Origin of the sequence: Qipengyuania sp. (assembly GCF_048550555.1) — a bacterium.
GTDB lineage: Bacteria > Pseudomonadota > Alphaproteobacteria > Sphingomonadales > Sphingomonadaceae > Qipengyuania.
On record NZ_JBLYYF010000015.1, the window covers coordinates 1 to 53,133 of the forward strand.

General features: G+C 66.0%; 57 protein-coding genes and 3 tRNA genes (1 of these 60 only partly in view). 29 read left to right on the plus strand and 31 right to left on the minus strand.

Going from position 1 to position 53,133, the window contains the following annotated elements:
* Positions 1-13: 13 nt before the first annotated feature.
* Together ACN4E0_RS02475 and ACN4E0_RS02480 are read left to right on the plus strand one after the other, a co-directional pair.
* A tRNA-Pro gene (locus ACN4E0_RS02475) sits at positions 14-90 on the plus strand.
* A 108-nt stretch (positions 91-198) separates the two neighbouring features.
* Positions 199-612 carry a holin family protein gene (locus tag ACN4E0_RS02480; RefSeq protein WP_419565203.1) on the plus strand — a complete coding sequence of 138 codons (414 nt, stop codon included), beginning with the start codon at positions 199-201 and terminating at the stop codon, positions 610-612.
* 20 nt (positions 613-632) lie between these two features.
* Here the strand turns inward: ACN4E0_RS02480 and ACN4E0_RS02485 are convergent, their stop codons facing one another.
* The 3 genes from ACN4E0_RS02485 to ACN4E0_RS02495 form a co-directional block, all read right to left on the minus strand.
* Entirely contained in the window at positions 633-1,649 is a 1,017-nt protein-coding gene (locus tag ACN4E0_RS02485) for a sensor histidine kinase (protein ID WP_419565206.1), read from the minus strand.
* A gap of 30 nt (positions 1,650-1,679) precedes the next feature.
* Positions 1,680-3,104: an ATPase domain-containing protein gene (locus ACN4E0_RS02490; protein ID WP_419565208.1), complete on the minus strand. Its 1,425-nt coding sequence runs from the start codon at positions 3,102-3,104 to the stop codon at positions 1,680-1,682.
* A 297-nt stretch (positions 3,105-3,401) separates the two neighbouring features.
* Complete coding sequence (locus tag ACN4E0_RS02495) at positions 3,402-4,178, minus strand: transglutaminase-like domain-containing protein (protein WP_419565210.1); 777 nt, start codon at positions 4,176-4,178, stop codon at positions 3,402-3,404.
* Positions 4,179-4,256: 78 nt separating this feature from the next.
* Between ACN4E0_RS02495 and ACN4E0_RS02500 the strand changes: the two genes are divergently transcribed.
* The 3 genes from ACN4E0_RS02500 (at position 4,257) to accC (ending at position 6,615) form a co-directional block, all read left to right on the plus strand.
* Positions 4,257-4,691: a type II 3-dehydroquinate dehydratase gene (locus ACN4E0_RS02500; RefSeq protein ID WP_419565213.1), complete on the plus strand. Its 435-nt coding sequence runs from the start codon at positions 4,257-4,259 to the stop codon at positions 4,689-4,691.
* Between the two features lie 108 nt (positions 4,692-4,799).
* Positions 4,800-5,255 (plus strand): acetyl-CoA carboxylase biotin carboxyl carrier protein, encoded by a 456-nt coding sequence (gene accB / locus ACN4E0_RS02505; RefSeq protein WP_419565637.1) that lies wholly within the window; start codon positions 4,800-4,802, stop codon positions 5,253-5,255.
* A gap of 10 nt (positions 5,256-5,265) precedes the next feature.
* Positions 5,266-6,615 carry an acetyl-CoA carboxylase biotin carboxylase subunit gene (gene accC, locus ACN4E0_RS02510; protein ID WP_419565215.1) on the plus strand — a complete coding sequence of 450 codons (1,350 nt, stop codon included), beginning with the start codon at positions 5,266-5,268 and terminating at the stop codon, positions 6,613-6,615.
* A gap of 168 nt (positions 6,616-6,783) precedes the next feature.
* On the opposite strand, the gene ACN4E0_RS02515 is transcribed toward accC, so the two are convergent.
* Positions 6,784-7,218, minus strand: coding sequence for a GFA family protein (locus tag ACN4E0_RS02515; RefSeq protein WP_419565218.1), 435 nt, complete (start codon positions 7,216-7,218; stop codon positions 6,784-6,786).
* Entirely contained in the window at positions 7,215-7,676 is a 462-nt protein-coding gene (locus tag ACN4E0_RS02520; RefSeq protein ID WP_221602945.1) for an Lrp/AsnC family transcriptional regulator, read from the minus strand. The genes ACN4E0_RS02515 and ACN4E0_RS02520 overlap by 4 nt, the downstream gene beginning before the upstream one ends.
* A gap of 244 nt (positions 7,677-7,920) precedes the next feature.
* On the opposite strand from ACN4E0_RS02520, the gene ACN4E0_RS02525 reads away from it, so the two are divergent.
* The 5 genes from ACN4E0_RS02525 (at position 7,921) to ACN4E0_RS02545 (ending at position 12,400) form a co-directional block, all read left to right on the plus strand.
* Entirely contained in the window at positions 7,921-9,744 is a 1,824-nt protein-coding gene (locus tag ACN4E0_RS02525; protein ID WP_419565220.1) for a histidine kinase dimerization/phospho-acceptor domain-containing protein, read from the plus strand.
* 12 nt (positions 9,745-9,756) lie between these two features.
* The gene (locus ACN4E0_RS02530) at positions 9,757-10,758 is read left to right on the plus strand and encodes a polysaccharide deacetylase family protein (protein ID WP_419565639.1); all 1,002 of its coding nucleotides are present in this window, start codon (positions 9,757-9,759) and stop codon (positions 10,756-10,758) included.
* 57 nt (positions 10,759-10,815) lie between these two features.
* A tRNA-Ile gene (locus tag ACN4E0_RS02535) sits at positions 10,816-10,892 on the plus strand.
* 27 nt (positions 10,893-10,919) lie between these two features.
* Positions 10,920-10,996: transfer RNA gene (locus ACN4E0_RS02540), tRNA-Pro, on the plus strand.
* 141 nt (positions 10,997-11,137) lie between these two features.
* Positions 11,138-12,400, plus strand: a complete 1,263-nt coding sequence (locus tag ACN4E0_RS02545) for an MATE family efflux transporter (RefSeq protein ID WP_419565222.1) — start codon at positions 11,138-11,140, stop codon at positions 12,398-12,400.
* On the opposite strand, the gene ACN4E0_RS02550 is transcribed toward ACN4E0_RS02545, so the two are convergent.
* A complete protein-coding gene (locus ACN4E0_RS02550) occupies positions 12,397-13,614 on the minus strand; it encodes a GGDEF domain-containing protein (RefSeq protein WP_419565224.1) in 1,218 nt (405 codons plus the stop codon). The two genes, ACN4E0_RS02545 and ACN4E0_RS02550, sit on opposite strands and share 4 nt — an antisense overlap.
* Before the next feature lie 276 nt (positions 13,615-13,890).
* Here ACN4E0_RS02550 and ettA point away from each other — a divergent pair, with 276 nt between their 5' ends.
* On the plus strand, positions 13,891-15,570 hold the full coding sequence (gene ettA, locus ACN4E0_RS02555; RefSeq protein WP_419565226.1) for an energy-dependent translational throttle protein EttA: 1,680 nt from the start codon (positions 13,891-13,893) through the stop codon (positions 15,568-15,570).
* A gap of 94 nt (positions 15,571-15,664) precedes the next feature.
* Here the strand turns inward: ettA and ACN4E0_RS02560 are convergent, their stop codons facing one another.
* Positions 15,665-16,387, minus strand: coding sequence for a PilZ domain-containing protein (locus ACN4E0_RS02560; protein ID WP_419565228.1), 723 nt, complete (start codon positions 16,385-16,387; stop codon positions 15,665-15,667).
* Between the two features lie 251 nt (positions 16,388-16,638).
* Here ACN4E0_RS02560 and ACN4E0_RS02565 point away from each other — a divergent pair, with 251 nt between their 5' ends.
* Together ACN4E0_RS02565 and ACN4E0_RS02570 are read left to right on the plus strand one after the other, a co-directional pair.
* On the plus strand, positions 16,639-17,076 hold the full coding sequence (locus ACN4E0_RS02565; protein WP_419565230.1) for an FKBP-type peptidyl-prolyl cis-trans isomerase: 438 nt from the start codon (positions 16,639-16,641) through the stop codon (positions 17,074-17,076).
* Positions 17,077-17,125: 49 nt separating this feature from the next.
* Positions 17,126-17,392, plus strand: a complete 267-nt coding sequence (locus ACN4E0_RS02570) for an acylphosphatase (RefSeq protein WP_419565232.1) — start codon at positions 17,126-17,128, stop codon at positions 17,390-17,392.
* Here ACN4E0_RS02570 and ACN4E0_RS02575 read toward each other — a convergent pair.
* Positions 17,389-17,958: a pyridoxamine 5'-phosphate oxidase family protein gene (locus ACN4E0_RS02575; protein ID WP_419565235.1), complete on the minus strand. Its 570-nt coding sequence runs from the start codon at positions 17,956-17,958 to the stop codon at positions 17,389-17,391. The two genes, ACN4E0_RS02570 and ACN4E0_RS02575, sit on opposite strands and share 4 nt — an antisense overlap.
* Positions 17,959-18,145: 187 nt before the next feature.
* Here ACN4E0_RS02575 and ACN4E0_RS02580 point away from each other — a divergent pair, with 187 nt between their 5' ends.
* Entirely contained in the window at positions 18,146-19,111 is a 966-nt protein-coding gene (locus tag ACN4E0_RS02580; RefSeq protein ID WP_419565237.1) for an RcnB family protein, read from the plus strand.
* 85 nt (positions 19,112-19,196) lie between these two features.
* Here the strand turns inward: ACN4E0_RS02580 and ACN4E0_RS02585 are convergent, their stop codons facing one another.
* Positions 19,197-19,751: a cytochrome b gene (locus ACN4E0_RS02585; protein WP_419565239.1), complete on the minus strand. Its 555-nt coding sequence runs from the start codon at positions 19,749-19,751 to the stop codon at positions 19,197-19,199.
* A gap of 103 nt (positions 19,752-19,854) precedes the next feature.
* On the opposite strand from ACN4E0_RS02585, the gene ACN4E0_RS02590 reads away from it, so the two are divergent.
* Positions 19,855-20,523 (plus strand): prolyl hydroxylase family protein, encoded by a 669-nt coding sequence (locus ACN4E0_RS02590; RefSeq protein WP_419565241.1) that lies wholly within the window; start codon positions 19,855-19,857, stop codon positions 20,521-20,523.
* A 4-nt stretch (positions 20,524-20,527) separates the two neighbouring features.
* Here ACN4E0_RS02590 and ACN4E0_RS02595 read toward each other — a convergent pair whose 3' ends face one another.
* Positions 20,528-22,153 (minus strand): lysine--tRNA ligase, encoded by a 1,626-nt coding sequence (locus ACN4E0_RS02595; protein WP_419565243.1) that lies wholly within the window; start codon positions 22,151-22,153, stop codon positions 20,528-20,530.
* 229 nt (positions 22,154-22,382) lie between these two features.
* Here ACN4E0_RS02595 and ACN4E0_RS02600 point away from each other — a divergent pair, with 229 nt between their 5' ends.
* Positions 22,383-22,742: a hypothetical protein gene (locus ACN4E0_RS02600; protein ID WP_419565244.1), complete on the plus strand. Its 360-nt coding sequence runs from the start codon at positions 22,383-22,385 to the stop codon at positions 22,740-22,742.
* Positions 22,743-22,991: 249 nt separating this feature from the next.
* Here the strand turns inward: ACN4E0_RS02600 and ACN4E0_RS02605 are convergent, their stop codons facing one another.
* Positions 22,992-24,023, minus strand: a complete 1,032-nt coding sequence (locus ACN4E0_RS02605; RefSeq protein ID WP_419565248.1) for a hypothetical protein — start codon at positions 24,021-24,023, stop codon at positions 22,992-22,994.
* Between the two features lie 120 nt (positions 24,024-24,143).
* Between ACN4E0_RS02605 and ACN4E0_RS02610 the strand changes: the two genes are divergently transcribed.
* Positions 24,144-26,885, plus strand: coding sequence for an ATP-dependent DNA helicase (locus ACN4E0_RS02610; protein ID WP_419565249.1), 2,742 nt, complete (start codon positions 24,144-24,146; stop codon positions 26,883-26,885).
* Entirely contained in the window at positions 26,882-27,409 is a 528-nt protein-coding gene (locus tag ACN4E0_RS02615; RefSeq protein WP_419565251.1) for a SixA phosphatase family protein, read from the plus strand. The genes ACN4E0_RS02610 and ACN4E0_RS02615 overlap by 4 nt, the downstream gene beginning before the upstream one ends.
* 98 nt (positions 27,410-27,507) lie before the next feature.
* Here the strand turns inward: ACN4E0_RS02615 and ACN4E0_RS02620 are convergent, their stop codons facing one another.
* Both ACN4E0_RS02620 and soxR read right to left on the minus strand, forming a co-directional pair.
* A complete protein-coding gene (locus ACN4E0_RS02620) occupies positions 27,508-28,278 on the minus strand; it encodes a hypothetical protein (RefSeq protein WP_419565253.1) in 771 nt (256 codons plus the stop codon).
* A gap of 79 nt (positions 28,279-28,357) precedes the next feature.
* Positions 28,358-28,795, minus strand: a complete 438-nt coding sequence (soxR, locus tag ACN4E0_RS02625; RefSeq protein WP_221602963.1) for a redox-sensitive transcriptional activator SoxR — start codon at positions 28,793-28,795, stop codon at positions 28,358-28,360.
* A gap of 126 nt (positions 28,796-28,921) precedes the next feature.
* On the opposite strand from soxR, the gene ACN4E0_RS02630 reads away from it, so the two are divergent.
* Positions 28,922-29,293, plus strand: a complete 372-nt coding sequence (locus ACN4E0_RS02630; RefSeq protein WP_221602964.1) for a VOC family protein — start codon at positions 28,922-28,924, stop codon at positions 29,291-29,293.
* A 17-nt stretch (positions 29,294-29,310) separates the two neighbouring features.
* On the opposite strand, the gene ACN4E0_RS02635 is transcribed toward ACN4E0_RS02630, so the two are convergent.
* The 4 genes from ACN4E0_RS02635 to ubiA all read right to left on the minus strand — a co-directional run bounded on the left by ACN4E0_RS02635 (position 29,311) and on the right by ubiA (position 31,710).
* On the minus strand, positions 29,311-29,634 hold the full coding sequence (locus ACN4E0_RS02635; protein ID WP_221602965.1) for an ArsR/SmtB family transcription factor: 324 nt from the start codon (positions 29,632-29,634) through the stop codon (positions 29,311-29,313).
* Between the two features lie 79 nt (positions 29,635-29,713).
* On the minus strand, positions 29,714-30,166 hold the full coding sequence (locus ACN4E0_RS02640; RefSeq protein WP_419565257.1) for a tRNA (cytidine(34)-2'-O)-methyltransferase: 453 nt from the start codon (positions 30,164-30,166) through the stop codon (positions 29,714-29,716).
* Positions 30,167-30,169: 3 nt separating this feature from the next.
* Complete coding sequence (locus ACN4E0_RS02645; protein ID WP_419565641.1) at positions 30,170-30,796, minus strand: SOS response-associated peptidase; 627 nt, start codon at positions 30,794-30,796, stop codon at positions 30,170-30,172.
* Positions 30,796-31,710 (minus strand): 4-hydroxybenzoate octaprenyltransferase, encoded by a 915-nt coding sequence (gene ubiA / locus ACN4E0_RS02650; protein WP_419565259.1) that lies wholly within the window; start codon positions 31,708-31,710, stop codon positions 30,796-30,798. The genes ACN4E0_RS02645 and ubiA overlap by 1 nt, the downstream gene beginning before the upstream one ends.
* Positions 31,711-31,749: 39 nt before the next feature.
* Between ubiA and ACN4E0_RS02655 the strand changes: the two genes are divergently transcribed.
* The 4 genes from ACN4E0_RS02655 (at position 31,750) to ACN4E0_RS02670 (ending at position 35,665) form a co-directional block, all read left to right on the plus strand.
* Positions 31,750-32,505 (plus strand): 16S rRNA (uracil(1498)-N(3))-methyltransferase, encoded by a 756-nt coding sequence (locus ACN4E0_RS02655; RefSeq protein ID WP_419565262.1) that lies wholly within the window; start codon positions 31,750-31,752, stop codon positions 32,503-32,505.
* A 41-nt stretch (positions 32,506-32,546) separates the two neighbouring features.
* On the plus strand, positions 32,547-33,917 hold the full coding sequence (locus tag ACN4E0_RS02660) for a glutamate--cysteine ligase (RefSeq protein WP_419565264.1): 1,371 nt from the start codon (positions 32,547-32,549) through the stop codon (positions 33,915-33,917).
* A 174-nt stretch (positions 33,918-34,091) separates the two neighbouring features.
* Positions 34,092-35,321 (plus strand): cytochrome-c peroxidase, encoded by a 1,230-nt coding sequence (locus ACN4E0_RS02665; RefSeq protein ID WP_419565266.1) that lies wholly within the window; start codon positions 34,092-34,094, stop codon positions 35,319-35,321.
* A 41-nt stretch (positions 35,322-35,362) separates the two neighbouring features.
* A complete protein-coding gene (locus tag ACN4E0_RS02670) occupies positions 35,363-35,665 on the plus strand; it encodes a putative quinol monooxygenase (RefSeq protein WP_419565269.1) in 303 nt (100 codons plus the stop codon).
* Here ACN4E0_RS02670 and ACN4E0_RS02675 read toward each other — a convergent pair whose 3' ends face one another.
* The 5 genes from ACN4E0_RS02675 to ACN4E0_RS02695 all read right to left on the minus strand — a co-directional run bounded on the left by ACN4E0_RS02675 (position 35,666) and on the right by ACN4E0_RS02695 (position 41,395).
* Positions 35,666-37,012 (minus strand): methyltransferase family protein, encoded by a 1,347-nt coding sequence (locus ACN4E0_RS02675; protein ID WP_419565271.1) that lies wholly within the window; start codon positions 37,010-37,012, stop codon positions 35,666-35,668.
* 64 nt (positions 37,013-37,076) lie between these two features.
* On the minus strand, positions 37,077-38,423 hold the full coding sequence (locus ACN4E0_RS02680; RefSeq protein WP_419565272.1) for a PQQ-binding-like beta-propeller repeat protein: 1,347 nt from the start codon (positions 38,421-38,423) through the stop codon (positions 37,077-37,079).
* Between the two features lie 39 nt (positions 38,424-38,462).
* On the minus strand, positions 38,463-39,263 hold the full coding sequence (locus ACN4E0_RS02685) for a tetratricopeptide repeat protein (RefSeq protein ID WP_419565274.1): 801 nt from the start codon (positions 39,261-39,263) through the stop codon (positions 38,463-38,465).
* Between the two features lie 117 nt (positions 39,264-39,380).
* Positions 39,381-40,532: a glycosyltransferase family 4 protein gene (locus tag ACN4E0_RS02690; protein WP_419565275.1), complete on the minus strand. Its 1,152-nt coding sequence runs from the start codon at positions 40,530-40,532 to the stop codon at positions 39,381-39,383.
* A complete protein-coding gene (locus tag ACN4E0_RS02695) occupies positions 40,529-41,395 on the minus strand; it encodes an alpha/beta fold hydrolase (RefSeq protein WP_419565278.1) in 867 nt (288 codons plus the stop codon). The genes ACN4E0_RS02690 and ACN4E0_RS02695 overlap by 4 nt, the downstream gene beginning before the upstream one ends.
* Before the next feature lie 75 nt (positions 41,396-41,470).
* On the opposite strand from ACN4E0_RS02695, the gene ACN4E0_RS02700 reads away from it, so the two are divergent.
* Both ACN4E0_RS02700 and astD read left to right on the plus strand, forming a co-directional pair.
* Complete coding sequence (locus ACN4E0_RS02700) at positions 41,471-42,889, plus strand: protein adenylyltransferase SelO family protein (protein ID WP_419565281.1); 1,419 nt, start codon at positions 41,471-41,473, stop codon at positions 42,887-42,889.
* A complete protein-coding gene (gene astD, locus ACN4E0_RS02705; RefSeq protein ID WP_419565283.1) occupies positions 42,834-44,366 on the plus strand; it encodes a succinylglutamate-semialdehyde dehydrogenase in 1,533 nt (510 codons plus the stop codon). The genes ACN4E0_RS02700 and astD overlap by 56 nt, the downstream gene beginning before the upstream one ends.
* Positions 44,367-44,372: 6 nt before the next feature.
* Here the strand turns inward: astD and ACN4E0_RS02710 are convergent, their stop codons facing one another.
* The gene (locus ACN4E0_RS02710; protein ID WP_419565285.1) at positions 44,373-45,083 is read right to left on the minus strand and encodes a hypothetical protein; all 711 of its coding nucleotides are present in this window, start codon (positions 45,081-45,083) and stop codon (positions 44,373-44,375) included.
* 217 nt (positions 45,084-45,300) lie between these two features.
* Positions 45,301-45,774: a glycine zipper 2TM domain-containing protein gene (locus ACN4E0_RS02715; RefSeq protein ID WP_419565287.1), complete on the minus strand. Its 474-nt coding sequence runs from the start codon at positions 45,772-45,774 to the stop codon at positions 45,301-45,303.
* A 181-nt stretch (positions 45,775-45,955) separates the two neighbouring features.
* Between ACN4E0_RS02715 and rarD the strand changes: the two genes are divergently transcribed.
* The gene (gene rarD / locus ACN4E0_RS02720) at positions 45,956-46,855 is read left to right on the plus strand and encodes an EamA family transporter RarD (protein WP_419565290.1); all 900 of its coding nucleotides are present in this window, start codon (positions 45,956-45,958) and stop codon (positions 46,853-46,855) included.
* Here rarD and pyrC read toward each other — a convergent pair.
* Complete coding sequence (gene pyrC, locus ACN4E0_RS02725; protein WP_419565293.1) at positions 46,821-47,870, minus strand: dihydroorotase; 1,050 nt, start codon at positions 47,868-47,870, stop codon at positions 46,821-46,823. The genes rarD and pyrC overlap by 35 nt on opposite strands.
* Before the next feature lie 38 nt (positions 47,871-47,908).
* Between pyrC and ACN4E0_RS02730 the strand changes: the two genes are divergently transcribed.
* Positions 47,909-48,652, plus strand: a complete 744-nt coding sequence (locus ACN4E0_RS02730) for a YgfZ/GcvT domain-containing protein (RefSeq protein ID WP_419565295.1) — start codon at positions 47,909-47,911, stop codon at positions 48,650-48,652.
* Here the strand turns inward: ACN4E0_RS02730 and ACN4E0_RS02735 are convergent.
* Positions 48,633-49,232 carry a TetR family transcriptional regulator gene (locus ACN4E0_RS02735; RefSeq protein ID WP_419565297.1) on the minus strand — a complete coding sequence of 200 codons (600 nt, stop codon included), beginning with the start codon at positions 49,230-49,232 and terminating at the stop codon, positions 48,633-48,635. The two genes, ACN4E0_RS02730 and ACN4E0_RS02735, sit on opposite strands and share 20 nt — an antisense overlap.
* 114 nt (positions 49,233-49,346) lie before the next feature.
* Between ACN4E0_RS02735 and ACN4E0_RS02740 the strand changes: the two genes are divergently transcribed.
* A complete protein-coding gene (locus tag ACN4E0_RS02740) occupies positions 49,347-50,225 on the plus strand; it encodes a metal-dependent hydrolase (RefSeq protein WP_419565298.1) in 879 nt (292 codons plus the stop codon).
* A 65-nt stretch (positions 50,226-50,290) separates the two neighbouring features.
* Here ACN4E0_RS02740 and ACN4E0_RS02745 read toward each other — a convergent pair whose 3' ends face one another.
* The 3 genes from ACN4E0_RS02745 to rplU form a co-directional block, all read right to left on the minus strand.
* The gene (locus ACN4E0_RS02745) at positions 50,291-50,830 is read right to left on the minus strand and encodes a GNAT family N-acetyltransferase (RefSeq protein ID WP_419565301.1); all 540 of its coding nucleotides are present in this window, start codon (positions 50,828-50,830) and stop codon (positions 50,291-50,293) included.
* Positions 50,831-51,053: 223 nt separating this feature from the next.
* A complete protein-coding gene (gene rpmA, locus ACN4E0_RS02750; RefSeq protein WP_419565303.1) occupies positions 51,054-51,323 on the minus strand; it encodes a 50S ribosomal protein L27 in 270 nt (89 codons plus the stop codon).
* Positions 51,324-51,335: 12 nt separating this feature from the next.
* On the minus strand, positions 51,336-51,797 hold the full coding sequence (gene rplU / locus ACN4E0_RS02755) for a 50S ribosomal protein L21 (protein ID WP_419565306.1): 462 nt from the start codon (positions 51,795-51,797) through the stop codon (positions 51,336-51,338).
* Between the two features lie 202 nt (positions 51,798-51,999).
* On the opposite strand from rplU, the gene ACN4E0_RS02760 reads away from it, so the two are divergent.
* Positions 52,000-52,518, plus strand: a complete 519-nt coding sequence (locus ACN4E0_RS02760; RefSeq protein WP_419565309.1) for a hypothetical protein — start codon at positions 52,000-52,002, stop codon at positions 52,516-52,518.
* A gap of 71 nt (positions 52,519-52,589) precedes the next feature.
* Here ACN4E0_RS02760 and ACN4E0_RS02765 read toward each other — a convergent pair whose 3' ends face one another.
* Positions 52,590-53,012: a hypothetical protein gene (locus tag ACN4E0_RS02765; RefSeq protein WP_419565312.1), complete on the minus strand. Its 423-nt coding sequence runs from the start codon at positions 53,010-53,012 to the stop codon at positions 52,590-52,592.
* A gap of 74 nt (positions 53,013-53,086) precedes the next feature.
* A protein-coding gene (locus ACN4E0_RS02770; RefSeq protein ID WP_419565314.1) for a molybdenum cofactor biosynthesis protein MoaE crosses the window boundary here: on the minus strand, positions 53,087-53,133 show its end. The gene runs 421 nt beyond the window's last position; the window shows 47 of its 468 coding nt (coding positions 422-468); its start codon lies beyond the right edge, outside the window — the gene reads right to left on this strand; the stop codon is at positions 53,087-53,089.

Below are 53,133 nucleotides of genomic sequence, written 5' to 3' on the forward strand. Positions count from 1 at the left end.
CCTCCACTGGTTTCGGGATGTAGCGCAGCCTGGTAGCGCACCATACTGGGGGTGTGGGGGTCGCTGGTTCGAATCCAGTCATCCCGACCAGTGGTTTTCCTCGCAATTCGACGGTCTCGGCAAGCGCTGCTGCACGCGTGCTTTCCTACACGAACCGATATGGTTAGGTGATTCGGTCTCGCAAACCGGAGACGCCCCATGCCGCTCATCGATTCGCTCATCAGCCCGATCGCCTCGATCATCGACAAGGTGATCCCCGACAAGGAAGCGCGCGCCAGGGCCAAGCTCGAGCTGATCGCGCTCGAGGGCACGCAGGAACTCCGGCAGATCGAAGCGCGGCTGTCGGCCATCGTCGCCGAGGCGCAGAGCCGCGACCCCTGGACCAGCCGCGCGCGGCCGAGCTTCCTCTATGTCATGTACGCGCTGATCCTGTTCAGCGTGCCGATGGGCGTGATCGCCGCTTTCGATCCGATCACCGCGCGCGCCATCGGCGAAGGCATGACCCGCTACCTCGCCGCCCTCCCCGAGGCGCTCTACGCGCTCTTCGGTACCGGCTATCTCGGCTACACCGCCGCACGCCAATGGGGCAAGGTCAAGGGCGTGGACCTGTAAGCTTCGGCGCTCTTGCCGGGTCAGGGCTGCGCGGAACCTTCCTCTCCGATCGCCAGCGACAGATCGACCCTGAGGCCCTCGGGCCGGTAGTCGAACGCGCTGCTCCCATCGTATTTTGCCGTCAGCCGCTCGATCATTCGCGTGCCGAAACTCTTGCGGGTCGGAGCGCTGACCGTGGGACCGCCCCGTTCCTGCCACGTCACCGCCAGTTTTCCGTCGTGCCGCTCCCATTCGACCCGAACCACGCCATCCGCGGCGCTCAGCGCTCCGTATTTGGCGGCATTGGTGGCAAGCTCGTGGAGGACGAGCGAGAAATCGAAGGCCAGTCCCTCCGACAGGACGATCTCGGGTCCCTCGAGTTCGAGCTTGCCCTCGCTGAGGCTGAAGGGAGAAACGTGATCGTGAATGATCGCCTTCAGATGCCCTTCGTCGGGCTCCTCCTTGGTCAGGCGTTCGTGCGCCAGCGAGATCGACTGGAGACGCGCGAGCAGTTCTTCCCGAAAATCGTCGATGTCGCGGCAATTCTTTGAAGCGAGCTTTACGGTCGCTTGCAGGATGCCGAGCATGTTGCGGGTGCGGTGGCGCAATTCGTCGAGCAGGAACCTCTGATACTGCTCGCCTTCCGCCAGCCGCTCCATCATCGCCGCAGCCTGGAACTGTCTCTCGCGCAGCTGGATCTGGCTCTTGCAGACGGTGGTGAAAACCGCCTTTCGGAGCGGCTTTTGCAGAACCACCACCGTCGCAGTCGACGAGCTGTCGATGATCCTCTGCGAAGGTCGGGACAGATGCTCCGGATCGCCGATCGCCAGGATCAGCGGAATCGACGACCACAGGGGCGCTGCCTCGGAATGGCGCTCGATCGCCTGCGCCGCTTCCTCGGAGATGGCCTCTTCGGTCAGGATTGCGCAGAGCGGATGGGTCTCGAGGGCTTCGAACAAGGACGCGGCATCCTCGCAAATGTCGCCGTCGTAGCCCATTTCGCTCACGAGGCCGGCTATCGCTTCCGCATCGCCCGCGAGCGGAGCAAAAATTGCCACCACGGGTCGGGGGGCGACCTTCCCAGTCATCTAGGACTGGCTCTCGATCTGCCGCTTGGCCCCTTCCTCGATATCCTCGACATCGACCTTCCCCGGGGCGATGACGAAGTTCTTGATCCGCCGGTCGTGGTCGCTGTGCCTCTTCTTCACCACCGCCAATGTCCGCCGTATCTCGCTTCCTTCCGGCGAGTGGCGGAGGAGAATGATAGAGTCTGCGAGGAAGCTCACGTCGACTTCCGTCCGAGGCGTCTCGCCCAGCAGCCCGTGCTGCGACATGGTGAGTATCACCACCAGGTTCTGCCGCGCCAGCTGCTGCAACAGCGACTGGATCTGCGGAATGAGGTTATGTCGCTCGGGCAGGACGCTCACGAAACCTGAGAGGCTGTCGATGACTACGACATCCAGATCCTCTTCTTCGACCAGGTTGAGGATCGTCTGTGAAAAATGGCCCACCGAAACTTCGGAAGGATCGAAATGCTCGAGAAACAGGGTGCCTTCGCGTTCGGGCTCGACCACGTCGATCCCCACACCTTCGGACCGGTCCCGGTAGACTTCGGGTCTCTCCTCCAGCAGGAAGAGGCCCGCCTTCATCCCCTGCTTGGCCGCCGCACTGGCGAAGACGGTCGCGAGAGTGGATTTCCCGGTTCCCGACTGGCCGGCGATCAGGGTGGTGGTCGCCCGTTCGAGCCCCCCGCCGAGCATGGCGTCGAGGTTTTCGACCTGGGTCTTGAGCTGCTTCCCGACCTTTTGCGGGGGCAGTCTCTGCGGCAGGAGCCGCGCGAAGACGTCCAGCCCCCCTGCTTCAATGTCGAAGTCGTGCCACCCTTCGATGAAGGAGTGGCCACGGAACTTGCGGATCATCAACCGGCGATAGGTGGTTCCGATCTGGGGCGTGTAGCTATCGAGAATGATAACGCCATGGGCAACCCCTTCGATCCGGCGGTCCAGCCCTTCGCCGACATGATCGAGAATGATCGCGGTGGTTCCGAGCTTAACCAGCGAGCGCTTGAGCGCGAGAACGTCCCTCCGATGCTCGTAGTCGCTTCTTGCGAGGAGCCGCATCTCGAGGAGCGAATCGAATACCAGTCTCTCCGGCTTGACCCTCTCGACGATCGAATGGACCTGCGACAGCAGGTCATCGAGATCTTCCTCCTGGGTATTGACCGCATACTGATCGGGTGCGCCGTCATTCCCGAGGTCCACGAACTCAAGGTCGAGCGCGCCGAGGTCGAAGCCGTGGCTTTCCGCGATATGCTCCAGTTCGGCCCTTGTCTGGGCCACGCTGATCAGCAGGCTCTTCTCACCCTCCTTCGCGCCCTCCAGCAGGAACTGCAGCCCCAGCGTGGTCTTCCCCGATCCGGCATGGCCCTGCAGCAAGGTGATGCTGCTCTTGGGGACGCCCCCATGGAGGATGATATCAAGCCCGCTGATCCCGGTCGAAATGACTTCTCCCATTGAACTCCCCCGGCCCTCTGCGGCCAATCGTGTTGCGGCATGATGGCGTGTGCGATGGTTCGAATTGCACGCGCGACGGTTCGAATATTACAGATAGTATGCTTTAGGGCGGTCGAGCGTTCCAGCGGCATCGCGCGGTAGACGCTGCGCGAGAGAGACCGAGGCTCCGCGATCGGCGAGGCAAAGCAGCTGTATCAGCGACCATCGTGGACCGCTTGCTCCATGCCTTCTGACGGCTGGTCCCTATCTATACGCGTGTCGCGATCGAGCATCGCCGGCCTCTTCCGTCGCCTTGCCTCACAGAGCCGAGACCGAGATTTCCTGCGCCCTCATTTCTGCGGAGCCGTAGCTCGTCAGAAACGAGACGTCGGCGGCGTCTCGCCCGACACCGATCTTGGCGATGTCCTGTGCCGTCGCCATGCCGGTCGCATCCACCGGATACCAGGCTCCCTCGAGGAAGACCTCCGCCACGGCGTGGAAATCCTGCGGTTCGACGTTGGGCGCGTAGACGCTGGCAAAGCGCGCGGGGATCGCGCTGGCTCGCGCCATGGTGACGAGCAGATGCGCGAAATCGCGGCACACGCCGCAGCGCGAAACGAAGGTTTCCATCGCATCGGTGCCCGCATTGCTGCTGCCCGATCTGTATTCGATCGAGTCCGCGATCCAGTCGCGCATCGCGGCGATCCGCGCGCCGCCCGCCGTATCGCCGAACTCGGCTTCGACGAGCGCCATGAATTCGTCGGCGGGACAATAGCGCGACGGGAAGAGATACTCGACAGCTTCGGCGGGCAGATCATGGGGCGGCACGGCGGCCAGCGTCTCGATCTCCGCATCGAGCCGCCGGATGTCGACGGTCGCCTCGTAGCGGACCTTCAGCCTCCCTTCGGTCTGGAAGCAGATTCTTTCGCCGATCGTATCGTGGCCGGGCAGCCGGGCGAAATGCTCGACATCGGAGAGGTCGATATGCGCGTGCTCGATCCGCTGCTCGGGAATGGCGGCGGCCTCGATCTGCAGGATGATGTCGGTCGGGGCCTGAAAGGCATAGTCGAGTTCGGTGGTGATCGAGAGGCGCATGCCGAGACAATGCCCGAAGGTGCACCTTCGGTCCCGAGCCCGCTTTTCCCCGGCCCCAACAGCCGCTAACCCCATCCCATGACCGACATCGTCTTCGTCCTCAACGGCCCCAATCTCAACCTGCTGGGAACGCGCGAGCCCGAGATCTATGGCTCCGACACCCTCGCCGATATCGAGGCCATGCTGCAGGACAAGGCGCGCCGGCTCGGCCTCGCCGTCGACTTCCGCCAGACCAATCACGAGGGCGTCCTGGTCGACTGGTTGCACGAAGCGCGTAGCGTGGGGGCCAAGGCGGTGCTGCTCAATGCGGCGGCCTATACCCACACCTCGATCGCCCTGCTCGACGCAATCAAGGCGATCGAATTGCCGGTCATCGAGGTCCACCTCTCCGATCCCGCGACGCGCGAGCCCTTCCGCCACATCTCCTATGTCGGGCTGGGCGCGGTGGACGAAGTCAAGGGATTGGGCGCGCACGGCTATGCCGTAGCGTTGGAGAAGGCGGCGGCGCTCTAAAACGCGCGCGCACCCCTTGCCCTATGCTCCCGCGCGGAGCATAGGCGGGCCAAACAACATACAAGGGGTTCCATGGCCGACCATAAGGGCAGCGCCGGCAAGTCCGGCATGAACGTCGACACCGCTCTCGTACGTGAGCTCGCCGAAATGCTGGGCGAGACCGGCCTTGTCGAAATCGAGGTCGAGGATGGCGATCGGAAGATCCGCGTCTCGCGCGGTGGCGGCGTGGCGATGGCCGCGGCACCCGCGCCGATGGCGGTACCGGCAGCCGCCGCACCCGCCCCTGCCGCTGCGGCACCCGCACCCGAAGCCAATGCAGGCGCCGATGTCGCAGGCGCGATCAAGTCGCCCATGGTCGGCACCGTCTATCTCGCCCCCGAACCCGGCGCGGCGGATTTCATCACCATCGGCGCCAGCGTCAAGGAAGGCCAGACGCTGCTGATCGTCGAGGCGATGAAGGTGATGAACCCGATCACCGCCGACAAGGCCGGGACGGTAAAGGCGATTCTCGTCGAGAACGCCCAGCCGGTCGAATTCGACCAGCCGCTCGTCGTCATCGGCTGAGGTCGGTCCCGTGAGCATTTCCCGTATCCTCATCGCCAACCGCGGCGAAATCGCGCTGCGCATCCATCGCGCGGCGCACGAGATGGGCATCGAGACCGTCGCGGTGCACTCCACCGCCGATGCCGATGCCATGCACGTCCGCCTGGCCGACCACGCCGTGTGCATCGGTCCGCCCGCTGCCGCCGACAGCTATCTCAATATCGCCAACATCATCTCGGCCGCCGAAGTCAGCCATGCCGATGCGATCCACCCGGGCTATGGCTTCCTTTCGGAAAACGCCAAGTTCGCCGAGATCGTCGAGGCGCACGACATCGCCTGGATCGGCCCCAAGCCCGAACACATCCGCACAATGGGCGACAAGGTCGAGGCGAAGAAGACCGCGGGCGCGCTGGGCCTGCCCTTGGTGCCCGGCAGCGACGGTGCGGTCGGCACCGTCGAGGAAGCGCGCAAGGTCGCCGACGAGATCGGCTATCCCGTCATCATCAAGGCCGCCAGCGGCGGCGGCGGTCGCGGAATGAAGGTCTGCGAGAGCGAGGACCAGCTCGAAAGCCTGATGAAGCAGGCGGGCAGCGAGGCCAAGGCCGCCTTCGGGGACGCCACGGTCTATATCGAGAAATACCTCGGCGATCCGCGCCACATCGAATTCCAGATCTTCGGCGACGGCAATGGCAACGCCGTTCACCTCGGCGAACGCGACTGCTCGCTCCAGCGCCGGCACCAGAAGGTGCTCGAGGAAGCCCCTTCCCCCGTGCTCGGCGACGAAGACCGCATGCGCATGGGCGAGGTCTGCGCGCAGGCGATGCGCGACATGGGCTATCGCGGCGCGGGCACGATCGAGTTCCTGTGGGAAAACGGCGAGTTCTACTTCATCGAGATGAACACCCGCCTGCAGGTTGAACACCCGGTGACCGAGGCGATCACCGGCGTCGACCTGGTGCGCGAACAGATCCGCATCGCGGCGGGCCACCCGCTCTCGGTCAAGCAGGACGAGATCGAGTTCAAGGGCCATGCGATCGAATGTCGCATCAATGCCGAGGACCCGTGGACCTTCGCGCCCTCGCCCGGCGAAGTGACCTACTACCACGCCGCCGGCGGCATGCATGTGCGCGTCGATAGCGGGCTGTACCAGGGCTATCGTATCCCGCCCTATTACGACAGCATGATCGCCAAGCTGATCGTTTACGGCCGCACGCGCGACGGCTGCATGATGCGGCTGAAGCGCGCGCTCGAGGAAATGGTGGTCGAAGGGGTCAAGACCTCGATCCCGCTGCACCAGGAACTGCTCCAGCAGGACGACGTGAAGAGCGGCCGGTATTCGATCAAGTGGCTCGAGGAATGGCTGAAAACGCGCGAGGGGTGACCGACGCCACCGGGTCCAGCGAGGGATGGCCCTGCCGGTATCATGGCGGACAATCAATCCGATCCGGTCGCCAAAGCAGCTGGTTCACGGCGAACCGGTTGACATGGGCTGCGATGAGATCGCCCGCATTGGACTTGGTGCTGGCGGACGCCGACGTGGCTCGCGCCGCTAGCCGAAGCTGAAACCCGCCGCTTTCGCCTCGGCAATCACCTCGTCAGCAGTCTGGCGCGGATGATCGCCTTCGAGGCGGCACCATTCGGCGCGCTCGTCGGAGAAAATCTCCTTCTCAATGCCATGCGCAGCTGCCGCATCGAACAGTCCGGCTGAAAAGCTGCGATTGCCGGTCGGCAGGAAGCGGAACCAGAGGCCGCTGCCGCAGTGCGAGCAGAAGGCCCGTTCGGCCCACTCGCTCGAGCGATACACGGTGATCAGGTCTTCGCCTGAAACCTTCGGATTTGCGCCCGTCTGGGCGGCATAGAAAGCCCCGCCCCAGCGTCGGCACATGGCGCATTGGCAGATTTCGACTTCGGGCTTGGGATCGTCGAGCGTGATCGTGACCGCGCCGCAGAGGCAGTGGCCCTCGATCCGCTCGCCCGCGCTCACAACGGAACGCCGGGCTCGTGCTTGCTCGTACGGATGGTCAGCGAGGTCTTCACGCTTTCGACATTCGGCGCAGGGGTCAGCTTGCTGGTGAGGAATTCCTGGAAGCTTTGCAGGTCCTTGCTGACGATCTTGATGATGAAGTCGATCTCGCCGTTGAGCATGTGCACTTCGCGCACTTCGGGCAGGTCGCGCATCGCCGCCTCGAATTCGCGCAGCGCGTCCTCGGCCTGACTCTTGAGGCTGACCATGGCGAAGACGGTGATCGAGAAGCCCAGCTTCGACGGATCGAGTTCGGCGTGATAGCCCCTGATCACGCCCTCTTCCTCGAGCGCGCGGACGCGGCGCAGGCACGGCGGGGCGGTCAGCCCCACACGATGGGCGAGCTCGACATTGGTGATTCGCCCCTCCGTCTGGAGTTCACCCAGCAATCGCCGGTCGATATCGTCGAGATTGGCCATACTCACTGCCTCTGCTACCCTGGCGCCATTGGCGGGGCATCGCGAAACTTCCACGAAATGTTGACAACGCGATGCAGCCGTCTTGGCTAACATTATTAGCTTTGCCAGCAATTGTCCCGCTTTGCAACGCGGCTGAGCGGCTCATTGGCGGTAAATGGGCCGGTAACTATATCCATTGTCGCCCGGCCAATGCCGCGCTGTCATGGGGAATCCCTAGACCCGACGCCCCCGATCCGGAGACCGAATGCACTTCGACGACCGCCTTGCCACCGTGCTGCGCCTCCGCGCCGCTGGCGAGCGTGCGGCGAAGACGCAGTTCCGCCAGCTGCTCGACCTGCTCGGCGAGCGGCCACAGGCGGGCGATCCGGCGCTCAAGGCGGCCGCCTATCTCCGGCTGATCGCGCTGGCCGAGGTCATCCCGGTGCCCGAGCGCGCGACGATCGTGGGCGAGAACGGGTGGCGCTTCCGCAATCCCGAACTGGTGCGCTGGTTCGGCGAGGCGCATCCGGCGATTGCAGCTGCGGCGCTCTATCGCGCGCAGTTGACGGGCGCGGAATGGGCCGAGCTGATCCCGCGCCTGCCGATCCGCGCGCGCGGCTTCCTGCGCCACCGCCGCGACCTGCCCGACGCCGCGGTGCGCGTGCTCGACCGGCTGGGCGTTTCCGACCGCGCCCTGCCCATGCCCGCCAGCCCCGCACGGGCGCCCCGGACGGCAACCGACGATGAGGCACGGATCGAACCGGACCCGATCGAGCCGCTGGTCCTGCGTCCGGCGCTCGAGGAAGTTGCCCCTCAGGTCGAGGAAGTTGCCCCTCAGGTCGCCGATGGCACAGAGATAGACGCCGCAGCGGAAGACGCGCCGCAACCGGCGACATCGTCGAAGGCTTCGGCGCCGACCGGCCAAGCCGCCGGCAAATCCGAGGATATCCGCGCGCTGGTCGAGCGGATCGAGACCTTCCGCAAGGCCCGCAGCGCATCGCAAAGCGACGAGGCGCCGACCCTGCCGATGGCGGGGCTCGACGAGGCCTCGCATCGCAAGCCGCTGGCCGCCTTCAGTTTCGGCACCGGGTCCGAAGGCCGGATCGACTGGGCCGAACCCGAAATCGCGCCGATGGTGATCGGTATCGACCTGGCCCAGCACCGCGAGGCCGACCGGGGCGGCGAAGATTTTGCCGCCGCCTTCGCCAACCGCCAGCCGGTCCGCGGCGTGGCCGTATCGCTGCGCGGTGCGGAAGCGATAGAGGGCGACTGGATCGTCGATGCCGCGCCGCGCTTCACCCGCGGCGAAGGCCGCTTCTTCGGCTATGTCGGCCGTTTCCGCCGCGCGGTCGAACCGGTGGACGACCGTGCGCAACGCGGGGCCGACCGGCTGCGCCAGCTGCTCCACGAACTGCGCACGCCGGTCAACGCGATGCAGGGCTATGCCGAGGTCATCCAGCAGCAGGTCTTCGGCCCGACGCCGCATGAATACCGCGCGCTGGCGGCCTCGATCGCCGGCGATTCGGCGCGCATTCTTGCCGGATTCGACGAACTCGACCGGCTCGCACGGCTCGAAACCGGCGCGCTCGACCTCGATTCAGGCGAGAGCGATTTCGTCGCCATCGTGCGCGGACAGATCGCCCAGCTGCAGACCGTCCTCGGCCCGCGGGTCGCCCGGTTCGAAGCGCGGATCGCCGATCGCGCCGCGTCGCTCGCGCTCGCGCAGCACGAGGCGGAAATGCTCGGCTGGCGCATCCTGGCGACGCTCGCCGGGGCGACCGGCGCGGGCGAAACCGTGCCACTGAGCCTGTCGCTGGCGGACGAGCAGGTCGCACTGCGCATCCAGCTACCCGCGCAGCTCGCCGGGGCCGAGGACGTCTTCGCCTCCGATATCCGCTCGGCCGGAAGCACGCTCAGTTCGGGCATCTTCGGCGCGGGCTTCTCGCTCCGCCTCGCCCGCGCGGAGGCGCGCGCGGCAGGAGGGGAATTGTCGCGTGAGGACAATATGCTGGTGCTGAGCCTGCCGCTATTGACCGGTGCCGAGGCGCTCCCTAGCCCTGCCGATGCGCCCGATCGCGCCGCCGGTTAGGACACTCCGACAATCATCTACGCCAACCTCCTTCATCCGCCGCACCCTTCGCAAACCGCGCGCTTTGCCGAAGGATTCGGCCAGCGCGTGCTGCTGACCGTCGATACGGAGGAGGAATTCGACTGGAACGGCCCGTTCCGCGCCGAAGGCTACGGCCTCAGCCACGTCCGCGCGATTTCGGGCTTCCAGGAATTCTGCGAGGGGATCGGGGTTTCGCCGGTCTACCTGGTCGACTGGCCGATCGCCAACGATCCGCTGGCGCGCGAGATCATCGGCGATGCGGTGCGCGCGGGCAAGGCCGAGGTGGGCGTCCAGCTGCACCCATGGGTCAACCCGCCGCATCACGAGGAAGTCAACACCTACAACAGCTTCGCCGGCAATTTGCAGGAAGAGCTCGAAGCTTCCAAATTCCGCCGCCTGCGCGATGCGATCGAAACGGGCTTCGGCGCGGCGCCGCGCATCTACCGCGCCGGACGCTATGGCCTCGGCCCGCATACCGCCCGGCTCCTGAGCGAGAACGGCATCGCGATCGATAGTTCGGTGCGCGCGCGCTACGATTATTCGGAAGGTCACGGGCCCGATTACAGCCGCCATCCGGTGACGCCCTACTGGACCGACCCGGAACGCAAGCTGCTCGAGCTGCCGCTGACGACCGTGTTCTGGGGTCTGTTGCGGAGGCAGGGGCAGAGGCTCTTCCCGCTGACCGCGAAATTCCCCTTGCTCGGCGGGCTGCTGTCGCGGCTCGGCCTGCTCGAGCGGATCGGCCTGACGCCAGAAGGAGTGAGCGAGGAAGAGGCCTTGCGCGCCATCGACATCGCGCTCGACGACGAACTGCCGGTGCTGGTGCTGAGCTTCCACAGTCCCTCGCTCGCCGCGGGGCTGACACCCTACGTCCGCAGCGAGGAGGACCTCGATGCGCTCTACGACTGGCTGCGCACCGTCTTCGCCTATCTCGGCAGTCGCGGGGTACGGCCGACGACGATCGAGGAAATCATGCTGGCGGTGGACGCCTAGCGCTTGCAAGCCCATCGCGCCGGGGCTAGGCGCGTGCCTTCCGCACGGCGTGGCTGGGGGCCTGTAGCTCAGTTGGTTAGAGCTGGCCGCTCATAACGGCTAGGTCGCGGGTTCGAGTCCTGCCGGGCCCACCAAGCCTGGCGCCTTGCGGGAAACACGGTCGGGGAGTGGCGCAGCCTGGTAGCGCACTTGTTTTGGGTACAAGGGGTCGCTGGTTCGAATCCAGTCTCCCCGACCAGTTTTTCGGATTCGGGGCCGTCCCGGGAGGCGGCTCCGACCGAGAGACTCACATGCGACAGCGCGTGAGGAGCCCCGCCTGAACACCTCGCCCGCCCCCATCGTCGACAACCGCCTGATCTGGGCCATCGCCCTGCCCGCCATGGTCACCAACGTGGCCACCGCGCTGATCGGGATGGGCGACATGTGGATCGTCGGCCAGCTGGGCGATGCGCCGACGCAGGGCGCGGTCGATGTCGGCGCCAAGCTGTTCGCCGCACTGTTCACCGTGATGAACTTCCTCAAGACCGGCACCACCGGTCTCGTCGCGCAGGCGGGCACGCGGCAGGGCTCGCAGGCGCAGGCCGAGGTGCTGCTGAAGGGGCTGACGGTCGGCCTGTCGATCGCGGCGGCACTGCTGCTCTTGAAGCCGGTGCTCCTGCCGCTGCTGCTCGATGCGCTGGGGGCGGACGCCCGCGTGCGCACGGCTGCCGTGATCTATGCCGACATCCGCTATTGGAGCGCGCCGGCCGTGATGGCCAATTTCGCGCTGGTCGGCTTCCTCGTAGGCCGTCGCCGGATGCGCACGGTGCTGGCGATCGAAGTGGCGTACAATCTGCTCAACGTCGCGCTCGGCCTGTGGCTGACGCTCGGGCTCGACTGGGGGATCGCGGGTATCGGCTGGTCGAGCTTCATCGCCGAATTCGCCAAGCTCGCGGTCACAGCGGCGCTGATCCTGCGCATCGCGGGCGACGATCTCTGTGCCGCCCTGCGCAAGGGATCGGGCATGACCTGGCGCGCTCTGCGCCCCTTTCTCGCGGTCAATCGCGACCTCTTCCTGCGTACGGTGGTGCTCATGATCGCGATCGCCGCACTGACTCGGCTGGGCGCCGACCGCGGGCCGGTGGTGCTGGCGGCCAACGGGATCGTCTACCAGCTCTTCATCCTCTCCGCGCTCCTGCTCGACGGGTTCGAGAACGCCGCGCAGGTGCTCAATGGCGAACGCGCGGGAGCGGCCGATCGCGAAGGGTTTCGCGCCTATGTCGGAGCCATTCTGTGGCGCTGCCTCGGCCTCGCCTGCATCGGTGCGGGGGTCTTCGCGCTTTTCGGTACAGCGATCACCGACAGCTTCGCCGCCACTTCGTCCGTTGCCGCCGAAGCGCGCAGGCTGTGGCCGTGGATCGTCGCCTTGCCGCTGGCGGGCTTTGCCGGTTTCGTGCTCGACGGGGTGTTCGTCGGGGCAAGCTGGACGCGCGCGCTGCTGCTGTCGATGGCGGGCGCAGTGGCGGGCTACGGCGTGATGCTATGGCTCACCTGGCCGCTCGGCAATCACGGATTGTGGCTCAGCTTTTGCGTTTTCCTGATGCTGCGCGCGGTCCTGCAGCTGGCGATGATGCCGCGACGCTTGCGGCGATCCTTCGCCTAGGCGATGGCCTCGCGCATGTCGCTCCGCTCGTCCGTCTCGGGCTTGATCGGGGTGACGACGGCGCCCTGCTTGTCGCCATCGCGAACGGTCCGATTGCGACCCGTATCCTTGGCGCGATAGAGCGCGGCATCGGTGCGCGCGAACAGCTTGCCATAGCCTTCGCCCTCGCCGCGCCCGGCGGCACCGAAGCTGGCGGTCAGGCGGTGATCGTCGGGCATGCCCTTGATCTGCGCCTCGGCGAACTTGCGGCGGATGCGTTCGGCCATCGTCCCTGCGGCTTCCTCTTCGCAGTTCCACGCGAGAATGCAGAATTCCTCGCCGCCGATCCGTCCGGCGATATCGGTATCGCGGATCGTCCCGCGGATCACCTCGCCGAAGCGGGCGATCGCCTGGTCGCCAACCTGGTGACCCCAGACGTCGTTGACCGCCTTGAAATGGTCGATATCGGCGACCACCAGCGAAACGGGCAGATACTCCTGCTTCGCCTTTTCCAGCAGCTCGACGACATCCTGCTCGAAGGCGCGCCGCGTCCGCAAGCCGGTCAATCCGTCGATCTCCGCCTGTTCGCGGACAGCCTGAATCTGGTCGTAAAGACATGCTCCGACCAGAGTGACCGCCGTCATCAACGACTGGATGGTCACCGCCACGCTGAGGACCGAATAGTAGATGGATTCGCGATAGACGCTCGCCTCGCTGCCGCCCGCAAGGAGCAGGGTCAGCACGGGGCGGATGAGGAATTGTGCCGAAGATACCGCGAATAGCACGACGACCAGCGTGTCGATGGCAGTGCGGCGCTGCGCCTGCAGCATCGCCATCGTTCCCATGAGGAACATCACCGCATAGCCCGAATTGACGATATGGAGGCGCGGCTCGGTTTCCGGCGACATCGCCACCGCGACCGCAAGGGTCGCGGCTGAAAGGAAATAGACGATGGCGAGTCCGCCCAGCGAGACGCGCTGGCCCATCCTCCGCGCTGCACCCCACACCGCGCAAGCGCTGCCCAGCGAATAGAACAGCTGCGTCAGATGGAACACATACCACTGGCCCGGATCGAGCACATGAGTGGCAACGAAACCGAACCCGAAAAAGAGATAGGATGCGGCGAAGGCAAGCACGTAGTTGCCCATACGTCCACGACGCCAGAGCACCAGAAAGACGACGACGAACACGATCGCCATCATCGGTGTTATCAGTCCTAAGATCTGTTCGCGCATGGACTGCCCCTGCCCTTCCTATCGCCTTCGATACGCTCCGTCGGTTAAGACTTGGTGTAGGTAAATACCCCAGTGGCGGCGCCATCGGGTTTCCCGCCCTACTTGTCCAGCCCTTGTTGTAAGATTGCGACAATTCTCTTCGGTAGAGAGATTACGGCAGGCCTGCCCGCCCCCTCGCCGCGCTTGCCCCGCGCGTAAGGTGCGACTATCTGCGCGACAGATCTTTGCGGGCGCCTTGCCCGCCCACCCAATCCGAACCCGAAGGACTCCCGCCAGATGGCCGCCCAATACGCATTCGTCATGAAGGACATGACCAAGACCTTCCCCGGCGCACAGAAGCCGGTGCTGTCGAATATCAACCTGCAGTTCTACCAGGGCGCCAAGATCGGCATCGTCGGCCCCAACGGCGCGGGCAAGTCGACGCTGATCAAGATCATGGCCGGGATCGACAAGGACTTCACCGGCGAAGCCTGGCCGGGCGAGAACATCACCGTCGGCTATCTCGAACAGGAACCCGAACTCGACGAGAGCAAGACCGTGCTCGAGAACGTCAAGGACGGCGCGCGCGACACTGCCGATCTGGTAGAGCGCTTCAACGCCATCTCGGCGGAAATGGGCGACCCGCAGGACGACACCGATTTCGACGCGCTGATGGAGGAAATGGGCGACCTGCAGGCCAAGATCGACGCAGTCGACGGCTGGACGCTCGACAACCAGCTCGAAGTGGCGATGGAAGCGCTGCGCTGCCCGCCGGGCGACTGGCCCGTCACGGACCTCTCGGGTGGTGAGAAGCGCCGCGTCGCGCTGACCCGCCTGCTGATCCAGAAGCCGTCGATACTGCTGCTCGACGAACCGACCAACCATCTCGACGCCGAGAGCGTCCAGTGGCTCGAAAACCACCTCAAGGAATATGCCGGCGCGGTGCTGATGATCACCCACGACCGCTACTTCCTCGACAATGTCGTCGAATGGATCCTCGAACTCGACCGCGGCAGCTACTATCCCTACGAGGGCAACTACTCGACCTATCTCGAGAAGAAGGCCAAGCGCCTCGAACAGGAAAGCCGCGAGGAATCGGGCAAGCAGAAGGCGCTCGCCCGCGAACTGGAATGGATCCGGCAGACCCCCGCCGCGCGCCAGACCAAGTCCAAGGCGCGTATCCGCAAGTTCGAGGAACTGCAGAACAGCCAGGACAGCCGCCAGGTCGGCAAGGCGCAGATCGTCATCCAGGTGCCCGAACGGCTCGGCGGCAAGGTGATCGAGGCCAAGAACATCTCCAAGGCCTATGGCGACAAGCTGCTGTTCGAAGACCTCAGCTTCACCCTGCCCCCGGGCGGCATCGTCGGCGTGATCGGCCCCAACGGCGCGGGCAAGTCGACCCTGTTCAAGATCCTTACCGGGAAGGAAGAACCCGACAGCGGCAGCATCGAAGTCGGGTCGACCGTGCGGCTCGGCTATGTCGACCAGAGCCGCGACCATCTGGACGCCAAGAAGAACGTGTGGGAGGAGATTTCGGACGGTCTCGACTACATGAAGGTCAACGGCCAGGACATGTCGACCCGCGCCTATGTCGGCGCCTTCAACTTCAAGGGCCCCGACCAGCAGAAGAACGTCGGCAAGCTCTCGGGCGGTGAACGCAACCGCGTCCACATGGCCAAGATGCTCAAGCAGGGCGGCAACGTCCTGCTGCTCGACGAACCGACCAACGACCTCGACGTCGAGACGCTGGGCGCGCTCGAGGACGCGATCGAGAATTTCGCCGGCTGCGCCGTGGTCATCAGCCACGACCGCTTCTTCCTCGATCGTCTCGCCACGCATATCCTCGCCTTCGAGGGCGACAGCCACGTCGAATGGTTCGAAGGCAATTTCGAGGCTTATGAAGAAGACAAGCGCCGTCGCCTGGGCGATGCGGCAGACCGTCCGACGCGCCTGGCCTACAAGAAGCTGACGCGCTGATCCGCGTGAGGGATCGCAAGCCGCCCGGCGGCTTGCGATCCCGCACGGCCGAATGACACGTAATCCTGCTACGGCCGGTCGGCCAAGGTTCGGATCAGCACGCCAACCTGGCCTTCCCATTGCCCGATGCGTCTCTTGCCGGTGCGTCGCCCTGGTCCTGCGGCCGACGGGTGACGATCAGGTCGAGGACGGCGGGATGCAACGGCCGGTCGAACCGCACTCCGGCCTTGTGCCCGCTGTTCCACACCACGGTTCCGGAAAAGCTCTCGAAATCCGGCAGGGTCACGCCGATCCTGTCCTCGATCGCCAGTTGTTCGATCCGATGCTTCAGCAGGCAGCCATTGGCCGACAAATTGTAGATCATGACCTTCAGGTCGCGCTGGAACCCCAGCCGCACCGTCGCTTCACACTTCAAATCACGCCGGGCTTCCCGCCGCTTGTCGCTCGGACCGGGGTTGACCGCCTTCTTCGAAGACAGTTCCGGCAGTCGGCGACCGAAAGCATCGCGGAGAGAGGCGTCGTCCCGCGTCTCCACCAAGCCCCTCTGAACGAGGCGCAGAAAGCTCTCGAGGCTGAGTTCGCGGTCGAAACGGATGCCCGCCACACCAGCATCGCACCAGGCAACTTGGCCGGGAATGCTTTCGTTCTCGGAGAGTACGAGTGTGACGGGAGCCCCTGGTTCGAGGGCAAGGCCTTTGCACTGCGCCTTGCAGCCCGAAACCGACAGGTCGAGAAGCGTCAGCTTGACCGGCGCTTCGGATATCCGAGCGTGGATTGTCTGCTTTGCTGTGGCACGGTGACTAACCCTGCGCTCCACTCTCGATCTCCAAACGCACGCCCAGGCGATCACCGGTAACGCCCAATACTCTCGAAAACCTTATCAGAACGACAGTCCGGCTCGCACGTTAACCACCGCCTTCGCGAGGCCGACCGAGCCGCGAGCGTTCCGCTTCATTTGACTCCCCCCACCATCCTTTGCGAGACTCAGGGGCAAGGCGCTCGGTCCGCGGGCGCATTTCCCATGCGGGGCAAGCTCGCGCCGCGAACTCGAAATCGACAAGGATATCCATGACCACTCCCAGCAGCGGTGACACCGTCACCATCGACTACATCCTCAAGCGCACTGACGGCCAGGAGGTCGGCAATACCGCTCAGGTCGGCCCGCAGGACATCACGCTTGGCAATGGGCAGATCTTCCCGCAGATCGAAGAGGCACTCACCGGCATGAGTGTCGGCGACGAACAGAGCATTGCCATCCCCTGCGACAAGGCCTTCGGCCCGCGTAACGAACAGATGATCATCGACATCCCGCGCGCGAACCTGCCGCCCGAACCGGCCCCGCAGCCGGGCATGGCACTGCAGGCGCAGTCGCCCGATGGCCAGCCGATGACGCTTTACGTCCTCGAAGTCGGCGAAGAAACGGTCAAGGCCGACGGCAACCACCCGCTGGCGGGCGAAGATCTGACCTTCGACATCACCCTGCGCGATATCAAGCAGGCCGCCTGATGCGATTCCGGCGGGCGGCGCGGCGCTGCGGGCGAAGGCCGAACAGCGCATGACCGCCCGCCATTGCATCGTCCACGGCCGCGTGCAGGGCGTGTTCTACCGCGACTGGGCCGTCGCCAGGGCACGCGAACTGGGCCTCGCGGGGTGGGTGCGCAACGTGCCAGATGGCACGGTCGAGGCGCAACTCGAAGGCGATGCCGATACGATCGCGCGGATGATCGCCGCGATGCACGAAGGGCCGCCCCGTGCCGCGCCGACGCGGATCGAGCAGCGCGAGGCCGATGTGCAAGGTGTCGAGGGCTTTGCCCGTCGCTAGGGTGCGATCCACTGCCCGCCATAGCGCGTCACCAGCGCGCGGCGATGGCCGGTATGCGCAAGGCTGAACCAGTCGATCTCTGCCACCTCGACCAGCAGGAGCGCAAAATTACCGCGTGCCGGCAGGAGTTCGGCATCTCCCGGCTCGACTCCCTCGAATTGCTCGGGCAGACCCGACGTCGGCCCTTCCGAGGCCGCGCCAGGTCCCTCACCCAGGTAACAGCGTCGAGCGAAATTGGTGCTTTCGGCCCAGGCGGCGTCGACCGCCGCGCCTGCCCCCTCGATTCGCCCCGTGCCGCGCAGACGCAGCTGGACGCCGGCATCCCGGTCATAGGCGACCACCGCGATCCGCCGGTCCGCCTCGATGGCGGCGACCTTGGGACTGCGCAGATCGGTATGGAAGCGCAGCGTCCAGCTCGCTGGATCGAAGGCGCGCAGGACCATCACTCGCGCGTCCGCACCGGCGGTGGCGACCACTGGCGTGTGCATGGGCGAGCGACGCTCGCTCGCGGCAGCCGCGAGCCTTTCCGCGATGTCGGCCCGCACCTCGTTGAGTGTCTCGTACATGGCGCTCTGCTTGCACCGGCGCCACGAAGCTGCCAAGCATCAAAGTATTCATCCCCAGGCGAAGAAATATGAACGATTGGCCGACAGACCGGTTCAGATTGGCGTCAGACCGTTGTGATACAACTTGGGACATCGACAATAGCCGCGGGTGGTGGAGCGGCTCCGAACGAAGAGAAGGACAGGCTCCATGACACTCACCAAGCTCATGAAGGGAAGTGCGCTGGGTGCCCTCGCTGCGGCGATGGCCCTGACTGCGCTGCCCGCCGAAGCCCAGGCGCAGTCGCGCAACTGGCAGGAACGCGCGGAGCGCGCTCGCGGGGATCGCAACGACGCCCGCCAGCAGCGTTCCAATCGCCGCGATAACCGGCAGCAGGAACGGCGCGAGGAAAGCCGCCAGGCGGCCCCTCGGCAGAATCCCCGCGAGGCGCGCCGCGCCGCCAGCGAACGCCGCGTCGAGATGCGCCAGGAAGCACGCGGCGACAACCGCGCGGACATCGCCCAGGCGCGCGGCAGCCGCGACTGGAACCAGGCGGACCGCCGCGTCGAGGCCGCACGCGAGCGCAATGCCCGCCGTGAGGTCGAGCAGCGCAATCGCACCTATGCCGCCGAGCGCAACCGGAGCTATACCGATCGCAACCGCGCTGAACGCCGCGCCGAACAGCGGGCCGAACGCCGTGTGGAGCAGCGCCGCGAAGCCTATCGCGATGCACGCCGCGACGCACGTCGCGAAGCCTATCGCGAGGATCGCCGCGATGCCCGCCGTGATGCCTATCGCGATGCACGCCGCGATGCCAACCGTCGCGCGCGCTATTACGACGGGCGCCGCTGGCACGATTACGACCGCTGGGACCAGCGTCGCTGGCGCTCCAACAACCGCTACGACTGGCAGCGGTATCGCCACAGCAACCGCAACATCTTCCGGCTGGGGAGCTACTACGCCCCCTATCGCGACTATAGCTATCGCCGGCTGAGCATCGGCTTCCGTCTCGGCAGCCTGTTCTTCGGCAACCGCTACTGGATCAACGATCCGTGGCGCTATCGCCTGCCCGAAGTCTACGGCCCCTATCGCTGGGTCCGCTATTACGACGACGTGCTGCTGGTCGATATCTACAGCGGCGAAGTGGTCGACGTGATCTACGACTTCTTCTGGTGAGATCGCTCAGCCGACCGGTATGAGAGTGGTCCGGTCGGCAGACGAGAGCCCCCGCCGAGCGATCGGCGGGGGGTTTTCTCGTTTCTCAGCCCGGCACCTTGCCGAAGGGGAGCATGCGGAAGATGCCGCCGTTCCTGTCGAAGAATGTGTGCTTGAGCGCACCGAGAATATGCAGGCCGATCAGGTAGATGAAGATCGACCCCCCGGTCTCGTGCGCTTCGAAGATGGTGTGGCTGAGGTCCTTGTTCTCGCCCACGGGCAATGCGGGAATCGTGAACAGGCCGAAGAAGTCGATCGGCCGCCCTCCGTAGGAATTTGCCAGCCAGCCGCCCAGCGGCAGCCCGATCAGCAGGACGTAGAATATGACGTGCACGGTGCGCGCCAGCACGGCCTCCCATTTGGCGAGGTCGCTCGGCAGCGGCGGAACCGGATGCGTCCAGCGCCACGCGAGCCGGCCGAGCGTCAGCGCAAGGATCAGCATGCCCCAGGCTTTGTGATAGCCGAACACTGCCATTCGCTCGGCGCCCTCGAGATCGTGTGCCCGCTCGGCGATCTGCCAGTTCATGATCACCAGGATCGCGATCGCCCAGTGGAAGATCATCGCGCCCGTCGAATAGCGGCGTGCAGCTGCATCGTTCATGTTTTTGCTCTCCGAAAGATGTTTGCGCCAGACTAGCGCCTGCACCGTCCGCGGCAAGCCGGATACTTGATGCCGCGCGCGTCCTTGCTAACAGAGGGAGGCAATGACCAAGACAGCAACCGTTCCCGACCAGGATGCGCTGAAGCGCGTCGGCGCCATGGTGCGCAGGCGACTCGATGCCGATCCGCAGGCCTACAAGATTCCCACCGACAAGGCGGATATCTACGCGATCGGCGATTTCCTTACACCCGAGGAATGCCAGCGCCTGATGCGGATGATCGATACCGTCGCGCGCCCCAGCGAACTGCACGAAACCGCCTATGTGGCCAAGTTCCGCACCTCCTATTCGGGCAATTTCGATCCGCACGATCCCTTCGTGAAGGCCATATCGCGGCGCATCGACGACGCGCTCGGCCTGCCGGGCAAGGTCGGCGAGAGCATCCAGGGCCAGCGCTACCTGCCGGGGCAGGAATTCAAGCCCCACAACGACTGGTTCTATACCGACCAGGAATACTGGAATCTGGAGCGCAAGCGCGGCGGGCAGCGCTGCTGGACCGCAATGGCCTTCCTCAACGAGGTCGAGGAGGGCGGACACACGCATTTCGTCGAGGTCGGCGCCTCGATCGAGCCCAAGCCCGGCGTGCTGATGGTGTGGAACAACGCCACGCCCGAAGGACTACCGAACGAGGACACGCTCCACGCCGGCACGCCGGTGATCAAGGGTCAGAAATACGTCCTGACCAAATGGTACCGCACGCGCAAGCACAGCTGAGGCGTCAGGCTTTCGCCAGCGCCTCTGCAATGAGCTTGCGGCTGTTGGCGATGCCGTAGAGCGCGATGAAGCTGCCCATGCGCGGCCCCTGATCGCTGCCCAGCAGCGTCTGGTAGAGCGCCTTGAACCAGTCGCGCAGGTTCTCGAAGCCGTATTCCTCGCGCTTGCCGATCTCGTAGACCTCGGTTTGGAGGTCCTCGGCGCTGGTATCCTCGGCCGCATCCGCGAGATAAGCGTCGAGCGCGCGCAGCGCCTCGGCCTCGTTCGCCGTCGGGGCGCGCTTGTCGAGCGTCGGCACGATATAGTCTCGCGTATAGGCCACTGCGGTCTTTATGAGCACCTCGAGTTCGGGCGTGATCCGCCCCGCCCCGATATAGCTTTCGAGATAGTCGCGCAGGCTTGCCTCGCTCGCCTCGGCGCCGAGCACCGACGCAAGGTTGAGCAGCAGGCCGTAGGTTACCGGAAGGCTGTCGCCCGCTCCCGGCGCCTCGCTGCCCTCGAACCCGCCATTGGCGCGCGCGAGGTGCCACACCGGATTGCCCAACTGCTTGTCGAGCTCCTGTTCGGCGAGCCGCTCGCGGAATTGCCAGTAATCGTCGACCGCGCGCGGGATCACCCCCACGTGCAGCTGCTTGGCGCTCTTGGGATTGGGGAAGATGTAGAAGCCGAGGCTCTCTTCCGAACCGTAGGTCAGCCATTCCTCGATCGTCAGGCCGTTGCCCTTCGACTTGGAGATCTTCTCGCCCTTCTCGTCGAGGAAGAGCTCGTAGATCAGCCCCTCGGGCTTCCGGCCGCCCAGCACCTGGACGATCTTGCCCGACTGGGTGACGCTGTCGGTCAGATCCTTGCCGCACATTTCGTAATCGACGCCCAGCGCATACCAGCGCATCGCCCAGTCCACCTTCCACTGGAGCTTGGACATGCCGCCCAGCGCCGACTGCTCGACGGCGCTGCCGTCCTCGTCGGCGAAGCGCACCATGCCCGCCTCGGCATCGACCACTTCGACCGGCACCTGCAGCACCGTGCCCGTGGTCGGGCTGATCGGCAGGATCGGCGAATAGGTCCTGCGGCGTTCCTCGCGCAGGGTCGGTAGCATGATATCGAGGATCGCCTTGTTTGTGCGCAGCACCTGGCGCAGCGCCTCGTCGAAACCGCCCGAATTGTAGCGCTCGCTCGCCGAGACGAACTCGTATTCGAAGCCGAACCGGTCGAGGAATTCGCGCAGCATCGCATTGTTGTGATGCGCAAAGCTTTCATGCGTGCCGAACGGGTCGGGAATGCGCGTCAACGGCTTGCCGAGATTGGCCGCGAGCACCTCCTTGTTGGCGATGTTGTCGGGCACCTTGCGTAGCCCGTCCATGTCGTCGGAGAAGGCGACGAGACGCGTCTTGCCGTCCTCGGGCTTCGCCCCGATCAGCGCCTCGAAGGCGCGACGCACCAACGTGGTCCGCAGCACTTCCTGGAAAGTGCCGATATGCGGCAGGCCGCTGGGGCCGTAGCCGGTCTCGAACAGCACGGGCGAACCGTCAGGCTTGACCCCGTCGGGATAGCGTTTGAGCAACCGCTGCGCCTCCTGGAACGGCCAGGCCTTGGACACGCGGGCGGCGGTAATCAGATCGGTCATGCTCATGCCCGCGCCTCTCGCCAAAATGGCGTCGCTACGCAAGCCGCAAGTTGCGCAAGGCGATTGCTCCGAAACCGTTCTTCGCTGGCCGCCCGCCGCGCATGGGCAGCCGAATTAGCAAGTCGTCGATGCTCCGTCGTGGAGCCAGTTCGAGTCGAAAACTCCCACGGCAAGCCGGACATATCGTGCCGCGGCCGATCCGCGCCGTGACACGATCAGACGAGGGGAATTGACCATGGCATCCTTACCCAGCTTCGACGAAGAGAAGGTCCAGCACGCGCTGGAAGCCGCCAGCCGGCACAACGAGACGGTCGGCCTGCGAGCGTCCGACGGCGCGCCGAACATCCTGGCGGGCGGCGAATATGCCGCACTGGCCGAATGCATCAGCGTCACGGTGGGCGACCACAAGGTCTGTCTCAACCTGCCGCTGGGCATCGGCTCGGTGTGCATCCCGCTCCCGATCTCGGTCCCCGAAGGGACCGCCGCGCAGGCCTGCCTCAGCATCTGCACCACCTGGGGCATCCCGACGGGCGTCAAGGTGACGATCTCGGTCGGCGGGGTCACGATCGTGACCAAGAGCTTCGGCAAGTGCTGAGCCCAAGGCCAGCTTAGGGGCCGGACCGGGCGGACGACTATAGCCCGACCGCGCATGAGAAGGGGCGGACAGACTACCCTGTCCGCCCCTATCTACGGTGTGAGCCGGGCTCCGGCGCGTACTCTTCCTCTCCTACTCCGAGCTCCCGAGTACGGGCGATTGGACACCCACCTGGTTTCAACAAGGCAATAGGGACGTCCCCGAAGGAACGCCCCTACCGCTGCGACACCATTCGAGGGTCGGGAGAAGTCAGGCTGTCGCAGGTCGCCAGCCACGCAGTTCTGGCCAGACATTGGTGTATTGGCTCAAATCGATCCCGGGCTTGCGATCGGTGAAACGGGTACCGATCGACTGGAGAATCAGGCGGGCACGCTTGGCGCGGGCCTTGTGCGAGACGAACGGGTTGGCCCGGTCGGGCTCGGCGTCGATCATGCGCTTGAGCAGGCGGTCGCGTTCGGCGGGATCGCGCGGCTTTTCGGCAGGCAGCTGCACCGGGGCATCGCTGCCGGTTGCAAACGAGGTCGCCGGTTCGGCATGCGTGTTGCCAAGCGGCGCGACGTCATAGACGCGGTCTGCAGGCTCCGGGGCTGCCGCGCGGGCAACGACCGACCGTTCGATGGAGGGAACGTCCCTGAGGGCGCGGCGGCGGCGGAACAGCAATACGCCTGCGAGGGCGACACCGCCCAGGCCGAGCAGAGCGAACAAGAGCGCAGCGTCGAACGGGTCGCCGACCGGCTCGGGCGCCGGCTCTGCCGCCGCAAGCGGCTCATTGCTGGCGGTGTTCATGCTCGCCAACGGCTCCTCGACCGGGATCAGCGCGGCTTCGGTTGCGGAGGGCTCGGCCATGATGGCAGACGCGGTCTGCGGCGCTTCGGTGCGCGGCTGCGGCTCGGAGCTACGCGTCGTCTGCGTCGTAGCCACGGGTTCGGCCTGCTTCACCTCCGGTGCATCAACGACCGGCGCGGGCTTCGGCAGCTCGATAGCGACGGGAGCCGGCGTCGGCGCCGATAGCACGATGGGTGCAGGCGAGGCGATCGGGGCCGGCGCGACAGGCCGCGATGCCGCCGGTGCGGGGGCAGGGGCCGGCGCGGGCATGTCCAGTACGATGACGGGCGCGTCCTGGGCGACGGCGGCAGGGGCATGGAGCGCGGCCATCGCGGCAATCGCGATGGGGGCACTGGCGATCATATGGCGTGTCTTCATCATGCCAGTAGAACGGACATGTTTTTGCCACAGTTCCGATGAACGGGTGTTCAGAAAAGACCAATCGACTGTTTTCAAGCGATTTTCCGATTCTTTTTCACGGCTAACCGGCGATAGCTTGCGACGAACCGAAGCCGCTCGGGCACAGCGTCGCCGCCCTCTGTTTACTTTTCGTTCCCTCGCTTTCATGGTCGCGCCGTGAGCCCCCCGCTGCCCCTTCCCGCCCTCCACGCGAGCCACGCCGGTACCTGGCTGCGCGATGCGAACGGGGCCACGCGCGGCTGTTCCAAGGGCGAGGCGGTGATGGCCGCCGCGGATACGCCGCAACTGCTGATGAATGCGCCGCTGGTCGCCAGTCGGCTGGGCTATCCCGACCTTTCGGGGCTCGACCTGCTCGAACTTTTCGCCTTCGTCCATCCCGCCAGATTCTGCGTTCCCACGCCCAAGGGTCTTGCCCATGCGCTGGGGCTCGACGAGCCTGCCGACGACGCCGGGGTTCCGCTCCTGCTCCAGCAGGCCGCCGGAGCGTTGGTCGCCATGTGCGAGAGCGAAGGCTGGCCCCAGCGCGAAGGCGCCTGGTCCGCGCTGCAGTCGCTTGCCCGGCTACGCTGGCCCTGGGCGGGCGTCCTCGCCCCCCATGTCCGTCGCCCCGATCGCGCCGAGAAATGGCTTTTCAGCCGCCTGCCCGAATGGGAGGAGACCCCCGAACGGCCGCAGCCAGGCCAAGTGCTGATCGACGAATTCGAGATCGAGGCGCAACTCGAACGGCTGACCGGCGAAGGCGCCGAGCGGCGCGAGGGCCAGCGCGAGTTTTCGAAGGGCGCCGGCCATGTCTTCGCGCCGCGCGACCTGCAGAAGCGCCCGCATGTGCTGCTCGCGCAGGCGGGCACCGGGATCGGCAAGACGCTCGGCTATCTCGCGCCCGCCTCGCTCTGGGCCGAACGGTCGGGCGGGACGGTGTGGGTCTCGACCTATACCAAGAATCTCCAGCGCCAGCTGCGCCGCGAGAGCGCGCGCGCATGGCCCGCGACGCGCCCCGACGGCTCGCCGCCGGTGGTGGTGCGCAAGGGGCGCGAGAACTATCTTTGCCTGCTCAATCTCGAAGATGCCCTGCAGGGCGGGTTTGCGGGCCGCCCGGCGATCCTCGCGCATCTGGTGGCCCGCTGGGCCGCCTATTCGCAGGATGGCGACATGATCGGCGGCGATCTGCCCGGCTGGCTCGGCACGCTGTTCCGCAAGCGCGGGATCGCGGCGCTGACCGACCAGCGCGGCGAATGCGTCTATGCCGGCTGCCCGCATTACCGGAAGTGCTTCATCGAGAGGAGCGCGCGCAACGCCGCGCAGGCCGACCTCGTCATCGCCAACCATGCGCTGGTGATGGTCAACGCCGCGCGCGGACGCGACGTCAACGGGCGCCCCACGCGGATCGTGTTCGACGAGGGCCATCACGTTTTCGACGCCGCCGACAGCACCTTCTCCGCCGCGCTGACCGGGCAGGAGGCGATCGAGCTCAGACGCTGGATCATCGGCCCCGAGAAGAACAGCCGCGGCCGGCGGCGCGGGTTGTCGGCACGACTCGCTGACGTGGCGAGTTACGACGAGGCGGGCGGCGACGCGGTCGAGGCCGCGGTCGAGGCGGCGCAGGCCCTGCCCTCCGAAGGCTGGCTCGGCCGGCTCGCCGAAACGGCGCCGCTCGGCCCGATCGAGGAACTGCTCGCCGCGGTCCGCGCCACCACCTTCGCCCGCGACGAAAGCGGGCTCGAGGCGGGCTACGGTATCGAGACCGAATGCGCGCAGCTTCCCGGCGAACTGGTCGAGGCGGCGGGCAGCGCGGCACAGGCGCTCGCAGCCATCCGCACGCCGCTGCTCAAGCTCGCCGGACGGCTCGAGGCGGTGATGGAGGACGCGCCCGACTGGCTCGACGGCCAGGGCCGCGCACGGATCGAGGGCGCACGCCACTCGCTCGCCTGGCGGATCGACCTGATCGCCGCCTGGGAGGCGCTGCTCGGAAGGCTGGGCGGACCCGCCGATCCCGAATTCGTCGACTGGCTGCAGGTCGACCGCAACGATGCGCGCGAATTCGATGTCGGGCTCTATCGCCACTGGCTCGACCCGATGAAGCCCTTCGCCAGGGTCGTGCTCGAGCCCGCACATGGCGTGATGCTGACCAGTGCCACGCTGACCGATCGCGACGAGAGCGGGCCCGACTGGCCGCATGCGGTGGCCAAGAGCGGCGCGCCGCATCTCGAACTGCAGCCCAGGACCGCGCAGGCCGACAGCCCCTTCGACTATGCGGGCCGCGCCGAGGTGCTGATCGTCACCGATATCCGCAAGGGCGACATCCCTGCCTTGGCGGGCGCCTATGCGCGGCTGATCGAGGCTTCGGACGGCGGCGTACTCGGCCTGTTCACCGCGATCCGCCGGATGCGCGCGGTCTATGGCCGTATCGCCGACCGGCTCGCGCGCGCCGGATTGCCGCTCTACGCCCAGCATGTCGACCCGATCGACACCGGCACGCTGACCGACATCTTCCGCGACGATCCGCGCGCCAGCCTGCTCGGCACCGATGCGCTGCGCGACGGGGTCGACGTACCCGGTCGGAGCCTGCGCTGCGTGGTCATGGAAAGCGTACCCTGGCCGCGCCCGACCATCCTCCACCGCGCGCGCCGCGCCGCCGCCGCCGAGCAGGAGGGCGGCGCGCAGCGCTATGACGACCGCATCATCCGCGCGCGACTGGCGCAGGCCTTCGGGCGGCTGATCCGCACGCGCGAGGATGCGGGCCATTTCGTCGTCCTCTCGCCCGCCTTCCCCAGCCGGCTGCTCAGCGCCTTTCCTGAAGGCACACCCGTCACACGCCTGACACTCGACGAGGCTTTACAGCGCGTCGCCGAGGGTGTTGTTAGCCCGGAGAAGTCGCCAGCGGAGAACCCAACATCGTGAAGATCCTCGGCCTGTTGCGCCACGCCAAGTCCGACTGGGGCCAGAGCGACAAGCGCGATTTCGACCGGGGGCTGAACGATCGCGGCCATCGCGGCGCGCATGTCATCGGCGAGCATATCGCCAGGCACGGCATCAAGTGGGACAAGCTCGTCGCCAGCCCCGCCACGCGGGTCCGGCTCACGGTCGAAGACGCGCTCCCCGACCTCGCGCCCGAATGGGACGAGCGGCTCTACCTCGCCGGGACCGACACGATCATGGACGTCATCCGCGAAAGTGGCGGCGATGCGGATGCGCTGCTGATTTCGGGCCATAATCCGGGCCTCGGCGACATGCTGTTCGAACTGGTCGCGCCCAAGAACGAGAACGCGCTCTACGACGAGGCCAAGGTCAAGTTCCCCACCGCCGCCTACGCGGTGTTTGAACTCGATATCGAGGACTGGAGCGAGCTGCGCGACGGCTGCGGCGTGCTGGTCCACTTCGCCCGCCCCCGCGATCTCGATCCGGAGCTGGGGCCGGAGTACTGACCACCATTGCCGGTGTCGGAACGCGGTGGGTTTTGCCAGAATTCCGAGGCTCTTGGGCGGGAAACGGATGCGGGTTTTCGTCTGTCCGGGAATTACTGTTAGGGAAGCGGCGCGACAGCAAGGAGCGACACTTCGATATGGACGCCGATCGGCCGGTCATCTCGATCGAAGTAGAGCGTCACATTCTTGTCTTCTTTGCCTCGCGCCCTGTCCATCATGAGAGTGAGATCAATTCCGTCCTGAGGGCGCTCGTAGAAGGTAGCTTGAGGACCCAACACCTCGCGCGCCTTTCGTTTTGCGCGCCGAGACATCGGCTTGATGATATTGAAAGTTCCGCCCGCATAATCTCCCAGTTGACGCAGTTGACTTGCCGTCAATGGAATCACCCCTCCCAAGGTTGCATCTTCGCCGCCGATCACAGCGTTTGAAAAATTCTCCGCCATCTCATCCCGTGAAGGCACCTTGTCCATCGCGAGACCAGCTTCCGTCGGAGCGAAGCTTGCTTTGGACGGATTGACCGCCAGCGCGAACAGCGAACCATCGTCCTTGAAGCGCATTGTCGTGGTGCGTTTCAGCGCGTTGCCGCCCTCGACGCCAGTCGGGTTGTCACCACACTCCCAATTATAGATTGCCAGATTGGTCTGGATTTCTTCTCCAAGCGAAGCGGTGCAGCCTTTTAGGCGAGCAAGTTCGGCAAACTCGACTTCATCCAAAAGGAGAGCCAGATCTGTACCGGACAGATCGGCGCCCTTTTTGATCGCATGAACGATCGCTCGCGCGTTTTTTGCGGTAGGCGTCTCTAGACGATCTCCGGCTTGAGAAGCGCTCGCCAACAGCACTGCGATTGAGAAACATACTGCTTTCTTCACTGACCAACCTCGCGCGATGCTGAGCGCCTCGTCTCAATTCTGGCGCGGATATGTGACGTTTGTTATCGGACCGCGCAAATCACCGCAGCACCCGCGGTCCCGGCCCGCCCTCGGCGGCGATATCGTCGGGGTTGTAGAGCTTGCAGGTCTTGAGGCTGAGGCAGCCGCAACCGATGCAACCGTCGAGATTGTCGCGCATTGCGCGCAGCTGCTCGATCCGCCGGTCGAGGCTGCCCCGGATCGCCTCGCTGATCTTCCACCAGTCGAAGCTCGACGGCGCGCGGCCCTTGGGCAGGCTGCGCAGGTGCTCGCCGATCTCCTCGAGCGAGAGGCCGAGCTTCTGGACGATCAGGATGAAGCTCAGCCGCCTTATGTCGCTGCGCAGGAAGCGCCGCTGGTTGCCCGCCGTGCGGAAGGATTCGATCAGCCCCTTGTCCTCGTAGAAGCGGATTGCCGAGGTCGAGAGGCCGGTGCGGCGCGCAAGATCGCCGATGGTGAGGTGGTCGTTCGCATTCATCGATTTCTCTGATAGGCGTTTTGCGGCTTGACCTCAAGTGAACTTTAAGTTGCATAAGTTCGGGCATCGCAAGACGGGATGCCCGGGCCGGCCATGGTCCGCGAGCTCCCCAACAGGAGATGCACCATGGCCACAGGACGCCTCGAACACGCCAATATCTCGGTCACCGATCCCGAGCGCAGCGCCGCGCTGCTCAAGGACCTGCTTGGCTGGGAGGAACGCTGGCGCGGCCCCTCGCTGCAAAGCGGCCGTTCGGTCCACATTGGCGCCGAGCACGATTACATCGCGCTCTACACCGGCGATCACGTGAAGGGCGAATACAGCAAGGGCCAACCGCTCAACCACGTCGCCTTCACGGTCGACGATCTCGATGCGGCCGAAAAGGTCGTGACCGAGCACGGCCTCGAGCCTTTCGGGCACGACGACTACGAGCCCGGGCGCCGGTTCTATTTCTTCGATTGGGACGGGATCGAATTCGAGGTGGTCAGCTATGAATGAGCCGATGCCCCGCGAACCTATGTTCGCGCCGCCTGCCCCGCGCCGACCGGTCCGTGGAACCCGGCCATCGCCGCCAGCGGCACTTCCTCGAAGCGGCCCAGCCAGCGCCGGGCCATTTTCGCCAGCGGCACCGGGTTGAGATAGTGCCGCTTGCAGCGCCCATCGCGCTCCGAGGCGACCAGTTCGGCCGCCTCGAGCACGGCGAGGTGCTTGGCCACCGCTTGCCGCGTCATCGGCAGGTCCTCGGCAAGGTCGGACAGCGTTAGCCCGCCCTCCTCGCTCAGCCGGTCGAGCAGCAGCCGGCGGGTGGGATCGGAAAGCGCCACGAAGGTGTCGGTCATGGCTGCAAGGTTAAGAAGCGCTTGCCGAGTCGCTCAAGTTTGGCCGCCCGCGAGGGGCGCACTTGTCCACGGATCGGGTTCAGCCCGGCAATGTGCCGGTCTGGCGCAACCCCTCGGCGAGAGCGATGGCCGCGCTGGTGGCGACGTTGAGCGAGCGGACTCCCTTGCGCATCGGCAGCCGCAGCTGCGCGTGGCTCGCCTGCGCCACATGGTCGGGCACCCCCGCGCTTTCCTTGCCGAACAGCAGCACGTCGTCGGCGCGATGGGCGAACTCATAGGCGGAATGCGTCGCCTTGGTGGTGAACAGCAGCAGCCGGCTCTGGCCAAGCGTCCGAAGAAAGGCTTCGAAGCCCGCGTGGCGCGCCACATCGACGTGATCGATATAGTCCATTGCCGCCCGACGCACGCGGCGGTCGTCCCAGGTGAAGCCCATCGGCTCGATCAGGTCGATGCCCGCGCCGAGGCAGGCGCCGAGCCGCATCACCGCACCGACATTCCCGGCAATCTCGGGTTCGAACATCGCGATACGCATGGATCAGAGCAGCCTTGTCGGGGTCGCCGCACCGCCGGCCCAGGGTTCGTTCGTCCGATCAAGCACCAGCGGGCCTTCCCAAGGACGGCAAAGCTTCAGTGCCTCTTCGGGCGAGCCGTCGGTCCAACGAGGCCAGTCTTCATCGCGCAGCAGCACGGGCATGCGCGTGTGACATTCCGCCGCCGCACCGCAGGCCTCGGTCATGACCATCGAAAAGCAGCGCCCCCATTCCTCGCTGTTGCGCCAGACGCCCGCAACCGCAAAGAGGTCGGCATCGGGACGCGACAGCCAGCTTCGCGTCTTGCCTCCCCTCGGCCCTTCTGCCTCGGCCCAGGCGGTGGCCGGGATCAGGCAGCGGCGCTCCTCGAAGCTGTAGCGCCAGAAGAAGCTGTCGAGCTTGTCTGCGCGCGCATTGTTCACCGGCTTTGGTTTCAGCGGCTGGCCGTTGCGGCCCCTCATCACCAGCGGGAAACCCCAGGTCATCTGCGAGAGCCTGCCTTCTGCCACGACAGCGCCCGGATAGCCGGGAAAGACCTCTGTCCCGAAATTGGCACCCCCAAGCGCGTCGGCCGCGTCGAACCATTTTGCGACCTCGTTCTTGGTCTTGGTCATATTGTAGAGATTGCACATCAGGCGTTGCCGACGACGAAACAAGCCGCGGCGACCAGCGCGCCCGCGGTGCGATTCGAGCGGAAGCGGTCGAGCGGGTTGCCCGGATCCTCGCCATCGAGCGTCGCGACCTGCCACAATAGATGTCCTGCCGCCGGGAGCAGCGCGAGCAGCGCGACCCAGTCGGCACGATAGAGCCAGAAGGCGAGCGCCCAGAAAGCAACCGCACCCATATAGAACAGCGCCACCCCGCCCTTTACCCGGCCGCCGAGCCGCAGCGCGGAGGAGCGGATGCCGACGAGCGCATCATCCTCCCGGTCCTGAAGGGCATAGATCGTGTCGTAGCCGATCACCCAGAGCACGCTGCCCGCATACATCGCTGCGAGTGCGTCCCAATTGTCGGCGCGCAGCTGGGTCCAGCCGACCAGCAGGCCCCAGGTGAAGACCATGCCGAGCCATGCCTGCGGCCACCAGGTGATCCGCTTCATGAAGGGATAGGCGGCGACCAGCGCGATGCTCCCCAGCGCCACGCCCTGCGCCAGCGGTCGCAATTGCAGCAGCACCAGCAGGCCTACAGCGCAGAGGAGAAACAGCCACCCCCACGCCAGTTTCTCCGAGACCCGCCCGCTCGCCACCGGGCGCAGAGCGGTGCGCGCGACCTTCCGATCGAGGTCGGCGTCGACGATGTCGTTATAGACGCAGCCAGCGCCGCGCATCGCAATGCTCCCGAGCAGCAACCATGCCATCAATTCGAGCTGCCAGCCCGCCCCGGTCAGCCACACGCCCCAGGCGCAGGGCCAGAACAGCAGCCACCAGCCGATCGGCCGGTCGAATCGCGCCAGCTGTGCAAGGTCGCGCGGCATTTGCGGCAGCCGCGCGACGAGGCCGCGGTGTTCGCTGTCGGGGACGACGTCGGGAGTGGCGGTCTCGCTCATGGCTTGCTCCCTAACCGCGCTCGTGCCACCTGCAAAGCCATGCCTGCCACCCCCGCCTGGCCACCCAAGAGCGCCCCGCGCCTGTTCGTCGAGCAGCCCCTGTCCGCTGATGAGCCCGTGCAGATCGAGGGCAACCAAGCGCATTACCTCGCCAAGGTGATGCGCGTTGCTCCCGGCGATGCCGTGATCCTGTGCGATGACGTGACCGGCGAATGGGCGGCCGAAGTGATCAAGGTCGGCAAGCGTCACGTCCTGCTGCACCCCCGGCAGCATCAGCGCCCGCGCGAACCGGTGCCCGATTTCTGGCTCTGTCCCGCACTGCTCAAGAAGGACCGCTTCGACATGGTGCTCGAAAAGGCGACCGAGCTCGGTGCCGCGCGGATCGTCCCGGTCGTTACGCGCCGCTGCGTCGCCGACAAGCTCAATGCCGAGCGCGCCGCGACGGTGGTCACTGAAGCCGCAGAGCAATGCGCGCGCACCGCGCTGCCCGAAGTCGCGCCGGTAACCAAGCTCGAGGCGCTGCTGCGCGACTGGCCGCAGGAACGCCACCTGTTCTTCGCCGACGAGGAAGGCGGCGAGCCGGCGGCCGACGCCTTCTGCTATGCCGAGGGGCCCGCCGCGCTGCTGGTCGGTCCCGAAGGCGGCTTCGACGATGCCGAGCGCACCGCGATCCGCGCGCATCCCGCTTCGGTGGCGATCACCCTCGGGCCCCGCATCCTGCGCGGCGAGACCGCGGCCATTGCCGGCATGGCCGTATGGATGGCCGAGGCGGGCGACTGGCTCGAAGAAGAATAATTTCCTTTCCACGCAAGGTTGCGTTTCCTAACGCAACCGGCATGAGCACGCGCGACACCTCCGCCAAGGACGATCCGATCATCGAATCGCGCGACCAGCTGGTCGCCCCGATGCAGCTCGGCGAAAAGCCGGAAGCGGACTGGCGCATCGGCACAGAGCACGAGAAGCTCGTCTACTGCCGCAAGAGCTTCACGGCGCCCTCCTACGACGAGCCCGGCGGCATCCGCGACATCCTGATGGCGCTGACCGAGTTCGGCTGGGAGCCGATCGAGGAAGGCGGCAAAGTCATCGCGATGAAGGGCGACGACGGCACCGTCAGCCTGGAACCCGCCGGCCAGCTCGAACTGTCGGGCGCGCCGCTGGAGAACCTCCACCAGACCTGCGCCGAAACCGGGCGCCACCTCGACCAGGTGAAGCAGGTCGGCGAACGCTTCGGCGTGGGCTTCCTCGGTCTCGGCATGTGGCCCGACAAGACCCGCGAAGAGCTGCCGGTGATGCCCAAGGGCCGCTACGAAATCATGATGCGGCACATGCCGCGCGTCGGCAGTCTCGGCCTCGACATGATGCTGCGCACCTGCACCATCCAGGTCAATCTCGACTATTCGAGCGAGGCCGACATGGCGCAGAAGTTCCGCACTGGCCTCGCGCTCCAGCCGCTGGCGACCGCATTGTTCGCCAATTCGCCCTTCACCGAAGGGAAACCCAACGGTTACCTTTCGTACCGCAGCCATATCTGGAGCGACACCGACCCGCACCGCACCGGCATGCTGCCTTTCGTCTTCGAAGACGGCTTCGGCTACGAACGCTGGGTCGATTACATGCTCGACGTGCCGATGTATTTCGTCTTCCGCGACGGTAAGTATATCGATGCCGCCGGCCTCAGCTTCCGCGATTTCCTCGATGGCAATCTCTCGGTCCTGCCCGGCGAGAAGCCCACTCAGGGCGACTGGTGGGATCACCTCTCGACCGCATTCCCCGAGGTGCGGCTCAAGAGCTTCCTCGAAATGCGCGGCGCCGATGGCGGCCCGTGGAGCCGCATTTGCGCGCTGCCCGCCTTCTGGGTCGGGCTGCTCTACGACCAGACCGCGCTCGATGGCGCCTGGGATCTCGTCAAGCACTGGACGATGGAAGAGCGCGAGGAACTGCGCAACGCCGTGCCGAAACTGGCCCTCGATGCGCCGATCCCGGGGGGCGGCAAGCTGCGCGACCTGGCGAAGGACGTGCTCGCCATCTCGCGCGCCGGACTGGCCGCTCGCGGCCGCTACAACAGCTCGGGCGACAACGAGACCGGCTTCCTCGAGACGCTCGACGAGATCGTCGCCAGCGGCAGGGTTCCGGCGCAGGTCCTGCTCGATCGCTACCACGGCGAATGGGGAGGCGACATCAAGCGGGTCTACAAATACAGCTTCTGAACCCGCACCGATCGTATCGGGTTGTCACAGGGGTAACGCCAGCGTCTCGGAACGCGCACTTTCCATCGAGCGCGTACAAGATGATACCGGCCGCCGTTGACCTGTCCCCCTTCCCCGTCATTCATCGACCCGGGTCCCGAGGGATGAGAGGATGAGGGTCTGGGCATGCCAAACATGGCGCGCAATATCGTATCGATCGCGGCGATGACACTGGCCCTCGCGGCCTGCGGCGGCGGCGGTTCATCGGGGACCATTGGGGGCGGCGGAGGTACCGCGGTGGTGGCGCCCACACCGACCCCTGCGCCCACGCCCACCCCGCCCACAACCAGGAACGAGGACGGCAACGCGATCATCCAGGCCTATCTGCGGCTCGATCTCGATGCGCTGGAAAATTACGCCGCGCCCACGCTGCCGGCCTATTACGACAACACCGCCTTCGCGCTCGACAACACGCCCGACAACGCCCCCGTGAGCGACGATCTGGCCATGCTCGGTCGCGTGCTGTTCTACGACACCGCGCTGAGCGTGAATGATTCGATCAGCTGCGCCAGCTGCCATCAGCAGCGCTTCGGCTTCGACGACAACGAGCGCTTTTCCGAAGGCTTCGCCGGCGGCGCCTTCACCGGCGCGCATGCCATGCGGCTGGGCAATGTGCGCTTCTACCAGCCGGGCGACATGTTCTGGGACCGCCGCGCCGACAGCGTGGAAGACCAGGCCACGCAGCCGATCCTCAACCCGGTCGAAATGGGCTGGATCGACAATGGCGGCCTCGCCGCGCTGGTGACCAAGCTGCAAGGTCTCGAGTACTATCCCGTGCTGTTCGACTACGTGTTCGGCGATCAGGCGATCACCATGAACCGGATCGAGCGGGCGCTGGCCAATTTCGAGCGCGCGATGATCTCTACCGACAGCCGCTGGGATCGCGCCTATGCGCAGGTCTTCGATCCCAACGCCCAGAACCGCAACCTGAACGCGAACCTGCCGGGCTTCTCGGCCAGCGAAAACCGCGGGCGCCAGCTGTTCATGGGCGGCCCCAACAATGGCGGCGCAGGCTGTTCCGCGTGTCACCAGCCGCCGACCTTCGCGCTCAATGCCAACAGCCGGTCCAACGGGCTCGACGCGGGCGAGACGACGATCTTCAAATCGCCCTCGCTCAAGAATGTGGGGCTCTCGACCAACTTCATGCACGATGGGCGCTTCGACACCTTGCTCGACGTCATCGTCCACTACGACCTGGGCATCCAGGCCGGCCCGGCGCTCGACAACCGTCTGCAGGCGGGCGGCGCCCCCCGGCGACTCAACCTCTCGGTCAGCGACCGCCAGGCGCTGGTCGATTTCCTCCTTACGCTGACCGACGACACGCTCACCAGCGACCCGAAATTTTCCGATCCTTTCATCCGGTGACCTGCTATCGCCTCTCTCCACGCGACGACGGGAGAGAGGCGATGATCCAGATAAACGGCACGATAAAGCTTGGGCGGCCGATCGATGCGGCGACGCGCAAGGCGATGGTCGAAATGATCCGCGCGAGCCGCGCCGAGGACGGTTGCCTCGACTACACCTTCGCCAGCGACCTCGCCGATCCCGACACGCTGGTGCTGTTCGAGCGCTGGCGCGATCGCGAGGCCCTGGCCGCGCATGGCGCCTCTGCCCACGTGGCCGAATTCCAGAAGGTCATGGCCGCCAATCCCCCCGAATCGCGCGACCTGCGGATCTACGAAACCGACGACGGCCAGCCGCTCGGCTGACTATTCGGCAGGCTGGGCCTCGATCGCCGGCCGCGGCCGAAAGCGGTGCCACATCCGCGTCAGCGGCGCGGTTATGAGACCGTGCTGCGCCATCCATGCGTGGTATTCGCGATATTTCGGATCCTCGGCGAGGAGATGCGCCTCCTCGGTCTTGGCGCGCCAGAAATAGATTCCGTTGACTAGCGCGAGGAAGAAGCAGTTGCGGATCGTCTCGACCAGCGAGCCAGTGGTGACGAGGAACGGCATGACCGAGGCCCACCAGAACAGGTTCTTCGACACATAGGCCGGGTGGCGGGTGAAGCGATAGGGCCCGTTGGTCAGCACCCCGCGATAGGTGAGATTAGAGAAACGCAGTCCGAAGGCGAAGGTGGCCCAGGCATAGATCGCGGTCAGGGCCACCAGCAGGGCGCCCCACAGCGCGATCGCCAGATCGTGTCCCTCCAGCCAGTGCAGCCAGCCCGCCGTATCCTCTTCGTAGAAGATCGCCTTGCCGTTGCCGAGAATGCCCCAGACCGCCGGCGGATAGCAGATCAGCGCCGCGATCCAGCCGCCGAGCAGCGGGTTGCCCGAACGGATATGCGCATCGAGCGGGCGCATGGTGACGATATAGCCGACCGTCCCGATCATCACATCGATCATGAACATCGCCTCGATCACCGTCAGCGCGATACGCTCGGGACGCGCCATGACTTCGGCGAAATCGGCGGTCACGATGTGGCGGAAGGCGAAAGGGATGATCGAGATCATGAAGGCGGTGAAGAAGGCCTTGATGATCCAGGTCCGCCAGTGCTTCTTGACCTCGTCCGGCTCCCAGCCCGACCGCATCAGCAGCAATGCGCCGAAATGCCATGCGTGGTCGCGTGGATTGACCAGCGCGCGGTCGATCCAGAAGACATAGGGTATCGACAGCACCACCAGCGGCAGCGCGGCGTACCCAAGCACCTGCATCGAGAAGACATACTGCCCCTGCCAGTACCAGCGGCACAGGCAGTAGAGCCCGGCGATGATCGCCCAGGTCGCCCACAGCCCTGCCAGCTTGACCCAGGTGGCGCCGCGATCGGGCTTGCGGCTGCTGACCAGCGTCCAGTCGAGCCCGGTCGAGGGGCGCAGATGGACCTTGTCGACGAGCACCGACCAGGCAGCCATGGGGATCGCCGCCGCGAGCAGGCCGACGAGCGCCGAATTCTGCCCGCCCAGCGTATCGTGCGGCACGGCCCAGTCGAAGGACTCCGCAATAGTGGGGAATGCGCGCGCGAACGCGACCCAGGCGAACAGCCCGGCAAGGCCCACCAGCCCCACGGCCGAAGAGACGTCGCTCCGCGGCCGCGCAAGGGGTGCTTGCTCCATCGCACTCATGACCCTGCCTCGTTAGCCCAGATTGGTTAACACGCCGGTCACGCTAGCACGAAAATCAGCGGAATGCCGTAATCCGGCCGCTGTCGTCGAGAATGTAGAGCGTGTTGTTCGCCACGATCGGCGCGAGCGAGACCGACTGGTCGAGATCGGTGAACAAGCTCGCCGACCCCTCGCCGGTGCTGATACGATAGACCTCGCCTTCCGAATTGACCGCCCACAGGCTGTCGCCGGCGAGCACCGGGCCCGACCAGAAGATCGGCCCCTTCTTGTCTTTCTCGTCGCGCCAGCGCGGCATCTGGGTAAGCCAGCGTACCTTGCCCGTTGCACGGGCGATGGCGAGCAGGCGCGCATCGTCGGTGAGGGTGAAGATCCATTCGCCCGCGACGGCCGGAGTGGAGATGCCGGCGAGATTGAGTTCCCAGATCCGCTGGCCGGTAACCAGCTCGTAGGCGGCCATGCGGCCGCCCTGACCGAGCGCATAGACCCGGCCGTTGTCGATGATCGGATCGGCATCGATATCGGTCAGCGAGCCGACCGAAGTCGAGATCGAGGTTCGAGCGAGGGCATCGGCCCACAGCGTGCGGCCGTTCTCGTAGCGATAGGCGTTCAGTTCGCCCGAGCTGTAGCCCGCGATCACCGTGCCCTGCCCCGCGGCAGGAGCGGCGACGCCGAAGACGCCAGCCTGCGTCGAGGAGCCCGTTTCCTGCCACTGGACCGAACCGTCGGCGGCGCTGAGCGCAAAGATCTGGTTGTCCTGCGTCATCACGAAGATCGACCCGAAGGCGATCGTCGGCGAACCGCGCAGCGGCCCCGAGGGCTTCACCTTCCACAGCACGGATCCGTCGGCGGCATTGAGCGCCACGACGTTGCCGGCGCCGTCAGTCATGTAGACCTTGCCGTCGTCATAGCTCGCCCCGCCACCGAAGGCCGAGGGTCGCAGGTCGCTCTCGAGGCCGGGGTCGTAGGCCCAGCGGCGCGCGCCGTTCTGGGCATCGAAGGCGGATAGCGTGCCATCGCCGCCGACGGCGAACAGCATGCCGCCGCCCACCACCGGCGAGGCACCGAGCCGGCGACGCTGGCTCGCGCCCTCGATATTGACCGTAAAGGCACGCGTCGGGTTCGACGAAAGTGCCACATGGCCATAGGACTTGCTGGCGGTGCCGCCGGCCTGGGCCCAGCTTTCATTGACCTGTGCCGGCGGGAGCACCACCGACACACTCGCCAGCGCCGGATCGACCTTGGCGCCGGTCTCGATCCGCGAAAGGATCGGCTGGCGATCGCCCAGCGTGGGGGTGACCTTCTTGTCCTTGCCGCCGCCGAACAGGCCGCCGCCCGCGCAGGCGCCAAGGCCGATCGCCAGAGCCACGACGAGCGCCGAGCGCGAGAGGTGTGTGCGGTTCATTGAAATCCTCGTTCCGTGTCTTGTCCGGGCGCAGCGGCCCTATTCGGTGGCAGCCGCGACGTCATCGCCTGCAGCCTCTTCGCGTTCGACCCCTTGTTCCTCGAGCAGCGCATCGACATCCTCGATCGCATCGACGCCCAGCACGCCGGCCATCTGCCGCGCGCGCGAACGAAGGCTTTCGGGTGCGTCCTTGTCCTGCGCGATCTGCGCGAACAGCGCACCGGCCTCGGCCTTCTTGCCCTGATCGAGATAGGCATGCGCCAGCAGCTCGCCGGCGCTGGCGAAATAGGGCTTGCCCGGGACCGCCAGCGGCTTGAGCGCGGCGACGATCTCGGCGCTCTTCATGCTGTCGTAGTTGAGCGCCGCATCGCGCAGGCGGGCGAGGTCGCGAAGCGCGGGGGCAGCGTCCTCATTGTTCGCCACGCGCTTGAACAGGTCCGAGGCCTGCGCGCTATCGCCGCGCTGTTCGGCGATCCCCGCGCGCATCAGCACGGCGGCCACCGCCGCGCCGTTGCCATCCTTGCCGGCCAGCCCCTCGAGCTGGTCGTAGCCGGAATCGAGATTGCCCGCCTGGATCTGGTCGAGCGCGCCGACAAGCGTCTCGGCATCGCGCTCCATCGCGGCTTCCTGGCGGCTCTCCCAATAGAGATAGCCGCCGAAGGCGGCGAGCCCTGCCAGCAGCACACCGAGCAAGGGCTTGCCCCAGTGGTTGAGAAACGCTTCGGCATCGCCCTGGCGGACGGCATCGTCGACCTCGCGCAGCAACGCCTCCTGCTGGGCGTTTTCTTCCTTGGCGCGCTTTTCTTCGCGGGAGATTTCGTTCTTCGGCGTCAGGGCCACTGCGGCGGGCTCCATCTGGATAGGTGTCGGTTTGCGCGGCTCTTTACGGGCAGGCGGGGGCAAGGGCAATGGTCGGGAATGCCTGTCCCCCAGCGCGTGAATGCCGGATGAAAGGACCTAGAGGTCAATTCGCATCGCGCTCGAATAGAGACGGCGATAGGTGGCGATCATCTTCGCCTCGTCGAACTCGGCCACGGCCCTGGCCCGGTTGGCTTCGCCGACCTCCTTGCGCAGGTCCTTCGAGACGGCGAGCTGGACCAGCGCCATCGCCAGTTCCTCTTCCTTGCCCGGCTGGGCGATGAACTCGGCATTGGGCGCCGACACCATGTGCGCGATGTCGCCGACCGCGGGGGCGACCACCGGCAGGCCGGCGGCCATCGCCTCGACCACCGAGAGGGGGAATTGCTCGGAATCGCTCGACAAGGCGAAGATGTCGAACAGGCCGATGACCCGCGCCGGATCGGAAACCGCGCCGGGCAGGTGGACGCGGTGATTGATCTGCAAGCGATCGGCCTCGGCCATGATCGCGTCGCGCGCCGCGGCGTCGCCATCGCCCAGGATCACCAGCTGCCAGTTCTCGGGCAGGTCGGCGAAGACCCGCACCAGCCGCGGCAGGTTCTTGATCGTGCGCAGTCCGGCGAGCGTGCCGACCCAGAATTCGCCCGGATGCTTGATCAGCCGCAACGCGTCCTTCTTGGGCCGCATGGCGAAGGCCTTGGTATCGATCCCGTTGGGAATGCGCTTCACCCGGCCGAGCGGCTGCTGCCAGTCGACCAGCGCGATCTCCTCGAGCCGTTCGGAGGGCACGACCAGCCCCGCTGCGCGCCCGAGCGCGATGCGGCGATACCAAGTGCGGCTCGGCTTGAGCTTTTTCAGCTCGCTCTCGTCGAAGCCGTCCTCGTGATGGATCAGCGGCGGGAGATTGTGCAGGTCCTTGAACAGCGTGTGCGCCATCGCCGCGTCCATCGCGCCCCAATTGTAGGTACAGACGAGATCGTAACCCTTCATTGCCTTGGCGAGCCTCTGCAGCCGCCCCGGCGTGGGCCAACCCTTGAGGCTGGGAAATTCGGGCTGGAGGCGGACGTCGATCCCCTCGTCGATCCGCTGAGCCGCACCGAGATTCTCCGGCTCGGCCGAGACGATCGTATGCCGCGCCTTGCGGCCGAAGGCGTTGATCAGCTGCACCGTGCGCAATTCCTTGCCGCCGGGGGCGAAGGTCGAATGGAGGTGCAGGATATGCGGCACCGCGCCGCCACGGGGCCGGTTCATGCGACGCGCGCCAGCAGGCGGTCGATCGCCGCACGCGCTTCGGGCTCGTCGAGCGTGGGAGCATGGCCGACCTGCGGGATCACCGCGCTTTCGGCATTTGCAGCCACCCGCTGCATCTCGGCAAAGCTGGCGGGAGAGAGGAGTGTCGACAATTCGCCGCGGAGCAGCAGCAGCGGCTTGTCGGCGAGCGCGCGGAAAGCGGGCCACAGATCGACCGGCGCGGCCGCCTCGGGCGACGCCAGAATCGGTTCGGCGAGCTTCATGTCGTAATCGAACACGATCCGCCCGCTGCTCGACAGCGTCATCACCCGCTTGGCCATCGCGATCCACGCCTGGATGTCATAGCCGGGAAAGCTGGCGCCATGCACTTCCTCGAGCGCGCGCGCCGCATGCATCCAGGTCGGGAAACTGCGCCCCTGCCCGACATAGGACTTGATCGTGTCGAGCCCTTCGGTCTCGAGCACCGGACCGATATCGTTGAGCACCGCACCCGCGATCCGCTCCGGCTGCGCCTGCGCCAGCAGCAGGGTCATCAGCCCGCCCATCGAGGTGCCGATCGAAACGAAGCGCTCGATCCCTTCCTGTTCGAGCAGCGCGACCAGGTCTTCGACATAGGTCGGCAGCGCGTAGCCATCCGAGCTTTCGGAATAGTCGCTGTCTCCGCGCCCGCGGGTGGAGGGGACGAGCACGCGCCAGCCCTGCGCTGCGATATGCGGGGCGAGATCCTCGAAATCGCGGGCATTGCGCGTCAGTCCGTGCAGGCAGATCACCGGCGGGCGCTCGCCGACGCTGCCGTATTCGCGAAAACGGAGGGTGAGACCGTCGGCGCTGGGCCAGTGACGGTCGGTGAAGCTGGTATCCATGTGTGGCGGCAAAAACCCCGGTAACTTGGCGGTCGAGCCCTTGTGTCGGGCTGGCTTGCCGCCCACTATCGCCGCATGCGCGCAGAACCGCAAGCCGCGAGCTATCGCCCCGACACGCCGATCGAAACCCTTGCCGACTGGATCGGCGACGCGGTCGAGTCGGCTCCCTTCCCCGAAACGCGGCTGCGCTTCCGCAACGATGCTCATGCCGCGAGCATCGGGCTCGCAGATCTGACCGACGAGGAATGGCTGCGCCATTTCGGACGCTTCGAGCCGCTCGAGGGCAACCTCGCCCACCCTCTGGCGCTGCGCTATCACGGGCACCAGTTCCGCGTGTACAATCCCGAGATCGGCGATGGCCGCGGGTTCCTCTTCGCCCAGCTGTGCGATGGCGCGGGTCGGCTGCTCGACCTCGGCACCAAGGGGTCGGGACAGACTCCGTGGAGCCGCGATGGTGACGGGCGGCTGACGCTCAAGGGCGCGGTGCGCGAGATCCTCGCCACCGAAATGCTCGAAGCGCTCGGCGTCTATACTTCGAAGACCTTCAGCGTGGTCGAGACCGGCGAGAAACTGTGGCGCGGCGACGAGCCCTCGCCCACCCGCTCGGCGGTGCTGACGCGTCTCAGCCACGGCCATATCCGCATCGGCACCTTCCAGCGCCTGCTCGCGCTCGAGGAACGCGGGCACATGGAGCAGCTGGTCGACTATTGCCTTGCGCACTTCCCCGGCCCGCCACCGCCCGAAGACGCGCCGGGGCGCGACGAACCGGCGGTGCGGCTGATGCATCTGGTCGTCCAACGGCTCGCCGACCTCGCGGCGAGCTGGATGGTCGCGGGCTTCGTCCACGGCGTGCTCAACACCGACAACATGAACATCTCGGGCGAGAGCTTCGACTACGGGCCGTGGCGCTTCCTCCCGCATTGGGACCCGGCATTCACCGCCGCCTATTTCGATCACCAGGGGCTCTATGCCTTCGGTCGCCAGCCCGAGGCGCTGCACTGGAATTGCGGGCAACTCGCGGTCGCGCTGCGCCTGGTGGCCGAAGCCCCGCCGCTGATCGCCGCGATGGAGCGCTTCGGACCGCTCTACATGGAAGCCATAGGGCGGCGCTGGTGCTGGCGTCTTGGCCTCGTCCCGCGGGATGCCGAGGCCAACGCGCGGCTCGTCGCCGCCTCGGAAAAGGCGCTGCGTGAGAGCGGCATGGCGCCCGACGCCTTCTTCTTCGCCCATCGCGGCGCGCGCGGGGCGCAAGGCGAGCTTGCCGAAGCGCTGGACAGCTTCGAAGCGGTGACGAGCGATCACCCCTATTGGCGCGACGATGCGCCGCAATCGATGCTCATCGAGGAGGTCGAGGCGATCTGGTCCGCCATTGCGGAACACGACGACTGGCAGCCGCTCCACGACAAGGTATCGGCGCTGCGGCGGATGGGCGACGCACATGGCAAGCCGCCCTCGCCCGCCGGACAGGCTCCGGTCGGCGAAGAGGTCGATTGACGCGGCGCGTCTGACCCACCACTTAGGGCCCGATTCGAGCCGCAGAGAGGAATATCATACCACAATGGCGACCGAACTGGTCTCAACCGAACCCGCGACCGGCAAAGAGATCTGGCGCGGCAAGTCCGGCAATGTCGATTCCGCGATCGAACGCGCGCGCAAGGCCATGCGCGCCTGGTCGCGCGAGCCGCTCGCCCGCCGGATCGAATTCATGCGCCGCTTCGCCAACACCGTGCGCAAGCATGCCGAGCCCTTCGCCGAGCTGATCGCGCGCGAAACCGGCAAGCCGCTGTGGGAAGCGCGCACCGAGGTCGAGGCGGTGATCGGCAAGGTCGAGATCTCGGTTACCGCCTATGCCGAGCGGACCGGGATGAAGAAGCTCAACAGCGCGCTGCAGGGCACCGCCGCGGTGCGCCACAAGCCGCATGGCGTGATGGCGGTGCTGGGCCCGTATAATTTCCCCGCGCACCTGCCCAACGGCCATATCGTCCCGGCGCTGATCGCGGGCAATGTCGTGATCTTCAAGCCGAGCGAGAAGACCCCGGCGGTAGGCGAATTCCTCACCCGCTGCTTCCACGAGGCGAAGATTCCCGAAGGCGTGGTGCAGTGCATCCACGGCGGGGTCGAGACCGGCCAGGCGCTGGTCGAACACTGGATGGTCGACGGCGTGCTGTTCACCGGTTCGGCGCGCGCGGGCATTGCGATCAACCGCAAACTCGCATCCGATCCGGGCAAGATCGTCGCGCTGGAAATGGGCGGCAACAACCCCATCGTCGTGGTCGACACGCCGAAGGTAGAGGACGCGGCCGCGACCATCATCCAGTCGGCCTTCACCACCGCCGGCCAGCGCTGCACCGCCGCGCGGCGACTGATCGTGGTCGATTCGATGTTCGACAAGATCGTCCCCGCGGTAAAGGCGCTCGCCGAGCGGCTGATCGTCGACGAACCCTTCGCCGATCCGCAACCCTTCATGGGCTGCGTGATCGACAACGGCACCGCCGATCTGCTGTCGGAAAGCTTCGTCGCGCTGATGAACCGCGGCGGCACGCCGATCATGCACATGCGCCGCCCCGACGAGAAGCTGCCCTTCCTCTCGCCCGGCATCCTCGACGCGACCGACGTTCACGAACGGCCCGATATCGAGCTCTTCGGCCCGCTGCTGCAGGTGATCCGCGTGGCCGATTTCGAAGAGGCGATCTACGAGGCGAACAACACGCGCTACGGCCTTTCGGCCTCGCTGATCGGCGGCAAGCCGAGCGATTTCGACCATTTCTGGGACGAGATTCGCGCCGGGATCGTCAACTGGAACCGCCCGACCAACGGCGCTTCCTCGGCCGCGCCCTTCGGCGGGGTAGGCCTGTCGGGCAATCATCGCCCGGCGGCCTTCTATGCCGCGGATTACTGCGCCTATCCGGTCGCCAGCAACGAGATGGAACAGCCGCGCGCCAGCATCGGCGTAGGCGTCAAGGACGCCTGAAGCGGCTCAGTCGGTAGTGACGAGGTCGATCTCGGTCACGCCTTGCTGCAGGCGCCGGCCGTAGACGACATAGGCCGACTTGCCCTTGGTACCGCTGAGGATGCTGTCGCCCCCGCTGGTGACATGCTCGACGCTGTAGCCCGAAGTTTTGGCGCGAGTGTTGTAGAAGGCGAGCACCTCGTCGAGCGCGACGGGGGTCAGGAAAGACACGACGCGCAGCGCGCATTGGCCCTCGTCGGTACCGGCGGCTTCCTGCGTGTTGCCGCGCGGATAGACCGGGAAGGCCGCAGGCAGCTTGGCCGCCCAGGCCGAGGTGTAATCGACCTTGTCGCCGCAATTCGCACCGCCTGGCGCGACCGCGGCCTTGGCCGCAGCGACCATCGCCTTGCTCGGCGCGGCGTCCTGGCCCAGCGCCTTGGCGGCGGGAGGCGCCACCAGCTTACTGCGCCCGCCGACCAGTTCGGCGGCGCGGCTGCGCGCAGCTTCGACGGCGCGCGGAGACTTGTCGATATTGGGCACCGCCGCGTTGCCCGTGCCCGACAGCGCGGCATTCGCCTCGTTGCGGCCGGCAAGGTCCGGATCGGTCGCCAATTCGTCGTTGAGAGCTTGTTCGCTGGCCGGATCCATTGCGTCGCCTGCTGCCTCGCCCTCGGTCTTGTCACCGCAGCTTGCGAGCAGGGCGACGGGGAGGAGTGAGACCAGCAGGCGACGTTTCATCTGTAGACCTTCAGCTTGGGAACACGGACCCCATAGGGCTGGATTCGCGGATGAATCCAGCGGGGCGGAGCGGCTGCACCATAGCGGGACAGCCGGCACCGAAAAGACTAATGGGCGCCGCCCGCCCCCGCAAGCGAGGACGAACGACGCCCGCACGATCCGCTGGGGACCGCGGTATCCGGCCGTGGGTGGGCACGGCCGAATCTCAGTATTTCAGTTAGCCGCAGCGGGTGCTGGAGCGGTCGATCGAACGGCCGAGCAGTGCGCCCGCGGCACCGCCGAGGATGGCGCCGAGCGTGCGGTCGCCGCCGCGCCCGGCGACTTCGTGGCCGATCAGCGCGCCGACCCCGGCACCGACCAGCAGGCCCGTGGTGCCATTGTCGCGGCGGCAGTAATAGCGTCCGTCATTGCCGCGCCAGATGCGCGTGTCGGCGCGAACCGGCTGACCGTAGTAGCGGCCATAACCTTCGTAATAGGGCTGCGCGCGGTAGCTGCCGCGATAGCCGCGGTAGTCGCGCTCGCGATGTTTGCGATACTTGCGGTGCTTGCCATGCTCGAAGGCCATGTCGCCAGTGACCGCGGCGTGCGCGCCGAGGCCGGTGTGGGTCACGGGAGCGGCGCTCGCCGGCATGGCCAGCGCGAGGCCGGTGGCGGCAAGAGCCATCGAGGCGGTCCTGAAGGTCTTCGCCATGATCAACATCCTTTCTTCGTCGGTTTGCGGAACTCACTCCGTCGATGCCGTTAAGCTTTACACCTCCGAATATGAACGGAATGCAACACCGCTGTCAGATTTACGCTTTTCGATAATGCGAGCGTCCCGGGCGACGAATTGACGCTTGCGAGCCCTGCCGTGCCCGCCTAGCGCGCCGGTGATGAACGCGAGCGCCACACAGCACGACCGCACCGGGCTCGCCGCAGCCTTCTGCGCTTATCTCATCTGGGGTTTCCTGCCGCTCTACCTGATCCTGGTGAAGAGCGTGCCGGCCTTCGAATTCGTCGGCTGGCGAATCATCTGGACGCTGCCGCTTTGCCTCGTAATCGTCGCGGCCCGCAAGCAGGGCGGCGAGCTGCGCGAAGCGCTGCGCAATCCGCGCACCATGGGCTGGCTCGCCATCAGCGCAACGCTGATCGCGGTCAATTGGGTGGTCTATGTCTGGGCGATCCAGGCGGGCGAGGTCTATGCCGCGAGCCTGGGCTATTACATCAATCCGCTGGTCAACGTTCTGCTCGGGACGATGCTGCTCGGCGAGAAGCTGACCCGGCCGCAATGGGCGGCAGTGGGGATTGCCGCGGTCGGCGTCTCGCTGCTCGCCGCGGGCGCGCTGACGACGCTGTGGATCAGCCTGACGCTGGCGCTGAGTTTCGGCACCTACGGCCTGATCCGCAAGCGGGTGGAGATCGGGTCGGTCCCCGGCCTGACGATCGAATCGACGCTGCTGCTGCTGCCGTCCGCGGGCGTGATCTGGTATTTCGCCCAGACGCAGGGCTCCTCCTTTGCGGTCTCGACCGAGCTGAGCCTGGCGATCATGGCGGGCGGCGCGCTGACCGCCTTCCCGCTGCTGTGCTTCGCCATCGCCGCGCGCAAGCTGCCTTATTCGACGCTCGGCTTCATCCAGTTCCTCGCGCCGAGCATCGTCTTCATCCTCGGGCTGACGGTCTTCGACAAGCCGCTGCACCCGGCCGAGATCGCCTGCTTCGCCTGCATCTGGCTGGCGGCGGCGATCTTCGTGTGGGATCTCATCGCGCGGTCAAGGAAGCCAGCCGCCAGCTGAGCGTCTCGCCCGCGTGGAAGGGCACGATCGGCGCCTCACCTCCGTCGAGTTCGGCAGGCACCGCCGCCGATGCCTTCTCGATCGTGATCCGCTCCTCATTGGGCGCAAGGCCATAGAAGGCCGGACCGTTGAGACTGGCGAAGGCTTCGAAATGCTCGAGCGCCCCCTCTTCCTCGAACACTTGGATGTAGCTCTCCAGCGCGAAGGGCGCGTTGAAGATGCCCGCGCAGCCACAATCGCTTTCCTTGGCGTGGCGATGGTGCGGTGCGCTGTCGGTGCCGAGGAAATACTTCGGCGAACCGCTGGTCGCCGCGCCGCGCAGTGCGAGCCGGTGCTGTTCGCGCTTGGCCACCGGGAGGCAGTACATATGCGGGTGGATGCCGCCGACGAGGATGTCGTTGCGGTTGATGTGGAGGTGCTGCGGCGTGATCGTCGCAGCGACATTGGCGCTCGCGCTTTCGACGAAGCCGACCGCCTGCATGGTGGTGATATGCTCGAAGATGACGCGCAGGGTCGGCAGGCGGTCGACCAGCGGCTGGAGCACGCGCTCGATGAACACGGCCTCGCGGTCGAAGATGTCGATGTCGGGCGTGGTCACCTCGCCATGGACGCAAAGCGGCATGCCGATCTCGGCCATGCGCTCGAGCACGCCCATGATGTTGGCGATGTCGGTCACGCCCTGCGCCGAATTGGTGGTGGCCCCGGCGGGATAGAGCTTGGCCGCGGTCAGCACGCCGTCGGCATGGCCCGCCGCCAGATCGTCGGCATCGCTTTCGTCGGTGAGGTAGGCGGTCATCAGCGGGGTGAATGCGACTCCCTCGGGCACGGCGTCGAGGATCCGCTCGCGATAGGCCGCGGCAAGCGCGCTGGTGGTCACCGGGGGAGCGAGGTTGGGCATCACGATCGCGCGGGCGAACTGGCGCGCCGTATGCGGCACCACCGCGCGCATGGTCTCGCCATCGCGGAAGTGCAGATGCCAGTCGTCGGGGCGGCGGATTGTCAGCGATTCGACCATGCGGTTGCCTATGGCGGCAGGCGGCCTATCTGTCACCCATGACCGCCACCCGCCTGACCAGCCGCGCCGTGATCCGCCTTTCCCCCACCGATGAGGCCGAAGACGTGATCGCTTTCCTCCAGGGGCTCGTGACAAACGACGTTATCGGCACCCTGCCCGCCTACGCCGGGCTGCTGACGCCGCAGGGGAAGACACTGTTCGACTTCATCGTCTGGCCGGGCAAGCCGGGCGAGCTCCTCGTCGATTGCGAGGCCGAGGTGGCTGAGGAACTAGTGAAGCGCCTGTCGCTCTATCGTCTGCGCCGCAAGATCGCCATTGCGGTCGATCCCGGCGTCGCGGTCCACTGGCGGCCCGAAATGGGCGACGGCGCCGCCGCGGACCCCCGGCTGGGATCGCTGGGCCAGCGCTGGCTCGCCCCCGCGGCCGCGGGCGAAGAGGCTGCGGACGAGGCCTGGCAAGCGCACCGTCTCTCGCTCGGCGTGCCCGAAGGCCGCGCCGAACTCGGCGACATCCTGTGGCTCGAGACCAATGCGGTCGAACTCCACGGCGTGAGCTTTTCCAAGGGCTGCTACATCGGCCAGGAAAACACCGCGCGGATGAACTGGCGCAGCAAGGTCAACCGCCGGCTGTTGGTTGTGCCGCTCGACGAGTCGGAGGAAAAGCGGCGCAAGGCGGAGTATCCCGCGCTCGGTCTCGCGGTCGACCACCTGCGCGTAGAGACCATCGATTCGGAGCGCGCGCCCGCCTGGCTGCGCGCCACGCTCAGCCCTTCGGAAGCCTGACCTCGATCGAGCGCGTCAGCATGCGCTCGGCCCGGTCGCGCGCGGCGGTTTCGGGCAGGCCGAGCGAGCGCGCCAGCGCCCCGCCGATCAGTGCATCGCCCATCGCCATCAGTACCAGCGCCAGCGTTTCCTCGTGTACCTGTGCGGGGGTCGCGCCATGCGCCGCCTCTTCGGGCGCGATCTCGTCGACCAGCTGGTGGATGGTCTCGACGATCGGCGTCAGCGCATCCTCGTTCCCGGTCAGGATCATCCAGCTGGCGAGCGCGCCCGCGCCTTCCTTGTCGAAGGCGTCGAAGGCGAGATCGACCACCTCACGCGGCGATCCCAGCCCTGCCCTGCTCGCGCGCACCGCATCGATGATCGTGTCGCACACGGTCTTGGCGAGATGGCCCGCGAGCTCTTTCTGCAACCCTGCGGCCGAGCCGAAATGATGCAGCAGATTGGCGTGAGTGCGCCCGATTCGCCCCGCCACCGCCTTGAGCGTGACCGATTGCGGGCCGGTTTCGATCAGCAGCGCGCGCGCCGCCTCGAGCGCTGCGAGCCGTGATTCCTCGGGAGAAAGTCGTTTGCGTGTCGCCATTGGCGCCGGGTTAACCCATCTCCGGCAAGGTGGGAAGCTGTCTCTACTCCTTATTGACAGGAATGTAAGTAAGCACTACTTACATTCCTGTCAGTCAATTCCCGGAGTATTCCGATGAACGCCCCCGTCTCGATCGATACCGACACGCGCCGGTCGGCACCGACCCCGGCCGATCTCACCATCACCGTGCGCGACGAGCGCTTCAACCGCGCCAGCAGCCCGCGCCGCTGGTGGGCCGGCGAGCCCTTCGGCACCGCCTGGCACAACGCCCTGTCGGCCACCTTCCCGCGCGGCGAGGCCTTCTTCATCGAAGCGGTCAAGGCTCATCGCGAAGGCGCCGAACCGAAGCTCGAGGCCGAAATCCGCGCCTTCGTGAAGCAGGAAATCAACCACACGCGCGAGCATATCGCCTTCAACCGCCTCGCCGAGGATGCGGGCTACGACATCAAGGCGATCGATACGCGCGTGGCCGAAATGCTCGCCCTGACCAAGGATCGCCCCGCCATCGCCAATCTCGCGGTCACCATGGCGCTCGAACACTACACCGCCATGATGGCGGCCGAATTCCTCGCCAATCCGAAGCATTTCGAAGATGCCGACACGGAAGTGCGCGACATGTGGCGCTGGCATGCCGCCGAGGAGATCGAGCACAAGGGCGTCGCCTTCGACACCTGGAACCACGCGACCAGCGACTGGACCGGCTGGCGCCGCTGGAAGGTCCGCAGCCTCGTCATGCTCACCGTCACGGCGCGCTTCTTCAAAAACCGCTGGATCGATTCGCTCAACCTGCTCGAGCAGGACGGGATCACCGGCTGGAAGGCCAAGTGGGGCCTGTTCAAATACCTGACGATCACCCCGGGCGTGGTACGGCGAATCTTCCCGGCGTGGCTGTCCTATTTCAAGCCGGGCTTCCACCCGTGGGACCACGACGACCGCGAGCTCATCAAGCTCTACGAGGGCGATTTCCAGGACGCTCTAATGCCGGCCGAATAGGCCGCTCTCCGAGAAACGAAGAAGGGCCCCGCGAGCACGTCGCTCGCGGGGCCCTTCTCTTTTGCTCAGGCCGCCATCGGAGAGATCAAGGACTGCTTGTCGAGGTCGAGCCGGTAGAGCGCACAGTCGACCGCCTCACCGCGTCCGCAGCTATGCCGCCTGGCGACCTTACCCGTCGGGCGGAAGCCGAGCTTGCGCAGCACCCGGCCCGAAGCTGGGTTGTCGAGGAAATGGCCAGCCTCGAGCCGCGCGTGTCCGAGCAGCCTGGCGACCTCGATCACGCCCCTGCCCGCCTCGGTTGCGAAGCCCTTCCCCCAGTAGGGCCGCGCGATCCAGTAGCCGAGTTCCACGCCCGTCTCGGTTTCGCCCAGCCCGATCGAGCCGATGATCCGCGAGCCGTCATCGCCAGGGAGCGTCATGAGGAAGTTGGGGACGTGCTGGTCCTGGCCGCGGGCGACGAATTCACGCGCATGTTCGGGGAGATAGGGCCACGGCGCGCGTGCAAGATTGCGCACGACGGTTTCGTCGGCGATTCCGCGCAGCAGCGCATCGGCATCTTCGGGCCAGGCAGGCCGCAGCAGCAGCCGTTCGGTGACATGGAACATCGGTATTCTCCCCATTTCCACGCTCCGGGCTCCTAGGCCGGACGCGTGACAATTGCGTGATGGCGAAAGAAAATTTCGCCGCGAATTGTGAAGAGGGAGAAACGACGAGAGGGAGACGGACCCCTTCCCTCAACGGAAAGGTCCCATCTCCCTCTTCGGTTGCCGGATCATGGACCCGGCTGGGACCGTCCCGTTTGGACGATCCCGTTATCGGAGCGTCCGGTTATTCGGCGGCTTCGGCCATCATGTCGACCGAGACGAATTTGCGGTCGAGCTTGCCCTTGTGGAAGCGCACAATACCGTCGGTAAGGGCGAACAGCGTGTGGTCCTTGCCCATGCCGACATTGGCACCCGGATAGAACTTGGTGCCGCGCTGGCGCACGAGGATGTTGCCGGCGACGACGTTTTCGCTGCCGAACTTCTTCACGCCAAGGCGACGACCGGCCGAGTCACGACCGTTACGCGACGAACCGCCTGCTTTCTTATGTGCCATCGTCCGCGCTCCTTACTTCTTGGCTTCGGTCTTCTTGGCAGCAGCCTTCTTCGGCGCAGCCTTCTTGGCGGGAGCCTTCTTCTCCGCGGCGTCTGCCTTCGGAGCGGCTTCCTTCTTCTCCGCGGCGTCTGCCTTCGGAGCGGCTTCCTTCTTCGGCGCAGCCTTCTTGGCCGAGCCGGTGCCGACATCGGTGATGCGCAGCAGGGTCATCTGCTGGCGATGACCGTTCTTGCGGCGATAGTTGTGACGGCGACGCTTCTTGAAGACGATCACCTTCTCGCTTTTCGCCTGCGCGATGATCTCGGCCGAAACGGTCACCTTGCCGGCGTCCGAAAGCGAATCGCCTTCGCCTGCGAGCAGGACGTCGCCCAGCGTGATGGTGTCGCCGGCTTCGCCTGCCAGCTTCTCGACCGCGATCTTGTCTCCGGCGGCAACCCGGTATTGCTTGCCGCCCGTGCGCACTACTGCGAACATGGTGGTTATCTCTCGTTCAAATTGCTGTGCCCTCACCCACAAGACGAATTCTTGCAAATGCACGGCGCGCCCGTCAGGCCGCCAGTGGCAGCCCCGGAAAGAAGCGTGCCGTTAGGCGAAAGGAGGGGCCAAGTCAACGCTTGCCGCGAGGAATTTTGCATCCTCGCTGGCGCCCGGCGATGCGCGTGATATGGAGAAACCGATGACCTTCCGCAAGCTTCCCGTTCTCGCGATCACCGCAATCCTGCTCGCCGGTTGCGCCACCACGTCCGACGACCGTTATCCTTCGCTCGCCACACGCGAGGTCGAGCGCGCCGAAGGGACTTTCGAGCCGGTCGAGACGGCGCAGCTCGATGTCCCCTCGGTCGAAGTGGACCGGGGCACGAATCTCGCCGAGCGGCTCGAAACGCTGGTCGCGCAGGCCCGCGCGGCGCATTCGACCTTCCTCGACGCGGTGCCAGCAGCCGAGAGCCGCGTGGCAGCCGCCTCGGGCAGCGGTGTGGGCAGCGACAGCTGGGCGGTCGCGCAGGTCGCTTTGGCCGATCTCGATTCGGCGCGCAGCACGGCGGCAATCGCGCTCGGCGATCTGGACATCCTCTTCACCGCGGCGACGGTCCAGGCGGAAGATCCGGCGCCGATCGCCGCGGCACGCGACAGCGTCATTGCGCTGGTGGCGGAGGAAGACGCGGTGCTCGAACGACTTCGCTCGCAGGTTCGCTGAACGGCCCAGAAATGCGCAACGCGGAGCCGGTTGCCCGACCCCGCGCCACTCCCCAATCGATTTGAAGCGCTTCAGACGAAGGCGGCGATCGTCACCGCGACAAGTCCCCAGGAGAAGATCAGCACCGGCAGGATCAGGACCTGTACCGCTGCGTCGCGGGCGCTGACGCGTCCGGTATGCGTGGCGATGCCCTGGCTGACCAGCCGCGACCAGCTCATGTTGCGGTTGCGATGCGGCGGCTGCATCCGCGTCCAGATCGCCGGCAGGCCGAAGCCGGCGAGGATGAAGAAGGCGAAGATGGCCATCGGGATGATCAGGCCCGGGCTCGACAGCCCGGCCGCCATCACCGCGAGGAAACCGAGATAGAGCGCCACGGTCGCGACATAGAGGCCCTTGGGCAATTCGAAGCTGCGATCGACCTCGTGCGAGACTTTGGGCGTTTCGACGATGATGGCCCGCTCTGCGACCAGTTCGCGGGTGAAGTGCTTGACCATGCTGTGCTCCTTTTCTGGAGCCTCGATGCGCCCGCCGCCGCGGCGATTCCTTGATCGAAATCAAGAAGTGCGAATTATTTCCACCGGTCGAGGTCGGCACGGTCGGATTGGCGCGGTTCGA

What these genes read in the sequence shown, in the direction of transcription:
- ACN4E0_RS02480 (WP_419565203.1), top strand. Translation starts at nt 199, where the DNA reads ATGCCGCTCATCGATTCGCTCATCAGCCCGATCGCCTCGATCATCGAC.
- ACN4E0_RS02490 (WP_419565208.1), bottom strand. Translation starts at nt 3,104, where the DNA reads ATGGGAGAAGTCATTTCGACCGGGATCAGCGGGCTTGATATCATCCTC.
- ACN4E0_RS02495 (WP_419565210.1), bottom strand. Translation starts at nt 4,178, where the DNA reads ATGCGCCTCTCGATCACCACCGAACTCGACTATGCCTTTCAGGCCCCG.
- ACN4E0_RS02500 (WP_419565213.1), top strand. Translation starts at nt 4,257, where the DNA reads ATGACCGACATCGTCTTCGTCCTCAACGGCCCCAATCTCAACCTGCTG.
- accB (WP_419565637.1), top strand. Translation starts at nt 4,800, where the DNA reads ATGAACGTCGACACCGCTCTCGTACGTGAGCTCGCCGAAATGCTGGGC.
- ACN4E0_RS02520 (WP_221602945.1), bottom strand. Translation starts at nt 7,676, where the DNA reads ATGGCCAATCTCGACGATATCGACCGGCGATTGCTGGGTGAACTCCAG.
- ACN4E0_RS02525 (WP_419565220.1), top strand. Translation starts at nt 7,921, where the DNA reads ATGCACTTCGACGACCGCCTTGCCACCGTGCTGCGCCTCCGCGCCGCT.
- ACN4E0_RS02545 (WP_419565222.1), top strand. Translation starts at nt 11,138, where the DNA reads ATGGTCACCAACGTGGCCACCGCGCTGATCGGGATGGGCGACATGTGG.
- ACN4E0_RS02550 (WP_419565224.1), bottom strand. Translation starts at nt 13,614, where the DNA reads ATGCGCGAACAGATCTTAGGACTGATAACACCGATGATGGCGATCGTG.
- ettA (WP_419565226.1), top strand. Translation starts at nt 13,891, where the DNA reads ATGGCCGCCCAATACGCATTCGTCATGAAGGACATGACCAAGACCTTC.
- ACN4E0_RS02565 (WP_419565230.1), top strand. Translation starts at nt 16,639, where the DNA reads ATGACCACTCCCAGCAGCGGTGACACCGTCACCATCGACTACATCCTC.
- ACN4E0_RS02570 (WP_419565232.1), top strand. Translation starts at nt 17,126, where the DNA reads ATGACCGCCCGCCATTGCATCGTCCACGGCCGCGTGCAGGGCGTGTTC.
- ACN4E0_RS02575 (WP_419565235.1), bottom strand. Translation starts at nt 17,958, where the DNA reads ATGTACGAGACACTCAACGAGGTGCGGGCCGACATCGCGGAAAGGCTC.
- ACN4E0_RS02580 (WP_419565237.1), top strand. Translation starts at nt 18,146, where the DNA reads ATGACACTCACCAAGCTCATGAAGGGAAGTGCGCTGGGTGCCCTCGCT.
- ACN4E0_RS02585 (WP_419565239.1), bottom strand. Translation starts at nt 19,751, where the DNA reads ATGAACGATGCAGCTGCACGCCGCTATTCGACGGGCGCGATGATCTTC.
- ACN4E0_RS02590 (WP_419565241.1), top strand. Translation starts at nt 19,855, where the DNA reads ATGACCAAGACAGCAACCGTTCCCGACCAGGATGCGCTGAAGCGCGTC.
- ACN4E0_RS02595 (WP_419565243.1), bottom strand. Translation starts at nt 22,153, where the DNA reads ATGAGCATGACCGATCTGATTACCGCCGCCCGCGTGTCCAAGGCCTGG.
- ACN4E0_RS02600 (WP_419565244.1), top strand. Translation starts at nt 22,383, where the DNA reads ATGGCATCCTTACCCAGCTTCGACGAAGAGAAGGTCCAGCACGCGCTG.
- soxR (WP_221602963.1), bottom strand. Translation starts at nt 28,795, where the DNA reads ATGAATGCGAACGACCACCTCACCATCGGCGATCTTGCGCGCCGCACC.
- ACN4E0_RS02630 (WP_221602964.1), top strand. Translation starts at nt 28,922, where the DNA reads ATGGCCACAGGACGCCTCGAACACGCCAATATCTCGGTCACCGATCCC.
- ACN4E0_RS02635 (WP_221602965.1), bottom strand. Translation starts at nt 29,634, where the DNA reads ATGACCGACACCTTCGTGGCGCTTTCCGATCCCACCCGCCGGCTGCTG.
- ACN4E0_RS02640 (WP_419565257.1), bottom strand. Translation starts at nt 30,166, where the DNA reads ATGCGTATCGCGATGTTCGAACCCGAGATTGCCGGGAATGTCGGTGCG.
- ACN4E0_RS02645 (WP_419565641.1), bottom strand. Translation starts at nt 30,796, where the DNA reads ATGTGCAATCTCTACAATATGACCAAGACCAAGAACGAGGTCGCAAAA.
- ubiA (WP_419565259.1), bottom strand. Translation starts at nt 31,710, where the DNA reads ATGAGCGAGACCGCCACTCCCGACGTCGTCCCCGACAGCGAACACCGC.
- ACN4E0_RS02655 (WP_419565262.1), top strand. Translation starts at nt 31,750, where the DNA reads ATGCCTGCCACCCCCGCCTGGCCACCCAAGAGCGCCCCGCGCCTGTTC.
- ACN4E0_RS02660 (WP_419565264.1), top strand. Translation starts at nt 32,547, where the DNA reads ATGAGCACGCGCGACACCTCCGCCAAGGACGATCCGATCATCGAATCG.
- ACN4E0_RS02665 (WP_419565266.1), top strand. Translation starts at nt 34,092, where the DNA reads ATGGCGCGCAATATCGTATCGATCGCGGCGATGACACTGGCCCTCGCG.
- ACN4E0_RS02670 (WP_419565269.1), top strand. Translation starts at nt 35,363, where the DNA reads ATGATCCAGATAAACGGCACGATAAAGCTTGGGCGGCCGATCGATGCG.
- ACN4E0_RS02675 (WP_419565271.1), bottom strand. Translation starts at nt 37,012, where the DNA reads ATGGAGCAAGCACCCCTTGCGCGGCCGCGGAGCGACGTCTCTTCGGCC.
- ACN4E0_RS02680 (WP_419565272.1), bottom strand. Translation starts at nt 38,423, where the DNA reads ATGAACCGCACACACCTCTCGCGCTCGGCGCTCGTCGTGGCTCTGGCG.
- ACN4E0_RS02690 (WP_419565275.1), bottom strand. Translation starts at nt 40,532, where the DNA reads ATGAACCGGCCCCGTGGCGGCGCGGTGCCGCATATCCTGCACCTCCAT.
- ACN4E0_RS02695 (WP_419565278.1), bottom strand. Translation starts at nt 41,395, where the DNA reads ATGGATACCAGCTTCACCGACCGTCACTGGCCCAGCGCCGACGGTCTC.
- ACN4E0_RS02700 (WP_419565281.1), top strand. Translation starts at nt 41,471, where the DNA reads ATGCGCGCAGAACCGCAAGCCGCGAGCTATCGCCCCGACACGCCGATC.
- astD (WP_419565283.1), top strand. Translation starts at nt 42,834, where the DNA reads ATGGCAAGCCGCCCTCGCCCGCCGGACAGGCTCCGGTCGGCGAAGAGG.
- ACN4E0_RS02710 (WP_419565285.1), bottom strand. Translation starts at nt 45,083, where the DNA reads ATGAAACGTCGCCTGCTGGTCTCACTCCTCCCCGTCGCCCTGCTCGCA.
- ACN4E0_RS02715 (WP_419565287.1), bottom strand. Translation starts at nt 45,774, where the DNA reads ATGGCGAAGACCTTCAGGACCGCCTCGATGGCTCTTGCCGCCACCGGC.
- rarD (WP_419565290.1), top strand. Translation starts at nt 45,956, where the DNA reads ATGAACGCGAGCGCCACACAGCACGACCGCACCGGGCTCGCCGCAGCC.
- pyrC (WP_419565293.1), bottom strand. Translation starts at nt 47,870, where the DNA reads ATGGTCGAATCGCTGACAATCCGCCGCCCCGACGACTGGCATCTGCAC.
- ACN4E0_RS02730 (WP_419565295.1), top strand. Translation starts at nt 47,909, where the DNA reads ATGACCGCCACCCGCCTGACCAGCCGCGCCGTGATCCGCCTTTCCCCC.
- ACN4E0_RS02735 (WP_419565297.1), bottom strand. Translation starts at nt 49,232, where the DNA reads ATGGCGACACGCAAACGACTTTCTCCCGAGGAATCACGGCTCGCAGCG.
- ACN4E0_RS02740 (WP_419565298.1), top strand. Translation starts at nt 49,347, where the DNA reads ATGAACGCCCCCGTCTCGATCGATACCGACACGCGCCGGTCGGCACCG.
- ACN4E0_RS02745 (WP_419565301.1), bottom strand. Translation starts at nt 50,830, where the DNA reads ATGTTCCATGTCACCGAACGGCTGCTGCTGCGGCCTGCCTGGCCCGAA.
- rpmA (WP_419565303.1), bottom strand. Translation starts at nt 51,323, where the DNA reads ATGGCACATAAGAAAGCAGGCGGTTCGTCGCGTAACGGTCGTGACTCG.
- rplU (WP_419565306.1), bottom strand. Translation starts at nt 51,797, where the DNA reads ATGTTCGCAGTAGTGCGCACGGGCGGCAAGCAATACCGGGTTGCCGCC.
- ACN4E0_RS02760 (WP_419565309.1), top strand. Translation starts at nt 52,000, where the DNA reads ATGACCTTCCGCAAGCTTCCCGTTCTCGCGATCACCGCAATCCTGCTC.
- ACN4E0_RS02765 (WP_419565312.1), bottom strand. Translation starts at nt 53,012, where the DNA reads ATGGTCAAGCACTTCACCCGCGAACTGGTCGCAGAGCGGGCCATCATC.